Below are 57671 nucleotides of genomic sequence, written 5' to 3'. Positions count from 1 at the left end.
CTTGGTAAGTATCACGAGGGTCTAAGATAGCAGGATCAACACCTTCTAACTCTGTCGGTACTTCTAAGTTGAAGATAGGCACAATCTTAGTTGGTGCATTTTCAATAGAACCATCCAAGATACGGTCAATGATTGCACGCGTGTCTTTAATCGAAATACGCTTGCCCGAACCATTCCAGCCTGTGTTAACTAAATAAGCTTCTGCACCTGCCGCATTCATACGCTTAACAAGTACATCAGCATATTGTAATGGGTGTAAGGTCAAGAATGCTTTACCAAAACATGCAGAGAATGTTGGTTGAGGCTCAGTAATACCGCGCTCAGTACCAGCTAATTTTGCGGTAAAACCAGACAAGAAGTGATACTTGGTTTGCGCGTCAGTCAATTTAGAGACTGGCGGTAACACGCCAAATGCATCTGCTGTTAAGAAAATAACTTTTTGTGCATGGCCTGCTTTTGAAACTGGCTTAACAATATTATCAATGTGATATAGCGGGTAAGAAACACGAGTGTTCTGAGTTAAAGAACCATCTGTGAAGTCAATTTTACCTTGGTCATCAACCGCTACGTTTTCTAATAACGCATCACGGCGAATAGCATTGTAAATGTCTGGCTCGCTTTCTTTATCCAAGTCGATTGTTTTAGCGTAACAACCACCTTCAAAGTTGAAGATACCGTCATCATCCCAGCCGTGTTCATCGTCACCGATTAATTCACGCTTAGGATCAGTAGAAAGCGTTGTTTTACCTGTGCCAGATAAACCAAAGAAAATAGCTACATCGCCATCTTTACCCACGTTTGCAGAGCAGTGCATTGATGCCATGCCTTGCAAAGGTAGGTAGTAGTTCATCATTGCGAACATGCCTTTTTTCATCTCACCGCCGTACCAAGTACCGCCAATGATCTGCATTTTTTCAGTCATGTTGAACACGGTAAATACTTCTGAGTTCATACCGTGTTTTTCGAAATCTGGGTTTGACGTTTTAGAACCGTTCATTACCACAAAGTCTGGCTCGCCGTAATTTGCTAGTTCTTCTTCAGTTGGGCGAATGAACATGTTTTTAACGAAATGCGCTTGCCAAGCAACTTCAGTAATAAAACGAACTTTAAGACGTACTTTTTCATTGGCACCACAAAATGTATCAACAACAAACAAGCGCTTGCCAGATAACTGACGAGAAACTAGGCCTTTGAGGTCTTGCCAGACTTCTGGTGATAATGGTTTGTTGTCATTTGGTGCTGCTTCGTTGTTCCACCAAACTGTATCTTTAGTTACATCGTCAAGAACAATGTACTTATCTTTTGGCGAGCGGCCAGTAAAAATACCGGTGTTTACACTTACGGCACCTAGTTCCGTAACAGTGCCTTTTTCATAACCCTCAAGATCAGGTTTTGTTTCTTCTGCAAACAAAACCTCGTAAGACGGGTTATGTAAGATTTCGGTCGGCTCTAAAATGCCGTAGCGAGATAAGTCGATAGTTGTTGTCATGTGTACTTCACCAAATGATTTGTTCGCGTATTTACGCATTAATTAAAAACAGCGACGATGTATTTGGTAAGTTACAAAAAGCAGGTTTGACCTCGAATCCATAACCGGGTCAAAGGGTTAACCCCATATGTATAGCTAAGTTCCGCCGGATGTTGAATATCCCATAGACAGAAGTTGGCTTGATACCCCACTTTTAACTCACCAACTTTGTCCAACCCTAGTGCCATGGCCGCATGCTTTGTAACTCCTAGTAGTGCCTCTTCTGGAGTTAGTTTAAAGAGCGTACACGCCATGTTCATCATCAACTTTAATGAGCACAGTGGCGAAGACCCTGGGTTGTAGTCACTACCAATTGCCATTGGAACGTTATATTCTCGCAATAAATCAACCGGCGGTAGCTGTGTTTCAGACAAAGTATGAAAGGCACCTGGTAATAATACAGGAATGGTTACAGAATGGGATAGCCTTTTACAATCTTTTTTGGATAAATACTCTAAATGATCCGCTGACAAGCCATCAAGATCGGCCACCAAAGCCGTGCCACCACTGTCACTGAGCTGTTCAGCATGGAGTTTTACAGGCAAACCAATTTTTTTTGCCTCAGCAAACAAACGCGCCATTTGCTCACGACTAAAACCGATATTTTCACAAAAGCCATCAACTGCATCGGCTAACCCTAACTCATGGACTTTAGGTAAAGTGTCATTAATCAAGTAATCTATGTAACCATCTGAGTCACCTTTAAACTCAGGAGGAACCGCGTGGGCACCCAAAAAGGTACGACGAATATCTATTGGAAGTGACTGTTCAAGTGCAGTGGCAACCTCGAGCATTTTGATTTCTGTTTCGGTATTTAATCCATAACCAGATTTGATCTCTATGCAAGTCACACCCTCACGCATCAGAGTTTTGGCTCTTTGTTCGGCAAGTTTTAACAGTTCATGGAAGCTAGCTTCTCGAGTTGCCTTGACCGTACTGAGAATACCACCACCTTGCTCGGCAATTTCTTTGTAGCTCATACCATTGAGGCGCTGCTCAAATTCAGCCGCTCGACTTCCTGCAAAAACTAAGTGGGTGTGACAGTCTATCAAGCCTGGCGACAAAAACTGGCCTTCGCCGTCTACGACATTTTTACAGGGATGATCAGGAAGATCAGCCGACTTTCCTAGCCATTGAATGACACCATCCGTTACAGCAATAGCCGCATCTTCCAACAAACCGTAAGGCACCTTGTTGTGTTCTTTATCTAGGGTAATCAACTGAACGTTTTTGATCACAAGATCAAACGCTTGGCAATTTTGAGCAGAATTATTCATTCATCAACCTTGACTAAATTAGCTAACTTCAATTACTTTAAATTATACAAGTTGTATATACAGCTTTCTCAGTGTGGCAGTTTTTTACACATAATTCAATTAAGGGTAGACCAGCATGGCCGCTAAATTTGAACAAATTAAATCTTTTATTCTCAACGCAATCGAATCCGGTGAGTGGCAAGAAAATGATTTAGTCCCATCTGAAAACAAGCTCGCAGAGCAGTTTGAAGTGAGTCGAATGACCGCGCGTCGTGCCCTTGAAGAGTTGTCTGCGCAGGGAATTTTGGTTCGTACCAAAGGTTCTGGTACTTATGTCGCCTCCCTTAAGGGGCAGGGCTCGATGTTCGAAATTAAAGACATAGCCGACGAGATTAAAGGTCGTGGTCACGAGTATCACAGTCAGGTACTCGAACTCGAAACCATCCAAGCAATTGCTCCGATAGCTATTGCCCTAGACGTCGATATAGACTCAGAAGTATTTCGTTCTGTGATTGTCCACTTTGACAATAACAAGCCAGTACAAGTCGAAGAGCGTTTCATCAATCCTGACTTAGCATCTGAATACTTACAACAAGACTTTGCAACCACTACGCCACACGAATATTTATCGAAAGTAGCGCCACTGACAGAAGCACGCCACACCATTGAGGCAATTTCACCAAGTGAGCAGGTCTGTGAGTGGCTCCAAATGTACAACCCTGAGCCTTGCTTACAACTTATCCGACGCACATCGAGTAAATCCGGTGTCGTCTGTTTTGCCCGAATTATTTACCCAGGTTCGAGTTACCGTCTTGGCGGTCAATTAACCTTCAAAAAATAACCTTATTTCGGCTCTACTCTAACAAAAACAATGTGAGCCTAGTGACAACCTCAACAGGTTTAATGAATAACTAAGAGAGAAAACAATGAGCGATCCACGTTTTGACGAAACCCGAAACATCAAAGCACCCACTGGCAGCAAGATAACCGCTAAGTCATGGTTAACTGAAGCGGCCAAGCGAATGTTGATGAATAACCTCGACAATGAAGTCGCTGAACACCCACAAAATCTAGTCGTCTACGGCGGTATTGGCCGAGCGGCAAGGGATTGGAAGAGTTTCGACAAAATTGTTGAAGTACTTGATCAACTTGAAGATCACCAAACACTGCTGGTTCAGTCGGGTAAACCCGTTGGCGTATTCAATACGCATCCAAATGCACCTCGAGTTCTTATTGCAAACTCAAACCTGGTACCACATTGGGCTAATTGGGAGCACTTCAACGAGCTCGATAAAAAGGGCCTAATGATGTACGGCCAAATGACCGCGGGCTCGTGGATTTACATTGGTTCTCAAGGCATAGTCCAAGGTACTTACGAAACATTTGTCGCGATGGCCAAACAGCACTTTAATGGCGATGCGAAAGGACGTTGGGTGTTAACCGGTGGCCTAGGCGGTATGGGTGGTGCACAACCACTTGCTGCGACGATGGCTGGATATGCTGCGTTAGTGGTTGAATGTGATGAGTCTCGCATCGATTTTCGCCTGCGTACGGGGTACGTCGACAAAAAAGCGACGACACTCGACGAAGCACTAGAGATGATCAATCAAGCTGTCGCAAATAAAGAAGCTATCTCAGTTGGCCTACTTGGTAACGCGGCTGATATCTTCCCAGAGTTGGTAGCCCGAGGTGTTACACCAGATGTAGTAACAGACCAAACTTCTGCTCACGACCCACTTAATGGTTATCTTCCTAAAGGATGGACCATGGAACACGCAAAAGCGATGCGTGAACAAGACGAGGCTGCAGTCGTTAAAGCCGCTAAACAGTCTATGGCGTTGCAAGTCCAAGCAATGTTAACACTGCAAGAAAGAGGTGCCGCAACGACCGACTATGGCAACAACATTCGTCAAATGGCGCTCGAAGAAGGTGTCGAAAATGCCTTTGATTTTCCGGGCTTTGTTCCGGCCTATGTTCGCCCACTATTTTGTGAAGGAATCGGTCCTTTCCGTTGGGTCGCGCTGTCTGGTGATCCAGAAGATATTTACAAAACAGACGCAAAAGTTAAAGAGCTTATTCCGGACAATCCACATCTACACAATTGGTTGGACATGGCTAAAGAACGCATTCAATTCCAAGGGCTTCCAGCACGTATCTGCTGGATTGGATTAAAAGACCGCGCTCGTATCGCTAAAGCGTTCAACGATATGGTGAAATCTGGAGAATTGTCTGCGCCTGTCGTTATTGGCCGCGACCACTTAGATTCGGGCTCAGTTGCAAGTCCAAACCGCGAAACAGAAGCCATGTTAGATGGCTCAGATGCCGTTTCTGATTGGCCATTACTTAACGCACTACTCAATACAGCTGGCGGTGCTACTTGGGTATCACTTCATCACGGTGGTGGTGTAGGTATGGGCTTCAGCCAACACTCAGGTGTGGTGATTGTTGCCGACGGTACAGATGCTGCAGAACAACGCCTTGCCAATGTGTTATGGAACGACCCGGCAACTGGCGTCATGCGACACGCCGATGCTGGCTATGACATCGCTAAGCAATGCGCCAAAGAACAAGGCTTAAATTTACCTAGTATTGATTTTGACGCTCAGACAACTGACTCAAATAGCAGTAAATAAAGGCAAAAAAGGAATAATAATGAACGAGCTACATTTAAACCCAGGTCAATTGTCTTTAGAGCAACTTCGTCAAGTTTACGATCAGCCTACCCGTATTACACTTGACCCTAGCTGTATTGATACCATCAACAAAAGCCAGCAAGCGGTCCAACAAGTCATCGACGAAGATCGAGTGGTTTACGGTATCAATACCGGATTTGGCTTACTCGCCAACACCCGGATTTCTAAACAAGAATTACAAATACTTCAACGCAAGATTGTACTGTCTCATGCCGCTGGTACAGGTGAATACCTTAGCGACGAAGTCACCCGCTTAATGATGGTTTTGAAAATAAACTCTTTGGCTCGAGGCTTTTCGGGGATCCGTTTATCTGTCATTGAAGCACTTATTAAATTAGTTAATGCCGAAGTTTACCCTTGCGTCCCAGCCAAAGGTTCAGTTGGTGCATCAGGTGACTTAGCCCCACTGGCACACCTAGTGTTACCATTGCTTGGTGAAGGTAAAGTTAGAATCGATGGAAAAGTTTTGGATTCAAACGTTGGCTTAGAGCGAGCTGGTATTAAAACAATTGAACTTGCCCCTAAAGAAGGCTTAGCCTTACTCAATGGAACTCAAACTTCTACGGCATTAGCATTAAAAGGCTACTTCTTAGCACAAGACCTCCTTGCTTCGGCAATTATGGTGGGAGCCACCACAGTAGAAGCAGCCTTAGGCTCAAGAGCTCCTTTTGACGAACGAATTCATTTAGCGCGTGGGCAGCAAGGCCAAATTGATATTGCTAGCGCCTTTAGACACGTTCTTACGTCCCAGTCTGAAATTGGCCAGTCTCACGTTAAATGTGAAAAAGTTCAAGATCCGTACTCCTTGCGTTGCCAGCCTCAAGTTCTTGGCGCTTGTTTACAACAGGTGCGTCACGCTGGTGAAGTATTACAAGTTGAGGCAAATGGCGTAACGGATAACCCGTTGATATTTTTACACGATGACGGTGCAGATATTATCTCTGGAGGTAACTTCCACGCTGAGCCAGTCGCTATGGCCGCAGATAATATCGCATTAGCCATTTCAGAAATTGGTGCGCTGTCTGAGCGCCGTATGGCAATGTTAATCGACTCTAACTTAAGTAAATTACCACCCTTCTTGGTTGAAAATGGCGGTGTAAACTCAGGGTTTATGATTGCTCAAGTCACATCAGCCGCTTTAGCGTCCGAAAACAAAACCTATGCTCATCCAGCATCGGTAGATAGCTTACCTACTAGTGCGAACCAAGAAGATCACGTTTCAATGGCAACGTTTGCTGCTAGACGACTACAAGATATGGCCGATAATACGTTTACTATATTGGCCGTCGAATGGCTAGCGGCATGCCAAGGTTTAGACTTTAGAGCACCAAACCGTTCCTCAGAGCTTATCGAAGAAGGAAAGCGTCGTCTTCGTAGCGTCGTACCTTTTTATGACGAAGACCGTTACTTTGCGCCTGACATCGAGCACGCAAAGCAGCTATTACAAGCACGACAACTGGCAGAGCTACTTCACTAAAGCCAGCTTCTAACACATTGGGCATACAAACAAAAACCAACAAATGTATGCCCTTCACTCCTCTGATTTTTATTTTTCAGTGACTGGCTAAATGTTAAAAATTGTAAAATAACGGCCCTATTCTTGTGGTTTCGTTGACTATGCCTATCGGACTCTCTAAATTTAGCTTAACGAGTTATACAGGGCAGTAATCATGCGTTCATTTTCCATCAGTCACCTTTTAGGGTTAGCCATAGTTGCGCTAGTTTTAGTCGCGTGTGCGTCCTCTCCGAAATGGTTGACGGAGGCGAATTCAGATACTCAATCCCAGTTTATTACCGTAGGCTCTGGCACAAGTAAAGAATCAGCTTTGCAAGATGCATTGGCTAATTTAGCTAACCGGCTAATAGTTAATGTTCAGGCTCAAACCATCACCAATAATCAAAAGCGTGCTGATGGCGAGGTTCTTCAAACTTTCGATATAACGGGAACAAGTCGTTCAGAACACTTTTCATTTATCAATCCGACTGTCTTAAACACAACCACTCATAATAATGCTACGTATGTGCAGGTTGCGGTTGATAAAGCTCGGTTTTTTAAACAAATCAACGCCATAGTTGATAAAAAACTGACAACTGCACTCGACTACGAATTTGATAACAAAGTTTCCATTATTAGCCGTGGACTACAAATTTGGCCTGAGTTACCCAAAATCGAGGCCTACCTAAACTTATTGGCTATGTATCAACCGGTTGGAAAAATCAAACAAGCCAAATTAGATAATTTGAAGCGCGACTTTTTAGAAGCTATTGCAGACACAAAAATGAAGGTCGTCATCAGCCCAAACGATAACATTCGTCAATTAGGCATTGGCCAATCGTTGACACAACGAATCAATAGCATGGGGTTTTCAGAACAAGCAAATGACGAATTGACCCTATTAGTTGTTGGGCCAACGGTTCAAAGTTTCCGTGCTGAACCTTTCACGGTGACTAAATTAGCAGGTCAAAGCGTTCTGTTTTTTAATGGACAAAAAGTCATGACCAAACCGATTACAGTTACTAAATACGAGCGCTCCGCCGCCATGTCCCTAGCCAGTGCCAAAGCCTCATTTATAGACGCACTCTTTACAGAGGACCTTTAACTAAGTGAAAGCTAGGTGGTTGAGTCAATATTTATTTGTAGTGTTCGTTGTTTTATTCGGACTGTCTGGCTGTGCAATGCAACCTACCATGGGCGCAAATGGTGAGTCGTATGTTGCCTTCAATGACAAAAAGTTATTGAGTAAAGAGCAGGCTAAGTTACTCGATCGAGACCTGCGGGCAAGCCGGATAAAACGAGATATGAAAGCCGTTGGATTTGAGTTTGATAGTGTCTCACCGCTTTTTGACGGGATAAATTATTCAATTTTAAAAATTTTTAAAAACCAATATGAATTATTAGATCGTTACAAGACGTTAGTGGATAACCACAAAGATGTGATGTCCTTTATCAATGCAAATAAAGACAAGTCTCCAGCCGAGTTATTGGCCGAGGCCAAACGGCTTGATGCTCAATTAACGAAATCATTGAGCCCAGATAAAAAACACAAAAGTATTGTCAAAAAAATGAAAGAGTATCAGATAGCGACGGCGAGCATATATGCAGAGAACACCCGACTTGCTGCTGAGTTACTACTTCAGGGGGTCAGAATGGCAGCTATCCTCAGAGACAATTTTGAAGAAGTCATCGGTGTTGAGGGGATCGCTATGCTACTCAACGCCGCGAAACTGCACAAACAAAGTAAACTTGCACAAGCAAGGTTACACATGAGCGCCGTCGCCAATGAATTCATTGATGACGAAAAGGCGGTGATTGATATCACCAAAGAGATACAAAAGATCATCGACCAACAGATTTGAGGAACCATTATGATTAGACTTGCAACACTCTCTCTTGCTATTGCTCTGGCAGGCTGTGCCAGCAAACAGATTCAGTACCCAGCTGAGCAAACCAATAACGTAAAACCAAGTTCAAAAATGTCTAATATGCAAGTGGCCAAGGGCGCTTGGGATTTCACAGATCAAGATATACAGGTTCCTGCTAATTTTGACACTCAAGGGTTGCAACATTGCGACAGTGACTTTGAGATGGAAATTGATAAAGAAGCATGCCCATTAAATAAAAAGGCGATTCGAATCTACTTTGGTGAAAATACAACTCAAAACGCCAGCGAATCAGAAAAAGCGGCATTGGCCCGCCTCAACAATCAAAAATTAGGCCTGTTACTCGAATCACAGTTAGCTGGTGTAAACAGATTTCGCATCGTAACAAACGACAATACGACGGTTTCTGAAGAACAACAGCGTCAACTAGCTGAACAAGACGCCAGTACTGTTGCAGAGTTAAAACGCAACAATAAGATTTTGCGTCCAGACTACGCAGTCAAAATAGACACGATTAAATCTGCCGATCGTTTTTACGGAGAATACAACGGTGTTGCTCAATACTATGTAGAAATGACAACAAGTGTCATCGACCCTTACACTAAAGAAAAGCTGTCATATCCGAATATCGGTAAAGTAAGAGTGAAAGCAACGGATGTAAAAGACAAGCGTGAATTGGTCTACACCGAAGTCAACGGTCAGTACTACACGGGTTTTGATTATTCAAATTCAGACAACGTCCAAGCAATGTTTAACTCTATGGTTTCAAAATCATTTGATGTGATTTTGTCGAGGTTATTGCAAGAGATGCCAGCGAGTGCACAAGTCGTGGCGTTTAAAGACGGTCAAGCAACCTTGGACCGAGGCCGAAATGCCGGGATCTTAAACAATGAAACTATGATTTTATTCCAGTACGAACAAGGCTTTGTTAAACCAATTGGCGTTGCCAATGTTAAACCTTCAAGCTCTAGTAGTATTGCCCAAATAGTAAAATGGAAAGACAACGACGTTGCAGAAAAAATTGAAAAAGCGTCTCGCGGAGAAATCTATCGTACGCCAATGAACAAACGAGTGTTTGCAGTATCCGTTGGTATTCCAGCTGATTATGTTAAAAACCGTCTGTAACAAGACCAGCAAAGATATAAGTACGGCACATGAAAAAATATAAGATAACTCAAACCAGTCGTTATTCAGCGGTGAAAGAGCGTAAGTCACAAACCAAATTCACGCGTATAGCAGCGTTGGTGTTATCTTCAATTTCATTTTGTTGTCTGGCATTTAGTAGTAACGCCAAAGGCAAGGTCGATTACAGTTTTGATCCTGCCAGCCGTACTCTTATCACCCAAGCTCTTATCTGTTATCCAGGCTCAGGGGCCAAATCCAAGTTAAAAACGTTGGCCCCAAAAGTGACTGGTCAAGGTTTAAAGGAGCATATTAAAGCTCACGAACAAACTCTCATTGACCAATTTGGTGTTCCAATAAACCAAATCAATGAGCATTTATTTGCTCTGCAATTAAAACTCAAGCAAGCGGATTATCAGCATGAGTTTAATCAACTAGGTAACGAAACCTGTACTCTAGCTAATACCGAAATAAAAGACGTAGGTTCTGACTCCTTTATTGATAACCTCGATGATCTCATTCCTTATGAATCGACAACAGAGCTATTCTTTTTTGGCCCTCGACATACGTTTTTTGAACAAGTGCGACAGCTAACAAGTACTGCGGGGTTGCCATTTGAATCGGTTATTGCCGAGCAAACAATCAAAACTATTTACAGTAATAATGATGAGCATTACTTATCGTTTGACTTAAATGAATATCAGTCTGCCCTTCTTCAACAAAGAAAAGTCGTTTACTTAACGGGCAATAATGATTCAGTTGCTGCAGTAGCAGCTTATTTGTCAGACAAAGGTTTTACTCTAGCCACTCGACGCGAACAAGCATACTGGCACATAGACACTTCACTCGACATAATTAAAGGCAACGATGGACTGACCCAAATTGCCTTGTCTCTGACCGCCCGTCACGATGGTGTAGCAACTCAATTCACCAACCATCCAGCTGATATGCCTATAACCAATATCAATCAAGCAACCATAATCAAAACAACTGCTGTGCACCTCGAGCTAATGTCCCTAGCTCAGTCCTTGTTGACGACTTCGAACTAAAACGGTCAACAGCGGAAGGGCATACAGTAGCCAAGTCGATGGCTCAGATACGTTGGTTACTGGTGTGGGTACAATCGGGCCTGGAGATACTGGCAAAGGCAAAACAGGTGGTGGGCCTGTCAGTACCTGACCATTGATGATCAAATCACTCATCGCAATGGCTTCTGTGCCACCGTCTGCATAACCCGAAAACTCAACGTACAGAGTTTGGCTCAGACCTAATACTTGCTCTTCTAAATCCGCTTGGTACTTAGTAAAAATGTTATTTAAGTTGTACGCAATGCCATTATTGTTAACTTCGATACTCATAGGATCATTTAGGGTTTTAATGTGGCCATTGGTCATTACATAATTCTGACTCAATTGAGTTTGCGCTTTAAAGTCAAAAGCATTAAACCAAGTATCTTGATCATAAGAATACTTTAGAGAAAAAGTGTCATTCGACTCAAAATCCCCCATCGCCGCGAACTTAGCCGAAATGGATAAATCGGTTGCATAACCTATATCAAATGCCCATAGCGCAGAAGCATAACCACTAGGGTTATTTTGATTGACGGAATCTACTGCACCAAACAGAGTATGTCCGTCTGGTATTTGTAATCCTTGCTCATCAAGACGACCATAGCCCGTTAAGTCTATAAGCCCTGCAGGTAATTCATTTAAGTTAGATGAGTTAAACGTATAACGCTCAAAGCCGTCACTGCCACTCGTGAACGCGCCTGCGTGTAAGTTAAGGTGGTAGTTCAAATTATGCTGTGAACTACCCAGCGAATTAGCCATGTCATAAGCGATGATTTCAGCCTGTAGGCTGCCGCACGTTAAAAGAGCACAGCCAGTTAGGCAAAACTTATTGATTGGGGCATGCCGATTGAGCCACTGGTTTAGGTTAGCCATCGTCGATGATGTTTGAGCTTTAAAGCAAGTCATATCAAGGTCCTCAGTAGTTAAAGACCCAAGAATAGAAGGCGAATCTTGAGCAAACTACTGACCTTTGATAAAGCTATACCTAAAACTGGTCTTTGAGATGTTCAGTGAAGGTGCGCTGAGCTACTTTAGGTTCAGCTCTTGGATTTTGCGACTTATGGTGTTTCTTCCCCAGCCGATTCGTTTTGCCGCTTGTTGTCTGTGGCCATTGCAATGACGCAATGCAACTTGGATAAGCGCCGTTTCGAAGTCAGCTTGTGCTTGTTTGATAATACCGGACTTACCTTCAGATAATTCGCTATTGAGCCACTGTTCAAACATTGATACCCAATCGCCTAATTCAGGTTGTGCGCTCATTGGTGAAACAAGGCGCTCACTTTCTCCTGATAGCATCTCTGGTGGTAAGTCATCCAACAAAATTTCCTTGCCACTGGCCATGACAGTAAGCCAACGACATGTATTTTCTAACTGACGGACGTTGCCCGGCCAACTGTAATTTTGCAGAAATTCTAAAGCAGGTTTGCTGATCGTCTTAGCTTCAACACTGAGCTCTTTAGCTGCTTGATTTAAGAAGTGCTGGCACAGTTTAGGAATATCCTGCTGACGCTCTTTCAAAGTCGGAATATGGATTCGTATTACGTTAAGACGGTGAAACAAATCTTCCCTAAACTTATTTTCGGCAACCAGTTTTTCAAGGTTTTGATGGGTCGCCGCGACAATCCTAACATCAACAGAAATCGGTTCGTGACCACCAACTCGATAAAACTGACCATCCGCTAACACTCGCAACAACCGAGTTTGCACGTCAAGGGGCATGTCGCCAATTTCATCCAAAAACAAGGTACCGCCATCAGCCTGTTCAAAGCGGCCCTTTTTGGTCGCTGCAGCACCAGTAAAGGCTCCTTTTTCATGACCAAACAATTCAGACTCGATTAGGTCTTTTGGAATTGCTGCCATGTTAAGTGCTACAAATAGTTCTTGTGCCCTTGGGCTATGTTTGTGTAACGCATGAGCGACTAGCTCTTTACCTGTACCTGATTGACCATTGATCAAAACACTCACACTAGAGCGAGATAAACGACCAATCGCTCTAAATACTTCCTGCATCGCAGGTGCTTCACCAATGATCTCAGATACCGATTCTTCGACTTTGGGCGCCTTCTTCGCAGAACGCTTTTTACCGTGTTCCACTGCACGTTTTGCCAAATTGACTGCATCGTCAATATCAAAGGGCTTGGGTAAATACTCAAACGCCCCTTGTTGAAAAGCGTTTACCGCTGAATCTAAGTCCGAATGTGCGGTCATGATGATAACTGGAAGGTCTGGATATTCTCGTTGAATTTCCGAGAGCAACTCCATCCCATCCATGTTTGGCATACGTATATCTGAAACGATCGCTTCCGGCTGTTCGTATTCTAATCGCTGTAAAATCAAGTCAGCAGACGCAAACGACTCAACGTCAAAACCATCAGCTTGTAAGGCTTTTTCGAGAACCCAACGAATTGAGTTATCATCATCAACCACCCATACTCTATTCATAACTCTTCCTACTGCGCCTCTATTACCGGCAAATAAATAGTGAATTCCGTTTGACCTGGCCAACTCTCTAGCTCAATTTGGCCTTGGTGCTGATCAATCAAGGTTTGTGATATTGATAAGCCGAGGCCGTTTCCATCGGACTTATTAGTTATCATTGGATAAAACAAAGTACCTTTTAGTTCTTCACTAACCCCTGGACCATTGTCGATAATCGACACCTTGAGTACTTTTTTAAATCTGACCCCATGCAAGACTTTAGCCCCGACATAGCGAGTTTGAATCGTTAGCTTAGGGCTAAAGTTGGCGTCACTTGGCTGGAAGTCTCGCAGAGCTTGAACTCCATTTTGAACGACATTTAAAATTGCTTGCTCAATCTGGTTTGGATCTAATACCGTCGCGGGCAAACTGGGGTCGTAGTCGCGCTCAAACAACATTTGCTCAGGCGCTTCAACTCGCACTAAGTTGTAAATTCGTTCTAATACACTGTGAATATTGGTCGCAACCCGTTTTGGCGGCGTATTAGGACCTAATAAACGATCAACTAAATCGCGCAGCCGATCCGACTGCTCGATGATCATTTGGGTGTATTCTTTTAGATCCTCACTTGGTAACGACCGCGATAAAAGCTGTGCCGCGCCACGGATCCCACCTAATGGATTTTTGATTTCATGAGCTAAACCACGGATCAAATGACGGGATGCACTAATATGGTGCTTCTGGGTGTTTTCTTGATTGAGCTTACGTAAGCTGTCGTTTGTTCGAAGTTGCAACAAACATACAGCCTCTTGATTCAGCATAGCTAAATCTGCGTTAACCTCGGTTATGACGTGACGCCCATCAATAAAGACCCATTCAACATTGTGATCTGAAAAAGGTTGTTCGGTTTCCCAAAGTTGCTCAAGTAAATGAATAGGGAACGTATGATGGACCGGACAGTCTAACAGGTTTTGTTCGATGAGCTTTTTACGGCCAAGACCAAACAACATGACCGCATGCTGGTTGGCAAACATCACTTTACCTTGCTGATCGATCAAGATCACAGCAAGACTCAGCTGTTCTAATATTTGTTCACTGACGGATGTCGGCACTGAATTCTTTGTCATCTCACCCTCGCACCAAAATGGTGCAAATAAAAATAAGTGTAAGCCAAAATCGCTATTGGCTCAAAGAATTCGCACCAAAATGGTTAATTAACTGAGCCGCGATGAAGAAAAAAGGTCACTGGGTCACTTACTGCAATAACCTTGCCTGAACTGTTCCAGACTTCTAATTGCACTTTGTGTTCACCGCGATCGACGTTGCGAAGGATAAAAACGGCAGATTTTTGTGGGCCTTTGACTTTTTTGTCATCCAGTTTCAGAACGACGCTTAGGCCACGTTTAAAAGAGGGTTTGATTGCACCAGAAATATAAACAGAGCCACTGTTGTCTCTGATTGTTTCTTCTTGGGCGGGTTTTAAAATTTCAACTTTGAGCTTCTCTTCCTGAGCAGGACCGGATTTGTTTTCGAGAATAGCAGTATCGACCGACTTGACGATATTCGGCGTCGAACTCACATCCACTGTGTCTGATTTTACGTCAGGCTGTGGAGAATCAGAAAATACCAATACCCCATCGGCGTTTCGCCATACGTAAATTTTTTTCTTCGTTGCGTCGGCTAAAGGAGTAATCAATAGACCAACCAGCAGCAACAATACGAACTTCCTCATGTTCTCTCAATCACTCTCATTGTTGATAGGTGTCAATTTAACCAATTTTAGTAAATTACACCAGAAAAAAAAGCCCGCTCAAGAGCGGGCTCATTATCAAACATTAATAAATGCTTAGATGCTGTAGTACATTTCGAACTCAACTGGGTGAGTTGTCATGTTAAGCTTTTCAACTTCTTGACGCTTAAGAGAGATGTACGCGTCAATCATGTCGTCTGTCATAACGCCACCAGCAGTTAAGAAACCACGGTCTTCGTCAAGGCAGTTCAATGCTTCTTCTAAAGAAGATGCAACTTGAGGAATTGCCGCTGCTTCTTCAGCAGGTAGGTCATATAAGTCTTTGTCCATAGCATCGCCAGGGTGGATCTTGTTCTTGATACCGTCAAGACCAGCCATCAACATCGCTGTAAACGCTAAGTATGGGTTCGCTGTTGGGTCAGGGAAACGCACTTCGATACGACGAGCTTTTGGTGAAGGAACCACTGGGATACGGATTGATGCAGAACGGTTACGCGCTGAGTAAGCTAGCATAACTGGCGCTTCAAAGCCTGGTACCAAACGCTTGTATGAGTTAGTAGAAGCGTTAGTAAATGCGTTAATTGCTTTCGCGTGCTTAATGATACCACCGATGTAGTAAAGCGCAGTTTCAGAAAGACCACCGTACTTGTCACCAGCAAATAAGTTTTCACCGTTCTTTTGTAGAGATTGGTGAACGTGCATACCAGAACCGTTGTCACCAACTACTGGCTTAGGCATGAACGTCGCTGTTTTGCCGTATGCGTGAGCCATGTTATGAACAACATACTTGTAGATTTGAACTTCGTCGGCTTTTTTAACTAACGTGTTATAAAGTGCTGCAATCTCGTTTTGGCCAGCTGTTGCTACTTCGTGGTGATGTGCTTCGATAGTTAAGCCCATCTCTTCCATAACTAAACACGTTGCCGAGCGCCAGTCGTGTGAAGAGTCAACTGGTGGTACTGGGAAGTAACCGCCTTTAACCGATGGACGGTGACCCGTGTTACCGTCTTCATAATGCTTGTCTGAGTTCCAAGCTGACTCAGCTGCGTCTAGCTTGTACATAGAGCCGCTCATGTCAGTTTTAAACTTAACATCGTCAAATACGAAGAACTCTGGCTCTGGACCAACAAATACTTCATCTGCAATGCCTTCAGCACGCATGTACTCTTCGGCACGACGTGCAACAGAGCGTGGGTCACGCTCGTAACCTTGCATTGTAGAAGGCTCTACGATGTCACAACGAACGTTTAATGTTGTTTCTTCTGTGAATGGGTCTAGTACAACTGACTCTGCATCTGGCATCAAAACCATGTCAGATTCGTTAATGCCTTTCCAACCTGCAATTGAAGAACCGTCAAACATCTTGCCATCTTCGAAGAAGTCTTCGTCGACTTGATGTGCAGGAATTGTAACGTGCTGTTCTTTACCTTTTGTATCCGTGAAACGTAGGTCAATAAACTTAACTTCGTTTTCTTTAATTAGGTCTAACACTGCTTGAGACATGCTTTTCTCCAGATGAATATTTGTCTTTGTTGTACCAATCTTGTCCGTTGGCCTTGGTTTGTGTGCAATAGAGCCAAATGTGTGCCAATTATAAAAAGCTTTTATTTACAAAAGGTTATGAAAAATAAAATTTTCACAGAAACACGTAAAGCACCAAAATGGTGCAAGGTCGCACCATAATGATCCAAAACTTAATTAAATCAGTCCAAAATGGTTCATAATGCAAAACAGTGTTTAGTGTAGTAAGAGATCGCCGCTTGTCAGATTATTTTTTGTCGTCAATCCAATCGAGCTGACCAATTAACTTGCGGCGCTTGTTGATTAAGTTTTCTATTAGCGGCGTCATGATTAGCTCAAGTGCTAATCCCATTTTTCCGCCAGGTACGACTATGGTATTAACTCGTGACATAAATGAGCCGTCGATCATTTGCAGCAAAAACGGAAAATCAACTCGTTCGTTATCGCGAAAACGAATAACAACAAAGCTTTCATCCAAAGTTGGAATATCTTTAGCGCTAAACGGGTTAGAAGTATCTACTGTCGGCACTCGCTGAAAGTTGATATGGGTTCGTGAAAACTGCGGAGTAATGTGGTTAATGTAATCATCCATACTGCGGACGATTGAGCTCATGACAGCTTCTCTGGAATGACCACGCTGATTGGTATCGCGAATGATTTTTTGGATCCACTCTAAGTTGACGATAGGCACCATGCCGATAAGTAAATCAACGTGTTGTGCAACATTGTGTTCTTCCGTTACTGCACCGCCGTGCAACCCCTCATAAAACAAGCAATCCGTATTAGGGCGTAACTCCTGCCAAGGCGTAAATGTGCCTGGCATTTGGTTATAAGGAACCGCCTCATCAAATGAGTGGAGGTACTTACGGACGTTTCCAGTACCGGTTTCTGAGTAGCTTTTAAAAAGCTTTTCTAACGCCCCAAAATCGTTAGCTTCCGAGCCAAAGTAAGAAATGTGTTTGCCTTGCTCTTGAGCTTTTCTGATCTCAACATCCATCTCAGCACGGGCATAGCGATGAAAACTATCCCCTTCGATAAGTGCTGCATCCACTTCCAAATTTCTAAAAATGTGGGTAATGGCATTTGTAGTTGTTGTTGTACCTGCACCCGACGAACCGGTGACCGCAATAATTGGATGTTTAACCGACATAGAAATTATCTTTAGTTTTATTGAGAGTTTGTTATAAAGTGAATAACGCTAACCGTCAAGTTTTGGACTTTTTGCAGAGCGCTAAATTACTAAAAAGGAAACAAAAATGCAGGTAATGAATTCGAACGTCGTCAAACTCACTCGAACCTCTACAACACTGTTAAAACGTGCGACTCGTCTTGGATTATTTGCTTTAGGAATGGGCCTGACAAGCCAGGCTTTAGCCAATTCCGACATTTGGCTTTTTGATATCAATACGCAAGGCCAATTAGTTACAGACTCCGCCAAAAATATTACCGCGCGCCCCGGCTACGATAATCAACCGCATTTTAGTCGTGACGGCAAAGGACTATTCTACACCGAAATGTCTACGGTTTTTGGCCTTCAACAAACTGACGTTATTTATTACAGCTTTGACGACCAAAGCCAAACCAATATCACAAAAACCATCGAAACAAGCGAATATTCACCGACCGAAACATCTGATCCAAACTTGTTATCCGTCATCAAAGTAGAACGAGATGGCACGCAACGACTTTGGTACGTGAATAAATCGACCGGCCAACAATCATTATTGAACCGTCATATCAAACCAGTGGGATATCACGCTTGGGGAGAAAAAGGTGAGATAGCCATGTTTATATTGGGCGAGCCAATGACCTTGCAATTGGTCGATGACAAAAAAGACAAACAAGCGACGACTCTTGACAACAACATTGGTCCGAGTATTCGTTATTCTGATGAGCTGGATTTATTTACCTACTCAAAAGAACAGGATGGCCGTCAGATGCTGTGGAGTTTTTCAGTTAAAGATGGTACCAAACAACCTCAAATAGCGCTGCCAAATGGCAGTCAGTACTACACCTTGTTTGACCAAACTCAAGTGATTACTGCCGATCAAAATAGCCTCGTCACTTGGCCACTCAATAGTAAGGCGAGCTGGCGTCCATTTGCCGATCTAAGTCCATTTTGCGTAAATGGTATAACTCGAATTGCAGTAAACAAACCAAAAACAAAAATCGCAGTGGTTTGTAACGAGCCACAATAACGAACAAACATAGAGGATATGGTCATGAGTGATGCACAAATTATCATTTACAGTCTGATTTATGCGGCATTTTTGCCATATCTTGCCAAGGTTCCACTTGCTTATGCCATGCACAAACAGGGTACAAAATTCCGCCCTGGGTATGACAACAAGCAGCCTAGAGAACAACAAAGACAGTTAACTGGATTTGGTGCACGGTGTTTAGCCGCGCATGAAAACAGCTTTGAGGCTCTTATTATTTACGCTCCTGCAGTCCTTCTCCTCATAGCGACAGACAACGTCTCCAGACACATGGCTATTCTTGCCTTGGCTTTTATGTGTTTTAGAACACTTTATGTCATTTTTTATTGGCTTGATTGGGATAAACTCCGCTCTCTTTCTTGGTTACTAGGCATTGCATGCGCATTCACAATGATGGTAAATTGCCTGCCCTCTTAATAATCTGAAGGAAGTTATGAAGTATTCACGCTCTCTTTTAACCGCAACACTTTTTCCAACTCTTTTAATCAGCGCACCAGCAAGTGCCATCGACGAAACTGAATCATTGCGTCAACGCTCACAAGATAAACCAAGCTTTACTGCTTTATCTATTGATTTAGCAGGAAAAAGCGGTAACTCAGATAAAGAAGACTTCGAATTCGGCATCTATCACTCTGAGCGCAGTGGCAAACACTTTGGCTTTGTGATGGCTAGTCGCGAATACGCAAAAAGCAACGACGTAAAAAGTGCCGACAGCTCATTTTTACACGGTCGTTATAATTACTATTTTAAAGCGGATACAGCCGTTGAAGTATTTGCCCAAAGTAATACAGATGATTTTAAATCACTCGAATCCAGAAACTTAGTCGGTGCCGCTTACCGCAAGGAAATTTCGGCCAAAAACACCCTAGGTATCGGTGTATTTGAAGAGTGGGAAGAATACTCAGTTAATGGCCAAGAACTTGATTTTCAACAAACTCGCTTTAGTTTGTATTGGGTTGCGACCTTACCATTGTCTGAAAATGCCGAGTTTTCAAATACTTTATATTACCAACCAGACGTAACTGAGTTCTCTGATTGGCGTGCTTATAACCGCCTATCAGTAAAGTCGAAACTCACTGACAAACTATCACTTAAATTCGGCTTATTGGTTGAACACGACAGCCGTCCAGTTTTAGATGTGGAAGAGACAGATGTCAGCTACTCAGCTGGATTTACTTACGAGTTCTAACTAACTCGTTAAACAACCCTGATATAAAAAAGCTTGGTGTTTCTGCACCAAGCTTTTTTTTGTTTTGTTATGGCTTTTGGCGTTTTACGACTCGCGAGCAATTGCTCTGTAAGCGATGTCGGTACGATATTCCACACCTTGCCACTTTATTTGTTCAACAAGCTTGTAAGCCTCTTGTTGAGCCGCGGTGACTGAATCTCCCATCGCTGTGGCACACAGTACTCGCCCACCATTAGTGGTTACCACACCATCAATCATTTTTGTCCCTGCGTGGAACGTCTTACTTGCGCTTGTCGCCTCTGGGATACCAGTGATTTCGTCACCTTTATTGTAACTACCTGGGTAGCCGCCTGCTGCCAATACCACACCAACGGCTGGACGCGGATCAAACTCGATGGTTGCTGTGTCTAAGCTTTTCGCTAAAGCAGCAAAGCACAAGTCCACTAAGTCCGACTTCATACGCATCATGATAGGTTGAGTTTCTGGATCACCAAATCGACAATTGTATTCGATGACTTTAGGAGTACCGTCTTCGGCAATCATCAAGCCAGCATATAAAAACCCAGTGTATGGATGACCTTCTTTGGCCATGCCCTCAACTGTTGGGTAAATCACTTCGTTCATGATGCGCTGATGAATTTCTGCTGTCACTACCGGTGCAGGAGAGTACGCACCCATGCCGCCCGTATTTGGACCTTGGTCACCGTTGTAAGCGCGCTTGTGATCTTGACTCGTTGCCATAGGCAATACGTTTTTGCCGTCAACCATCACGATAAAACTCGCTTCTTCACCGGTCAAAAATTCTTCAACAACGACACGAGAGCCAGCTTCACCAAACGCATTGCCTGCAAGCATATCTTTGATAGCGTCTTCCGCTTCTTCCAAAGTCATGGCTACGATAACGCCTTTACCTGCGGCTAAGCCATCGGCCTTAATTACGATAGGTGCGCCCTGCTCACGTACATAGGCAATAGCTGGCTCAATTTCAGTGAAATTTTGATAAGCCGCGGTCGGAATTTGATGACGAGCTAAAAAGTCTTTCGTAAACGCCTTCGAACCCTCTAATTGTGCAGCTGCTTGTGAAGGACCAAATACTTTCAATCCGGCGTCTTCAAACGCATCAACTACACCCAAAACCAATGGTGCTTCAGGGCCGACAATCGTCAAATCTATGTGCTCTTGTTTGGCAAAAGCTAACAAACCAGCCACGTCTTCAGCGCCAATTTCAACGTTTTGCAATTTGTGTTCTGTACTGGTTCCGGCATTGCCAGGAGCCACAAATACAGTTTGAACCATCTCATTTTGAGCCGCTTTCCACGCTAGTGCGTGTTCGCGACCGCCACCGCCGATCACTAAGATTTTCATCGTAATTTCCACTAATTAGAGGTCGTTAAAAAATTGCGCGGCAGTATAACACGGCCATTTACAATTTTATTGTCCAATTTTTAAACTATTATAATTTTGTTGGCGTAATAACTATAACATCAATGCAAACAACCTAATTGCCTTGAACATTCCACCTTATGGGAGCGACAAATATGAAACACAGATTATCTCATCTCAACTTTAATGATATTGAAATTCCCGAGCTAAACATCCACTCATTTGAGATGGGCGATTACCTTTTAGAAGTAGATTACAACGACCATAAGGGCTACGTCTTTGACGACAATGACAACATTGTAAAGTTTAAAAACGTAACGCAAGTGAAAGAGGCGCTTAATGAATGTCGAGTTAAATCCGCGTTTTTGGTCCATCAGTCTGCCTACGACGAAATGTGTGGAGCCGCCGACAAAGGTGATAACGAGTTAAAAGTTGAGATTAATTTTAACCACTGAGTTTGGTTAAAAGGCATAAAAAAAGCTGACGATATGTCAGCTTTTTTCATATTAATCTGAACGTTTATTGTTTAACAAACTTTAACGTCATACGGTCGCTCTCACCGATAGCCGCATATTTCGCTTTGTCTTGGTCACCAAGGGCTAAACGAGGTGGCAAAGTCCAAACTCCACGAGGATGATCCGCAGTGTCTTTCGGGTTGGCGTTAATGTCTGATTTGGCTTGTAATTTAAAGCCAGCTTTTTCTGCCGCAGCTATTACGTACGACTCTTTCATATAGCCAGAGCGTTTGTTTTCGGCTTGATCACGATTTTCTGGCAAGCGATGTTCGACAACACCTAATACGCCGCCTGGTTTTAATGCCTTTGCAAAGGCGACAAACGCTTGTTCGACACCTTCATCACCGTCGGCCATATACCAGTTATGAACATTGCGGAAAGTTAACACCATATCGGCTGTTCCTGCAGGCGCAATGTTATGTGCTTTAGTATGATGAAATTCGGTGATCTCTAAGCCTTGGTACAATTCGTTGGTTTCGACTTTGTTTTTAAAGCTTTCTAACGAACGTTGGTAATACCCTGGCGCACCGTCATACATATGGAAGTGAGCAGCATAAAACTTACCTTGGTCTTTCACGATTGGATTGAGGATAGAGGTATACCAACCACCACCAGGAAGGATTTCTACCACTGTCATATCAGGGCGAATACCAAAAAATTCTAGAGTTTGCTGTGGATTGCGGTACATATCGCGCATTGCCGCATCACCTCGAGCTGGATTCATTACGGCTTTTGTTACCGATTCTTTTGAGGCAGAAACAAGTACCTCACCATCTTCAGAAAACGTTTTATTATCTTTTACGTAACTGCCAGTACATGCGGTTGCTAGACCTGCCAATGCCACCAGCGCTAACTTTTTTGTTGTTGATTTTAATAACATTATCTCTTCCTTAAATTGAGGTACTCAGTCAGTGTAGTGAATAGTTGGTTACTCTTCAACCAACTGTTCGGCACGCCAAAACGCACCTTTTTGACCCAGTAAATCTGTTAAAAACGGCATCACCGATTTAAAGTCTTCCAGCAAAGTATACGGAGGATTAATAACTATCATACCGCTACCTGTCATGCCTTTCTCTTCTGTGTCGGCTTTTACGTTAAGTTCTAATACTTGGACGTTACGAATACCAGACCGTTTAAGTTGTGTTTCGATTTCGTCAATGCGTGTACGTTCAACTACCGGATACCAGATCATGTACACACCCGAATTAAACCGTTTGTGCATTTCTGACACATAATCAACCACACGTTGGTAGTCTTCTTTTAGCTCATAAGGTGGGTCTATGATGGCCACGCCACGTTTACTCGGCGGCGGAAATAAACCGACAGACTCTTTAAAACCATCACCTTTAATCACTTTTCGGTAGCGATTAGTCCGAACAAAATTTCGCAGCAACTCAAAGTCAGCAGGATGTAATTCATGAAAAAACGCTTTGCCTTCAAGTGGTACCTGATCCAGTGCAAACCACGGCGAACCAGGATAAACCGATAGGTCTACTGCGTCTGACTCCGCATTAAATCGCCTTACCGCATCCACATAGTCACGCACAGGCTCGGGCAGCTCTGTCGACGGTAGTGCCCAAAGCGGCCCTATTCCGGTCTCAAATTCTTTGTTTTTTTGACTAAAGTCATTATCTAACGAATAAGCACCCGCCCCGGCATGAGTATCGATGATAGAAAATGGTTTAGATTTTTTGGCCATATATTTAAGCACGTACAAATAAACAGCGTGTTTTAATACGTCGGCGTGATTACCAGCGTGAAAGCCATGACGATAACTCAGCATGAAAAGCCTTATTAATGAAGATGATTTGAACAATAAACTGTGATTTTAACAGCTTTTACCTGATGTGCGATTCCTAAACCGACCGAAATCCACTAAAATTACGCTTTTCGCCACACCAATTTGAAATGAGAGAAATATGGCTTGGGTACAAATTCGCTTTGCAGTTGCTAAAGAACACGTAGATGAAATCAGTGATTTTCTAATGGAAGTCGGTTCGCAATCCGTCACTTTTACCGCTGGTGACGACCAACAAGCGATATTTGAGCTTTTTCCGGGCGATGTAAAATATTGGGATCATTGCACTTGTGTCGCTTTGTTTGATGCCGCTGAAGATCTTAACTTTGTTGTGTCTCAAATGGCTGCCCATCCGCTTATTGGTGAAGGTTTTGCTCACAAAGTAGAGCAAGTAGAAGACAAAGACTGGGAACGCGAGTGGATGGATAACTTTCACCCAATTAAATTTGGTGAGCGATTGTGGATTTGTCCAAGCTGGCGAGAAATTCCAGACCCAGAGGCGTGCAATGTCATCTTAGATCCTGGTCTAGCATTTGGCACAGGCACACACGCTACGACAGCTTTGTGTTTAGAATGGCTTGAGGGCATGGACTTAAGTGATAAAACTGTGTTGGACTTTGGTTGTGGAAGTGGCATTTTAGCCATTGCAGCACTTAAGTTAGGAGCTAAGAGAGCCATTGGTATTGATATTGATCCTAAGGCAATTACTGCGAGTTTAGAAAACGCAGAACGCAATGGTGTAGCGGATCAAATTGAGCTGTATTTACCAGAAGATGCTCCGCAGTTTGATACCGATGTTATCGTCGCCAACATCTTAGCGGGTCCTCTCAAAGAGCTTAAAGAGATCATCTGTGGTTACGGCCACGAGGGCACACTATTGGCGTTGTCGGGTATCTTAGCTGAGCAAGCTGAAGATGTAAGTGACGCTTATCAACCACTTGCTGATTTAGCGCCACCTCAACAACAAGATGAGTGGGTTCGTATTAACGGCGCGATAAGAGCGCAAGGTTAATCAAACCCTATTTAAATTACTTTAGTACTGTGCCGTTACATTTAATGTAACGGCATTTGCGTTTTTGACATACACTTGAGAACCGTCAAATCGCTCAACTTCATTACTTCTGTAACCTGCTGCCACCGCCCAGTTGTCATTTATAAACAACTTGCCGCCAATTGAGGTACTGGTTAAGTCACTGTCTGTATCCTGAGCAACTTGGGCATGCAACGATGTACGTTGATTGAAATAATAGGTGCCATCGAGTGCAACAAAAGGCTTAAAATCTTTGTGGTCGCTAATCGACACCCCGACTGATAAATACTGCTCGTCTCCCAAGTGACTAAAGTACTTGGTCGATGCAAATACTTGGTCAAAATCGCTCTCGGCTTCCACCATTACGCCAATATAATCATTGCCATTGAGGTCATGTTCGTATTTTAGCGTTAAGTACGTTGTGCTTTCAGAGTCAGAGCCACCAGGGAAAAATACGTCATCAATTCGATAGCCATCGTAGCTATATTCCGAGCGAGAGTGTTCTAAGCCGATCAATAGATTCGGTTGAAAGAAATAACCAATCGAAACCATCGTATTCGAGCCATCAGAAAAGTCGGCCTCGCTGTTTGTATAAGACCCGGCTACTCGCCATTGATCAAAAAACACTTCTCCGCCAACATTAAAACTGGTGCCGTGCTCAAAATCATCAAATCCAGCACTTACATTGTTAACTGTATTAATAAATGCGAACTCGTTTAGCGGCCCAAGTGTTTTTTTCTTGTCAAAATAATAAACCGTTTGCAAGCTGGTTGACTTTCCGCCACCTAGTTCTTCGTCCAAATCGGTGTGGCTAAGATGAGTAATTGATTGATATTCGTTGGCCGTTGCTGATACAGAGGCAAGCATTAAAAATAGCATTGATAAACGCATATAAACTTCCTTTTTACTAAAACAAAGACGTGATGTCACAGGGAGAAAAACATCTCTAATCTCGTTATATGATCTCCGATGAAATAGTTATAACAAGCAAAGTCCATTGATTCTGTTAATAAATGTAACCTTTTGTTTTTATGGTTCTAAAATTAAATTTTGATTATTAACGCGCACAAAAAAAGCCAGCAATGCTGGCTTTTCAAAATGGTGTTATGTCAAGTAACGTTTATAGCTTGTATACCACTTTGGCATAACCAAATCGGCCTTGACCACTGTGCGTTGAATTAACAAAGCCCATGAAGTCATGGTGGCTGAATGGTGGCTCTTCGTTAAACAAGTTAGTAACACCCAAAGTAAGTGTCATGTTCTCATCTACTAAGTAGCTGTAAGTGACATCTACCGTCGTCATCGCATCCACCGTCTTATCAGCAAAACCTGCGTCGGCACTACCTGCAAACTCACCAATATAGTTAACCGCTAAGCTTGCGCTCATGTTTTCAACTGCCCATGACGAGTTAAATGTCCAACGTATCTCTGGCTGCTCAAAGTCACCTTCAACAGCATTAACACGCTGACCACCATTAGCTCCTGGACGAAGATCTTCAAACTCAAGTACGTAGTTCAACACATAGTTAAAGTTAAACGCACCCATGTCAGTGTCTAACGCATATTGAATATCAATATCCAAACCAGACGTATTTAAGTCACCGATATTTTGGAACGAGTCAAAAATCGTCACAACTTCACCTGGGTCAGCAGGATCTGCTGTTGGAATACGCTCGACAACCGCAGGATCTGCACCAAAGTTTGTGAATACAAACTGCGTATCCGAATCGATGATGTTCTCTATCGCGTAGTTGTAGTAATCCACAGAGAAGCTTAGGTTATTGTCAAATTCGTAGATAACACCTACGTTGTAGCTTTCTGACTCTTCTGGACCTAGGTCAGGGTTACCTTCAAATACGGCCGTGTACTCTTGCGGCTCACACGCTTTGTTTACATTTCCTACTGCATTACAGCGTACGGTATCAACTAAGTTTGGTGACTCATCGGTACGACCCAAACCTAACTGGTGTAAAGACGGTGCTCTAAATGCCGTACCCCAAGAACCACGGACTGTCATATCTTCTGAAGGCGCCCACAAAAACGCAACTTTTGGATCGGTTGTTGTACCAAAGTCACTGTAGTCTTCATAACGAATAGCAAATTGCATCTCTAGATTTTCTAGGATTGGCGCACCTAACTCCGCAAAGATAGCGTTGTTATCGCGTTCGCCATTGGCTTGTGTTGCCTCAGTACCAAAGATCTCACCGCGAATGTATTGGTCATCTGGGTTATCGCTGATTGATTCAGTACGGTGCTCAAAACCTACACCTAACATCAACTCACCGTGCTCTAGATTCATGATAGAACCAGAAATCGAACCATCAAATGAACGGTTAGTCGACTTACCTATACGGTTTGTTGTCGTTTCGATATACGCTAATGATTCTGCAGAGTTTGCAGATGGTTCAAACGGATTCCACAAACCAGAGTCAATGGCCTCTTGAACGCGACGCATATTAGGGAAGCCATCTACGCCTTGCTCTGTCGTTTCATTTTTGATGTAGCTGTACGCTAATTCCCAATCCCAGTTATTGGTAAAGCCTTTAACACCAATTACTGAGCGGTAATAGTCGGTATCTGCTTCTTTTAAACGATTACCGATATCTACCATACGACGACGCATCGTTAGGTCTTGTTGGTAGTATGGATGAGTTGGATCATTCGCAAATGGATGGTTGACGTTGTCGCCGTCCATAAACAATTCGTTAAAACTTGGGCTGCCCGCACCTTTAATGGTTGAACGCGCATTCTGACCGTTTAACTCGGTAAACGCAGTAACTGAGTCATTAATTTCATAGCTACCCATGTAGTTAAAGCTAAAGCGCTCTGTCGATGGAACCATTGTCATGTGAGGGGCATAGTCATAGCGACACAAGTCACCCACAATTTGGTCTGCTGGACAAACATCATTGCCAAACGTATCTGGCATGCGGTCAGTTGGATCTGAACGCAATGCGATTGTACCAGGGAAACCTGAAGAACTTCTAAAATCAACCGCGTCTGCGCGACCCGTTAAACCTGCTTGGTTAGCACTGCGAGAATAGTCACGGTCGGCATATAAAATTTCACCGCGCTTGTAGTAATCAACGATAAACGTGTGATTTACACCGTCGCCACCGCTACCCCACAACATACTGAAGTTTTGTTCATCGCCGCCACCATCGCTCGTGCCGCCAACTTTTGCAGAAAGCTCAACGCCTTCAAAGTCGTCTTTCAATACGATATTAATAACACCGGCAATCGCATCTGAGCCGTACGTAGCTGATGCACCGTCTTTTAGAATATCAACGCGTTTAATCGCTGATAAAGGAATATTGTTGATATCAACAAAGGCTGTGTCTATGCCTTTAGCAAATGGTGACACTGATACACGACGGCCATTTACTAAGATAAGCGTAGAGTCGGCACCTAGACCGCGAATCGATACACTTGAACCACCATTGGCTGTGTCATCTGAGCTGTTGCCTTGAGTAGAAAACGTGCCCTGACCCGAAATCGGTAGTTTTGTGAATAAGCCGATAAGATCAGTAACACCTGTTTTTGCAATGTCTTCTGATGAAATGGAGGTTAATGGAGATGGGCCTTCTAGGTCTTGGCGCTTGATATGAGAACCCGTCACTTGAATACGTTCCACTGATTCACCAACTTTTGCTTCTTCAGCAAAAGCCAGAGTCCCAGTGCTCGCCAAACCTAACATGATTGCGCTCGCTAAGCGTGCGCGTCTAAAGCTAACTTTCTTTTCCATGATATATCCTTGTTAGAAGTTAAAATCCGTCTACTAAGTACTACTTACGTTTTTAAAACGAACTCATAGACTTACAAGTCAATAAATCAAAATACAGAAAGGATATCAAGGTATTAGTGAGTTAAATTGGAAAAAATTAGCCTAAAGTCGTATGCGATTAGATTAATTTATGCATACCTATTCATAACTATACACAACTAAACTGTACCCCAACAAAAATAACTCTCTCAGAGAAAATTAGTCACTTTTTAACCACTTATTCTCAGACTTTTATTCAATTCTAATTTGTCAATACTCAAGACCGAAAAAAACACAAAATTTGTTTAAAAAACAACCTTTGATTTTGTCTCAAAAAACAGTAAACTTGCCGCCCTTTTTTGGGACAGCCTTTATTCATAGTCTTTTTAGGTAGGTATTCATAAAATGCAGATTGGTCCTTACACCCTAGACAACAATTTGATTGTTGCACCTATGGCTGGAGTGACAGATCGACCATTTCGACAATTATGTCGACGTATGGGTGCCGGCTTAGCGGTTTCGGAAATGTTGTCTTCAAACCCTAAAGTTTGGAAGACCGACAAATCATTAAACCGAATGGACCACATGGGTGAAACTGGCATACGTTCAGTTCAAATCGCCGGTGCGGATCCAGACTTAATGGCAGAGGCGGCTGTGTTCAACGTTAAAAACGGTGCACAGATCATCGACATCAATATGGGATGTCCGGCCAAAAAAGTGAATAAGAAAATGGCGGGTTCCGCGTTAATGCAGTATCCAGAATTGGTCGAGAAGATCGTCAAAGCTGTGGTGAGTGCGGTTGACGTGCCAGTGACGTTAAAAACCCGAACTGGCTGGAACCCGGAAAATCGAAATGGTGTGGAAATCGCGAAAATTGCCGAACGGAATGGAATTCAAAGTTTAGCGATACACGGTCGAACCCGAGCTTGCATGTACAAAGGCGAGGCGGAATACCACACTATTAAAGAGATTAAGGAAGCGGTAAGCATTCCTGTGGTTGCCAATGGTGATATCAGAACACCTCAGCAAGCAAAGGAAGTCTTAGCGTTTACCAATGCCGACGGTCTTATGATCGGACGGGCTGCGCAGGGTCGACCTTGGATTTTTCGTGAAGTCGACCATTTTTTACGTACCGGTCACATTCTGGCGCCACCAGAGAAGGAAGAGGTTCGTAGCATATTGTTGGAGCATGTCGCGAATTTGCACCAACTATATGGCGATGTGATGGGGCCCCGGATTGCGAGAAAGCATGTCGGGTGGTACCTAGAGGATCATGACACGGATAGGTCATTTCGGAAGCAGTTTAACGGAATTGAGTCGGGCGATGTTCAACTCGAAACCTTAAATGCCTATTTCGACCAAATTTAATCGATAACAAGTTGCTGGTCACAACACAGCAATTTTAGTCTTAACAATTTTAGAGAGAAGAAGTAAACAATGTTTGATCAAAACGTACAAACTCCGTTCATTACAAATGCGCACATTCAAACAGCTGACAAGCCTCAGCCGTTACGCAACGAAGTTAAAAAAGCAGTTCGTAACTACTTACAAACGTTAAATGGTCAAGATTCTACTGATGTATATGAGTTGGTTTTGTCTGAATTAGAAAAGCCACTTCTAGAAGAGATTATGACTTACACTCGTGGCAACCAAACAAGAGCTGCGAACATGTTAGGCATTAACCGTGGCACACTTCGCAAGAAGTTAAAGAAATACGGTATGAACTAATTCGGCTGCGGCCGAGCCCCGCAAAAAGCACCTTCACAGGTGCTTTTTTGTTTCTGAACTAAAATTCTTACAACACTTAAAAATAAAGGTTATATATTCAATGGATACATTACGACCTGTTCGCCGCGCTCTTATCAGCGTGTCAGACAAAACTGGTATAGTAGAATTCGCGCGCACGTTGGCATCTCACGGAGTTGAGATTTTATCAACGGGTGGAACATTCAAACTACTTACTGAAAACGGCGTAAACGCAATTGAAGTTTCTGATCACACGGGTCACCCTGAAATCATGGACGGCCGTGTAAAAACCCTTCACCCTAAAATTCACGGCGGTATTTTAGCGCGTCGTGGTCAAGACGAAGCTGTGATGGCAGACAACAATATCTCTGCTATCGATATGGTCGTTGTTAACCTTTATCCGTTTGCTAACACGGTAGCAAACCCAGACTGTACTCGTGAAGATGCTGTTGAAAACATCGACATCGGTGGTCCAACTATGGTTCGCGCAGCAGCCAAAAATCACAAAGATGTGACCATTGTGGTAAATGCAAGTGACTATGCGCGTATCACTGAAGAATTAAACGCTAACTCTGGCGCAACAACATTCGAAACGCGTTTTGATTTAGCTATTGCAGCTTTTGAGCACACAGCACAATACGACGGCATGATTGCTAACTACTTCGGCACTATGGTTCCTGACTACTCAGAAAACAAAGACGAAGTCGAGCAGTCGAAATTCCCTCGTACAGTAAACATGCAATTTAGCAAAAAGCTAGAAATGCGTTACGGCGAAAACTCTCACCAAGCAGCTGCCTTCTACACAGAAAATGGCACTCAAGGTGAAATGGAAGCATCAATTTCGACCGCCAAGCAGCTACAAGGTAAAGCCCTTTCTTACAACAACATCGCTGATACAGACGCAGCGCTTGAATGTGTTAAAGAATTCGATCAACCGGCATGTGTTATTGTTAAACATGCCAACCCGTGTGGTGTTGCAGTTGATGAATCAATTCTTGCTGCTTACGACCGCGCCTTTAAAACAGACCCAACGTCTGCATTCGGTGGCATCATCGCCTTTAACCGTGAATTAGACGCTGACACGGCAGAAGCAATTGTTTCACGTCAGTTTGTTGAAGTTATCATTGCTCCAGCAATCAGCTCAGAAGCCGCTCAAATCGTTGCCGCTAAAAAGAACGTTCGTTTATTGGAGTGTGGTTATTGGTCAACTAAAACAACCGCGCCTGATATCAAGCGTGTGAACGGTGGTTTGTTAGTTCAAGACCGTGACCAAGGCATGATCACTCTAGATGACTTGAAAGTGGTTTCTAAAGTTCAACCTACGGAAGAACAACTTAAAGACTTATTGTTCTGCTGGAAAGTCGCTAAATTCGTTAAATCAAACGCAATTGTTTACGCCAAAGACGGTATGACTATCGGTGTAGGCGCTGGCCAAATGAGCCGTGTTTACTCTGCTAAAATTGCGGGTATTAAAGCTGCAGATGAAGGCTTAGAAGTACCAGGGTCAGTTATGGCTTCGGATGCATTCTTCCCATTCCGTGATGGTATTGATGCAGCCGCAGAAGCAGGTATCAAAGCAATCATTCAACCGGGTGGTTCAATGCGCGATGAGGAAGTTATCGCCGCAGCGGACGAACACGGAATTGCGATGGTATTTACTGGCATGCGTCACTTCCGCCACTAATATCTAATTAGCTAAAGTATTAAATACCAAAAGGGCCAATGTGAATGCATTGGCCCTTTTTTATTGCTGATTTCGCTTGCGCTTATAACGCAAATTTCATCATTCGAGTTTGATCGGTAAACTCTATATCAACCAAGGTATATTTGCCTTTGGCCTTTTTATTGAGTTTAAACGGCAGTACAAACTCACCGCCATATTTAAACTCATCAGCCACCTCTAAAGTAGCGATGCGCTTAACTTTGCCTTTACCCACTTGGGCTAGGGTTGCTTTAATCGCATAACGCCCTGGCATCTCAGTACTAACTGGTATCGTCACAGTTACTTGATTGCCATTCACTTCGTATGACTCAGACGTCATCTGAATGGTTTCCATCGTATTGGCAAATGGCACCTTAACGGAGCGTTTGATGATTTGGCCGTTCATTTCCATCGAAACTAACGCTTCAACTTCATAAAAACCATTAATTGCACCAAGCTGACGCAATGGTTGGTCAAACACGACTTGGTCACCTTCAAGCTCGACATTGACGAATTCTGAATCAGGGCCGTGAAGCTTGAGCTTAACCTGTTTTTTGTCTGGTTTGACCCCATTCATATCTAACTTAAAGTTAAGTGCTCGGCTGCGGTTACTTTTGTCAAAGTCACTTTCAGTAGTTAGAGAATATCTACTGCCTTTTTCAATAACATGAATAAGATATTTCTCGTTGTCGCTCAATCCCTGTTCCGTCATTAAAATTGGGTTGCTGCTCACTGACTCACTTCGCAACGCCACGCTGTCATCGTCAAACCCAGCCTGTCGCATTTGCTGTTGGCTTGCGTTCATTTTTGTCGGCATGGCTTTTCGCGTTTGTTTGTCCAATAATTTGAGTTGCTTCATATCAAGGCCTCTTGGCTTGATGACCTGGCCTTGCTGATATTGAGCTTTAGGCGCAACGCGAATTAAATGTTCAGCTTGAGTGATCGACAAAGCGACCCCCTCTTTTAACTCTTTACCCGATACCGTTTGCCAATATTCTTGGCTCGACTTTTTGAGTTTATCTGCTTTTTTAGGTTTTTCAGCTTGTGGATTTTTCCACTGAAACACTGTTGGCTCGGCCAAAACTTTTGGGCTTGCAACAGCAACCGTAACTGCGACCGCTATGACTGATAATAATAACGTTTTCATAACTGGCTCCTAAATACGGCTGCTAATGATGGAAGGTAAATTAAAGCAATCACGGCGACTTTGCTGATGACTTAGCGGCTCTCTACCACGAGTTCGACTCTTATCGACAAACCATGTCGAACCGGCAAGTGACTGTGATGAGCAATTTAAAAAGCCGTCTGAGCAGGAATCCAACCAATTTTGAGTCACTTCAAGTGCAACTTGGTTTTGATAACCACCGCAATAAGAATCGCCATCCCAAATCGCCGAATCAACATCGCTACCTACAATGTTTTCGAATACCGTAGGTAAAGAGGGTCGACCAGGAGTACCGTATAACCAGCTTTGGTTGTATGACGCCATCCAAGAAACTTGTTGCATTTTTACTGCATCACTCGCATAGCCCAACAACCAGCCCAATGTCTGCTCAAAGCCATTACCAGCGACAACCGCATCAGCCAATGGTGTACCACCACTAGAAGGCGCAACTGCAATAACACGAGAGGTTTTGTTGATGATATTAGGATATCTAGAATCCCAAGTTGGGTTAGACAAAATCCAACGCATCACATTACCGCCGTTAGAGTGGGTAATCACTTTCAAACTTGTGATATTTTTGGCGTTGATAAAAGAAGTTAACTGCTCTGCAAGACATCCCGAAGCTCGAGAGTCCCACATATACTGCTCAAAATCGCAGTTTATCACCGTAAAGTTGCTTGAGTTGGGTAACCCCGCGGTGACCTTTGTTATGAATGACCCAGTCCAATAATCATCATAAGCGTTAGTTTGTTTTCCTGTGCCATGGACAAATGCGACTCCTTCATTCGCAAATGCATGGCAGCACAGCAGGCAAGCTGCAATGAGCCCTGTTTTTAGTATCTTCATTTTTTGTTTCCTGTTTGATATTTGGATTTATATTTTATTTTTATATTGAGATCGGAGGTGCGACCTCAGAACATAAGATAGAAAAACTAACAGAAAAAGCAACATCTTAAGGTTTATGTTTGCCAAACAGGTAAAGTTAAGGGGAAATATTTTCCAACAGAATGAAAAAAAGGTTCAGGTCGCCCCAAACCTCTTAAAAATTTTTTATAGTAATTACAAGGTTATAAAGTTAGCCTACCACTGCCAATCAGTCCAATGATCATGCCCAAAAATCCTGTTAACAATCCACCAAACAAGCCAATCAATCCCCAGCGGTTGTTAACGGTCGAAAGTTCCTTGCTCTGCTGAATTGCCGCTATCGTTATCTGTTGGGCTCGTCTGATTAATATACTCAAACCAACGGCAAACAGAGAGTACGTGAGTATCGGCCAGATAAATCCGTCACTAAGCTCAAAAGAAAGTGCAAAGCAGACACCGAAGATCAACAACCAACCAATTTGTAGATTCCGAACTTTTCTGAGTAGTTGTTTGTCTGACTCATATTGAAGGCGTTTTTCGACCACTTTGTGGGAAAAAAACACCGCCAAAACTCCCACAAAAGATGCCAACATGGCGCCACTAAATAGCACGGACAATTTACCAAACCACCCTGTGGATTGACCTACTGATACCGCAGCCATCGCTTTAGGAGATGACGTTGCCGCGGCTAAAGTGATAGATGCGAAAGAAACTGCCGGTACAGTAGATAGAATAACTTGACCGTATCGTTTCAGTAGACTCTCTTTTAATTTGCCTCTTGCTCTAGAAAGCTTTTTTCTGACCGATACTTCAGAAATCCCCAACAAATTAGCAACATGTTGACTCGATTCCTGCTCGCGATAGTAAAGAAGAACAACTTCGCGCGATTCTGATGGCAAGTCATCTATTAATTTTTGAACAATAACATGGCACTGTTCAGCGTTAAGCGCGTGCTCCAAACTTGCTTGTTCATTACAAAATTCCATAAATATTTGGTCCGCTTCTTCGCTTGATGTGCGTTGCGACACTTTATTGTCTCGTAAATAGTTTAGAGACAAATGACGCGAAGTCTGGCGTACCCAAGGCAAGAAGCTATCAGGATTTTTCAAAGCCGCGAGGTTTTGCCAACAATTGATAAAAACACGTTGCGCCACTTCTTCACTGGCATCGACATCTTTGACAATAGAAAGCGCGATAGATGTCACCGTGTTTTTACAGCTATCAATCAATCGCTCAAAAGCTTTAGAGTCACCTGCAGTAGCAGCTTGTACATCCTGAGTCATTGTATTCATGGTGTTTTCTCCCTATCGCGCCGCTTGTTCTGTTAATAAAAGTGTAACTGAAATCGCGTTTTTTAATACTCGTATTCTGTTCATTTTGTTATGCCTTAAATGTTTTCTTGTCATCGCCCTGCGCGATAGACTTTGGATAAGCCATGGTGAATAAATTCAAGCTTCTATTACTAGTCACCGTGAGTGAGAAAAACGTGACATATATTTTCTGTTTTATTGATCTGGGTCGGATTATCAGGTTTTCGTCCCTTGTATATGTACTAATGACATATATACTTGGGCAGTAACTCCAAGAAAGCTCTATACTTTTCGTGGGTCTTTGGCTAAATATTCGAGGTCTATATGCAATACAATACGTCTGAGTTGTGTGACACGTTTGCGGAGCAAGTAGATGTACTTGATCCTATTTTTGAGCATTACGGTGGCACCACCTCTTTTGGTGGACAAGTTCAAACCGTCAAGTGCTTTGAAGACAATGCACTTATAGCGACTATTTTAGAGCAAGATGGTCGAGGTCGAGTTTTAGTCATCGATGGTGGCGGCTCAACTCGCCGTGGCTTGATCGATGCCGAAATGGCCGAACTAGCGACCGAGAATAACTGGGAAGGTATTGTTTGTTATGGCAGCGTACGTGAAGTCGATGCATTAGAAGAATATAGTATTGGTATTCTAGCCCTTAACTCGACACCGGTGAACGCCGAGGATCAAGGCATTGGCGAAGAAGATGTGGCAGTTAATTTTGCAGGCGTGACTTTTTTGCCCGATGATCATCTTTATGCCGACAGCACAGGCACTATTTTATCTGCAGACCCTCTCGATATCGAATAACCAAATATGAACGTGCAACCTTTGTTTTTTAACTACACCGAAACCTCGGATGTAGCGTCGTATCAAAACCGCCGAGCAAACGAGCGGCATGTAGCGGACGATATTGTCTTACCTGATTCATCACTCACGCTTGATGAAAACTTAAAAAAGGCAAAACAACAAGGGGTTAAATTTGTCATAGTTGGTATCCCCGAAGATATCGGGCCTAGAGCCAATTGTGGTAAAGGCGGTGCCAAACACGCTTGGCAACAGTTTTTACCCGTATTCCTGAATCAACAAAGTAACCAGTTTTTTGATTGGTCTCAGGTCATGTTAATTGGTAGCGTTGACGTTGAAGAGCTTGAAAAGCAAAGCAATGTCGCAGATATCTCAGATCATAAACTAACCAGTTTGCGCGATCTCGTCGCCCAGCTCGATCAAAGGGTCGTTGATGTACTTAGCCCTATTTTTCAACATGATTTACAAGTCATTGTGATCGGTGGCGGGCACAACAATGCCTACCCCATCATCAAGTCTGCTTATAGTGCTTTAGGCCAAAAGGTAGGTTGTGTGAATTTAGATCCACATGCCGATTTTAGGGCAATGGAAGGACGCCATTCTGGCAACCCTTTCCGATATGCTCACCACCACGGCTTTATGTCAAAGTATTGCGTTATGGGATTGCACGAACAAAAGAACAACCAAGAATCCATTGAAAGCTTGATGGCGGCGCAATTCCCGTTTTATTCATATCAGCAATTGTTTGTCCGTCGGTCTATATCTTATGACGATGCGCTTGAAGAAGCCCTAGGCTACATCGAAACCGAACAGGTCACAGGTATCGAGGTTGACGTAGACAGCATCAAGCACATTCCGGCAAGTGCTTATTCTCTGACGGGTTTTTCTAGTGAACAAGCGATGCGGTTTGTCTCTACGTTTGCCAACAGCGAACAATGTCGTTATTTGCACTTATGTGAGGCCGCACCTGATGACAACGAGCCCCCAGGTCATAAGGCGCTAGAGTCGGGACAGTTGTTGACCCAACTCATTTATAGCTATGTTACGAGTCGAACCGGTTAAGGTTGCGTTTCCACTGCTCCAGCCAAACCGAAAAGCCTTCCAACTCAAACGGCTTGCTGTATAAAAAGCCTTGGCCGACATCGCAGCCCAAGTCTAACAATTGGGTTTCTGTTGTTTCTGCCTCTATGCCTTGTGCAATCACTGGCAACTGCAGGGTTTTCGCCATACCAATAATAGCATTGATATAGGTATTTATTTGTTCACCAGGTTTGCCTGACGATAAATGACGACAGTCTACTTTGAGGTAGTAAGGAGTAAAGTTATTAAAGGTGCCAATCGCTGTGCGATCTTTACCAAAATCATCAATGGCAACTTTAACACCTGCTTGTTGGAACAACCGTGCAACCTTTAAGGCTTTGTGTTGGTTGATCGCAAAAGCAGACTCTTTTACTTCTATTACTAACTTTTCTGGCTCAACCATATATTTTTCGAGCAAACCCAACACAGTCTCAACAAGCTGAGACTGAAACAACTCGCGATTGGACACGTTTACCGAAAGCGTCTGAGGTAAGCCTTTTTCTTTAAAGTCAGATAAGGTTTTTATTGCCATCTCTATAGCCCATAAGTTGAGCTGATAAATAATTCCAGACTGCTCCGCTAAACGAATAAATTCATCAGCACTGACAATCCCTTTGTCTTCCCTATTCCAACGGACCAAAACTTCACCACCGACGACCTGCTTCGAATTTAATGCTACCTGAGGTTGTACATATAAAATAAAGCGTTGTTGTTTCAAATCTTCTTTCAATTGGCTAATGATGGTGCGATTCACAACGATGTCGCTTTGTTGTTTTTGGTCGAAATAAACAGAGCTATCCGTGTTTTGAGCTAAGTTCATTGCGATATACGCATTTTCTATTAGGTGTTCAACCGATTGAGCTTGGCTGGGGTAAGAGGCGATACCAAATTGAATACCGACATCGACCGCTGTTGAATCAACTACAATAGGCTCTTTAATTGTGGTTTTTAACAAACCAATAAAACTTTCTGTCGCAAAGTTGTTTTTGTCAGCTCGAATTGCCGTTGCAAAATCAACTCCACCTACCGTAGCAAATGGCGCCAAATCAAAGCCATCAGATAAATTAAGGACACTCTGATTTTTGGCCAAGCTGGCTTTTAAGCGAGTGATTAGTTGAATTTTTACAAGGTCAGCGTTGTTGTGGCCTATTAAGGCATTGAGCTCATTAAAGCGAGTAAACTTAAAGACCACGATATTGATTTTTTCATTTGGATGAACAAACAGCCACTTTTCAATACGCTCAGAAAACGCGAGTTTGTTAGGTAAACCCGTGGCTAGATCAAGGCCAACCGCAACACGTTTAGCGTCTAATTCGTGTTTGGTTTCTTCATGAACATGGCTCAGCGCTCTAAAATCGAAAATACAGCTAAATATCACTCCAACACTAACTAAAATGATAGGCGTCACCAATATTAACGACGACTTAAGCAAGAATTGATTGGCAATGAGGATGCTCAGTACCGTCAATTGCAGTGTCCATTGAACTGGATAATCTAAGGGCTTAACTAGCATTTCGCGCCAAACAAATGGCGCTGCAAATAATGCAGTAACTGCCGAAGACAAAAGTAAGACGTTTTTAATCTCGTGATTTACATTGGCAAATAGCACTGCATAACAAAACGCATTACCCAAAATAAGAGAAATAATAACCAACCAATTTTCTTGTTTTTTGAGTAATAACGTCAGTGCACCTACCACGACCAAAAGCGTTGATAGTATGCCTGCTGCTAAATAAAACTCACTTATGTCAAACATTTATAATTTTCCTGTGACGGTACAACTTAACTCGACCTGCTAATGTTACTGTTTGTCATGACTCTGCTTTCTCGGTAACTTTCTTAAGATATTCGATTTCTTTTTCCAAAAACATCATTAACTGCGCTTCAGGCAATGGCCTACTGACTAAGTAACCTTGCAGTAAAAAGCACCCCATAACGTGCAAAATGTAGGCCTGAGTTTCATTTTCGACCCCTTCTGCAACTACTTCTATGGATAAAGCATTGGCTAACTGTATGATAACTGATGTTATATTTCGGTCTTGAGTAGAAAGCTCAATTTCTTTAGTAAAGCTTCGATCAATCTTTACCTTATCGATATTAAACTGACGTAAATGTAACAGCGAGCTGTAGCCCGTACCAAAGTCATCCAGCGCTATTGAAAAACCCATGTTTTTAAGGCTATCAATATTTTTTGAGACTAAGTCTGCTCCCTTCATCATGGCGGTCTCGGTCAACTCAAGCTCAATAAAATTACAATCGCCATTTACCTTATTAACTAATTGTGAAACTTGTTCAACAAAATCAGCCTGTTGAAAGTTTATAGAGGAGATATTAACCGCTATTCGTCCTTTTAGCACGCCTTGTTGCCGCCACTCCTCTGCTTTGATTAACGCTTGTTCTAAGACGTAAAAGTCTAATTGCCGAATTAGGCCGTTTTGTTCTGCTATGGGTATAAATTGATCAGGTGGTACCAAACCACGTACAGGACTTTGCCAACGAACTAAGGCCTCAAAGCCGGAAATACTGTGATGCTGCGTATGATAAACAGGTTGATAAAACACAACTAACTCACGGTTACTTATCGCTGCGACGAGTTCACTTTCTATATTGAGCTGGTCAGATGTAATATCATCCATCAAATGATCAAAGATAAGCGCACTATTGCGGCCAGAAATTTTAACTCGGTTTAGTGCCGTATCAGCACATCGCATTAACTGATCCGCTTTAGTACCGTGGTTTGGAAATATGGATACGCCAATGCTTGTGGTCATATTCACTTCTGCGTCATCAAGTACAAATACACTTTCAAACTCCTGTTGAATATCTGCTACGACTCGCTTGATATAAAAAATGGGGTTATTTCCACACAGGTGACCTGGAATTAGTAGTGCAAATTCATCACCACCGAGTCGCGCCAACGTCAAACTAGGATCTAGTACTGCGGTTAATCGGTCTGCGACTTGTTTGATTAGCTTATCTCCTTGCAACAAGCCAATACTCGTGTTGACCTTTTTAAAGTGATCTAAGTCAATAAAAGCAATGGCAAAATGAGGCAAATTAGATTGGACCGTCGAGATTGAGTGTTTGATGTATTCGACAAACAAAGTACGGTTCGGCAACGTAGTTAGCTGGTCTCGTGTTGCAAGCTGGTGCATAGCTTGCTCATTTTGCTTGCGGTCAGTGACATCTGTGATCATGCCGACATATTTTATGTCAATTTTCTTCGATAACTTACTTTCAGTACTCACCCGAGTTACCGACATATCAAATGAAACACGCTGGCCATCTTCTCGATAACTCCAAATTTCGCCATGCCAAAACCCAGACTTTACGACTTCTTGCCATATGAGATTTTCGACTTCGTAATTTCGCCCTGAGTCTTTCATGATTTTGAAACACTTGTTTAAGGCGTCTTCTGACTTGATCCCGGTTATCTCCGTAAAGGCATTGTTTACTTGCTCGATTTCTCGGTCTTTGTTGGCTATCCATATGCCTTCTTTGGTGTTTTCCATCAATGAATCGATAAAGGTTTGACGGCGGTTATTGTGAAATGTCAGAGACATAGTGATCCACTTGCCATAAGCCATTATGGCCAATAAGCCAGCCAAAAAAATTGCCACAATCAGGATGAGTGTATTTTGATCAAACCCATAAACCTCAGGTTGTAGAATTAAGTCAGTAGCGTGAGCTTTAGAAAAACAAAAAGTAAGAAATAGGCTTATTAAGAGGATAAAACGATAAACAAATTGCAGGCAGTAACGCACCTTGGCGACCAAGTTCGGTCGCCAAAAAGGCAATGATTCGATGTACCTGTAGCAAATCGACAGCAAGTCTGAAGCGTCCCATCATTGATAAAATCAACTTTAAGAATAGAAGTTTAGCTCCAAACTGCCAACATTCTCATTGGCACTTTTGTGGGTGGAAATGTGAGTACTATTTTGAACCAGCAAAGTCCAACTGACGCCAAGATTCAAATACAAATACTGCCACGGCATTTGACAAGTTCATGCTACGGCTATCGGGCTGCATTGGAATACGCAACCAGTTTTGTTGACCAATTAGGGCTAATACGTCATCGGGTAACCCTCGAGTTTCTGGGCCAAACACGAGTGAATCCCCCGGTTGGTAAGATACCTGATGATGGTAATCTTTTCCTTTGGTGGTACAGGCAAACATTCTGCTGTCCGGATGAGCGTCCACATACGCTTGAAAATTTGGATACCTTTTCACCGCAGCAAACTCGTGATAATCCAACCCCGCACGGCGAACCTTTTTTTCTTCGATGTCAAAGCCCAAGGGTTCAATCAGGTGTAATTGATACCCACTGTTTGCACATAGTCGAACAATATTGCCAGTGTTTGGTGGAATTTCTGGCTGAAATAAAACAACGTTAATCATAAAAGTAACTCTATTTATTCTTTGCTATTACGCTAGTTTAACCCAAAGCCCTGTTGGGGTTTAGTCTTAGTTACGCATTTTGTAGACTGGACATCGTACCTGTACTTATGTCACATTGATTAGATAAAAATAACAATAAGTAGTCGTTATGAGCCAATTTATTCTAGAGTTTAACCATGCCCTTTCGCCGCAACAATGCCAGCAATTAATAGATAAGTTTGAGCAAGATCCTAACAAACACCCCGGCAGAACTGGGAATGGCGTGGATACCACAAAAAAGAACAGCTTGGATCTAACGATTGATAGCCATCCTCAGTGGCAACAAGAACACAACCTACTAGCGCAAACGACTTTGAGGGCCTTAGTACAATACGCCAAAATGCATCCAATGATGTTAACTGGCGCCGTATCGACCTCAATCCAAAATCCTCAAACGGGACAAATTACTACCTTGAGTCACAACGACATTGCGAAAATGAGTGACGAACAAATCCAACAGCTAGTCACCCGCTTGTATGAGCTCGATATTTTAAATATTCAAAAGTATCAACAAAGTGCCGGCGGATATCCTCACTGGCACTCTGAGCACTTCCCACACCCAACTGACACAACTCAGCGTTCGTTGAGGCGCAGTCTACTCGTCTTGTTTTACCTCAATGACATTGAAGACGGAGGAGAAACGGAGTTTTTTTACCAACAGGCTAAAGTAAAACCCAAAGCCGGCAGTGTGGTATTGGCACCTTGTGATTTCACTCACACTCACAGAGGTCTAGCGCCCCGTTCTTCTGACAAATACGTTATTGCCTCGTGGGTTATGTGGCGAGAAGCAAAAAATCTCTACTAATCCGACCAGAAAAGAAATATGAACCAATTGTTAAACTTTTGTTAAAAAGAGGTTCCATTTGGGATCAAATTATGTACAGTGTTAGCTCATCGTTAAAAACCTGCAGTTAGACGGGTCGATGGATAATTATTATAAAAAACATATTTGGAGTCTCATATGAACCACAAGAAGTTCACTGGTTCGCTAGTCGCACTAGCTCTCTCTGCCTCTTTTGCAGCACAAGCTGACGATGACCGTTTCATCATTCAGGTCGACAATTCAAAAAAAGGTGTAGTTAAAGCACTTGCTAAAAAACTTGGCGGGAACATTAAAGTAGACGCAAATGGATTTTTTGCGGCTGAGTTTACAGGAAAAAACTTAGCTGAAGTTAAGGGACTACTTAACAACCCTCACATTAAATTAATCGAAAACGATTTACGTCGTGTTCCACTAGCTGTCTACAACGACGACGCTGGTAACCCGATGACCCAACAAATCAACCCGTATGCAATTTATCAGTCAGAAGCAAACTTGGTGACGTTTAACCCAAATGCTGGCATGAAAGTATGTGTTATTGACTCTGGTTTAGACCGTTCGAATCAAGATTTTAACTGGGGTGGCATTACAGGTGATAATGACCCTGGTACAGGTAATTGGGATCAACACGGTGGTCCACATGGCACACACGTAGCAGGTACGATTGGTGCAGCTGATAACAACGTTGGTGTTGTAGGTATGGCACCGGGTGTCGACATGCACATCATCAAAGTATTCAATGAAAGCGGCTGGGGTTACTCTTCTGACCTTGCTTATGCAGCGGATAAATGTGCTCAAGCAGGTGCAAATATCATCAACATGAGTCTTGGTGGCGGCGGTTCAAACAGCACAGAATCAAATGCATTCCAAACATTCACTGACAACGGTGGTCTAGTATTAGCAGCGGCTGGTAATGATGGTAACAGCGTTCGTTCATATCCAGCTGGTTACCCGTCAGTTATGATGATCGGTGCTAATGACGCTGATAATAATATTGCGTCATTTTCACAGTTCCCAAGCTGTACAACTGGCCGTGGTAAAAGCGTTACAACAGACGAAACAATCTGTGTTGAAGCAACAGCAGGTGGTGTAGGTACGTTATCAACGTATCCAGCGGGTATGACGTCTCTAGCAAGCCTGACTGTTGATGGTAGTGGTTTTGCAACATCAGCAATGGAAAATACAGGTAATGCAACTAGCTCACTTTATTACATGGGCACTGCTGAATCAGCTGATTCTGGCGCTAATGGTTCAATTTGTTTAATCGACCGTGGTGTGATCAGCTTCCATGACAAGGTTCTTAACTGTGAAAACTCTGGTGGCATAGGCGCTATCATCGTTAACAATGAACCTGGTATGTTATACGGCACATTAGGTGACACAAATGCAACAACAATTCCTGCAGTCGGTGCCGCGCAAGAAGATCGTGCAGCCCTGTTAGCAGCGACGAGTGCAAGTATTAACATCGGTCCAAGTGATTACGGCTATATGGACGGTACATCAATGGCGACACCAGGTGTTGCTGGTATTGCAGCACTAGTATGGTCAAATCACAGTGCGTGTACTGGTACAGAGATCCGTAACGCATTAAAAGCAACTGCAGAAGATCAAGGTGCTCCAGGTCATGATGTTTACTTCGGTCACGGTATCGTAAAAGCGAAAGCAGCGAGTGACTACTTAACTGCGAATGGTTGTTCTGGTGACACAGGTGGTGGCACAGGCGGCGGTACTGGTGGTACTGGCTTTGACTTAAGTGCAAACGGTTACAAGTCAAAAGGTACTAAATACGTAGACCTTAGCTGGGCCGGTGCAACTACGGCGTCAGTTGATATCTATCGCAATGGTTCTATCGTAGCGACTACACAAAACGACGGTCAGTACACTGATACAATCGGTGGTAAAGGTGGCGGTAGCTACACTTACCAAGTTTGTGAAGCTGGTACGTCAACGTGTTCTGTTGAATCAAACGTATTGTTTTAATTAAAGTTGTGTCGATGAAAAACAAAGGGCGCTGAGTTACAGCGCCCTTTTTATTGCATATCAAAACTTGATTCAGCATCTGATAATTTAAATAGCTTGCTCATCCAAGAAAAAAGCCAAAACCTCACTTAACCCTTTATTTCGAATCTCGTCACTTTCAATAAAAATCTCATGTTTGGCGCCCTTTATTACAACAGGTTTACCACTGTGACAGCTTTTCCCAACCTCGGTTAGGCGCGTGCAAAACTTATCTTGAGCTGAGTTATCAATTACGATGTCTTTTTCTGCTTGCAACACAAGCAAAGGAATCGACACTTTTTCAAGCTCGCTAAATGCGCGATCCAAACCATTGATAGACGAAGTGATCCAACCATAAGTAATACCACCTAGTTGTAGCTTCGGCTCTTGTTCGTAGGTCTCTCTAAAATACTCATAACGCGCTTTGCTGTGGGTTAAGGTATTGATCAAAAATGGAACCTTTTTGTAATCACTGTGACCTAAAAAATAAGGGCTCTCTGGCTCAACTTGCTTCACCAACCAAGCAGCAGATTTCACCATAGGTTTAAGGATCATCGCCGGCACTGGACCTGTCGGCAATCCCCACATAGGTGAAGAAAACGCAGCTTTAGCAAATGGGTGAGAGTAAGATTGTAAGTAACGCAAACCGATTGCGCCGCCCATTGAATGACACAATAAGTGCATTTCTCCGACCTTTTTAGGCTCAACAATTTCAGTCACAAATTGATTAAAATCACGGGTGTAGTCCGAAAACTTATTCACGTGACCTTTGTGACTATTTACCAACAAACGCGAGGAAAGACCCTGGCCTTGATGATCCAAGATAAAAACCCGATAACCTAATTTTGCGAAGTCATAGGCCATTTCTTTATATTTTAAATACCCCTCCACTCGCCCAGGTGAAATGACTAGCGTATTTCGCGCACCCTCAAGACTCACTTCGACAAAGTGCAACACTAACCCTTGTTTGTTAACAAATTGACCGGGCTTAGCATGCGTTTCCCAAAATGGCTCTAACTCTGTTTTCACAAAAGCGCCAAAATCGGCTTCGCGTTGCTGTTTTAACATCATTACCTGATATCCCTCTGTTACTGCGAGTGATGATTCGATTCGTTGAGCCGTACTATAAACCTCTGCGCCATAACTTTCAGCACAAAATAAACCACTCAATAGCATTGAGACCAATCTAACTGACCAATATTTCATTGTATGTTGTCTACCTTTTTTGCAACTGTCGCCTTCTTCCCCTACACTGCGCTCTCCACCAGACTAGTCGAAATGCACAAAAAGAGAAACCAAGATGACAATATGGGTCGACGCTGACGCTACGCCCGTTGCCGTAAAAGAAATCTTATTTAGGGCAGCAGAGCGAACCAAAACCATGACTATTTTTGTCGCCAATCAATTTGTGAATGTGCCACCTTCACCGTTTATCAAACGCATGCAAGTCAGCGCCGGGTTTGATGTGGCCGATGATTACATTGCCAAAGAGTGCCAACCAAACGACTTAGTTGTAACCGCAGATATTCCTCTTGCCTCTGAAGTCATCGACAAAAAAGCCATAGCTCTCAATCCAAGAGGCGAGCTTTACACACCAGAAAATATCAAACAACGCCTTAATATTCGTGACTTTATGGATACAATGCGAGCTAGTGGTGTGCAATCAGGCGGGCAAGCAAAATACGGTGACAAAGAAAAACAAGCCTTTGCCAACGCACTTGATCGATACCTAGCTAAACACAAAACGTAATAAATTATCGGTTTGATATTCAAATCCGAGTTTGTGACAAATTTTTAGGCCTGATACGCGTTTACCTATTGTTGTATTCCTTGCCATTGTAGGAGCAACCTCCGGTACAACCAAAGGCTCATTAATTCGCTCATCGTTAAGCTGCTGTCTGGCATAACGATAAAAGCTCTGTTTACTTGGGTGATGCGGTGCTACAACATTGTAGATATCGCCATTATTCTCGCGAGCTCCCTGCTCTAATAATAATTTTATCGCCGCCACAACATCCTTTTGAGTCACCATATTTACTGGCTCGAGAGCATTATCCGCAGTGAGTTTGACCTTAAAGCGGCCTGGATGACGAGTAGCTCCAATTAAACCAGCTAATCTTATTACCTGTTTATTTTTCACCCGGCTAGTCAATACCTCTTGCTCTGCGTCATACAAGGCTCTGGCCTTTTCAGTTGATAAATCAAGGGCGGTGTTTTCATCAACTTCAGCCCCTTCAGGGTAAATCCCAATGGAGCTGGTAAAAATGATCTGTTTTACACCACTAGAATAGCCCTTCTCGACTAAACTTTTTATTTTGGTTGAGTAAGAATCACCCAATCCTTTTTTAAATCCTGGTGGAATACAAATCACCAAGGAATCCACGTTAAATAGGACCTCATCAGCGTTAAGCTCACCATCAGACACGTTACAAAAAGCCTGATTGATGGAAGAGTTTGTTAGTTTTTGACGACTTGTACGAAAAGAAAGGCAAACTTGATATTTTTGTTTATCTGAGCTGTTTTCAACTAAGGCTTCGGCAAGGGCGGTTCCGATAAAACCGCCGCCTATGATACCGACACGTTGCATGACTTGTTCTCTATGGTTGTTAAAACGGATTGTTATTAGTCGTTATTCTGCTTTATCAGACTTAGGGATCACACAATATTGGCCAACAAATTTTGCGACTTTCTTTTGGCCGTCTAATACTTCTACCTGAACACTAATCATCGCCTTTTTATTGTCTTTTAATGGCTCAAAATCACCTTTAATATCCTCAAAATGCGCTATCGATCTCGGCAGTTCGGTTACCGGCTTGTGGTAATGAATGTCCGCATCAGCCAACACAATGTCACCGTCTACTTCATTTTCCTTCATCATCAAATGAACGAGACCCCAACCGGTTAATGTCGCCAACGAATAGATAGAGCCAGCAAACATAGTGCCGTGTAAATTCATATTGGGATTTAAGGCTGCTCGGGTCTCAAAGGTTTTGCCCGTGTATTGATATACTCGAATGCCCATAAGCTGAGTGATAGGAATTTGCTGGTGCCAGATATTTTGCAGATCAACACACCACTGAGGGTGGCGAATAATCACCTCGACTTTATCCAAAGGTTTGCACATTTGTACATGAGGAATCGAACCAAAAATCTCCGGTGCGTCTCCGGTAACCGAGTAGCCTAGGTTTTCATAAAAGTTGGTGGCGGTTTTTCGAGCATTTAGGATAACTCGCTCAACCCCTTCTTGTCGCGCAATGGCTTCGAGGGATTCCAACATCATGGTCGCCAAACCTTTACGTCTGTGGTTATCAATCACAGCCATGTAACGAATTTGCGCCTCTTCTGAATTGACAAGGTGTAAACGAGCCACTCCCACAACTTCACCGTTATCGTCTTTGACCATGCGGTGCCATGCGTGTTGCTCGTATTCGTCTTTTTCAGAACCACGAGGTTGCTGTAATGGTGCGCGAAGGATTTGCCATCGAACTTCGTAATAGTCTTCCCAGTCGGACTCTGTTTGTGGCGCCACAACTTGGTACATACTCTTCCCCTTTATCCTAAATAGTTGACTCAACGAATCATTCTTTTGTTATGCTTGTTATTATCGTTGAGCCACTTTAATTAAAAACCATCTATGGACCTCTGGCAAACTCTATTAAGTAACGAGCAAGCTAAACAGCTGTACTTTTTTCAAAAAGACGGCTTTCGTATCGAGGTCATTCAAAACAAAGATTTCTATCGTCTTGAAATAAATGGTGTAATCCAAAGTGCGTTTGCAAACACCGCGCCATATATGCCGGCACTTTCACATTGTGCTGTAATGCTGTTGCCTTTACTTCACGATAGCCGACCGACGAGCGTTCTTGAGTTAGGCGGTGGCGGCCAATCTCTACAGCGTTATTTTAAGCACGCCTTTCCTCATATTGACTTTATCAGTATCGAAGCCGACAAAGACGTAAATTTGGCGCTGCAATCATTACCTGGGTTTAACCAACTATCCATCGTACAAACAGACGCGTTTGAACATATTAAAGAGTGCAAGAATAACAATCGTCACTTTGATTGGCTCATCGTCGACTTGTTTGCCGGGGCAGATGCGCCCGCTCAAACAAAATCAGATTCTTTTTATCGAGACCTTAAACAACTGTTAAACCCCGGGGGTTGGCTCATCGTTAATTGTTTAACGGATGATAAAGCCCAATTGAATTTATTACGGGACAGTATTAACAATGGCTTTGAAATAAGTACGGTCAATCCGGCATTTGGGGTAAAAGCCTTTGCCGTTCCGGGTCAAAAAAATCACATATTTTTGTTAAAACACCAAGCGCCCGAAACTCAGACGCCGTTTGTTTTTCCAAAGGATATCGAACAACACAATTTGTTCAAAAGCCAATAATCAAACCGTAAGTTGAAAGGTCACCGGACCATCGTTGGTCAAGCTAACTTGCATATCAGCACCAAACTGACCCGTTTCGACTGGCAACCCTAAGTCTTTGCAGCATTGGACAAAATATTCGTACAAACGATTGCCCTGCTCCGGCGTTGCGCCACGCGAAAAGCCCGGACGATTACCCGATTTGGTATCAGCAACAAGGGTAAATTGTGACACCACTAACAACGAGCCTTCGACTTGCTGAACATTTAGGTTCATCTTGCCGTTTTCATCATTAAACACACGATACTTACTGATTCGCTCAGCAAGCTTTTTCGCTTTAGCCTCGTCATCAGCTTGTTCAACGCCTAGCAACACCAATAAACCTTGGTTAATACTTCCGACAGTTTGACCGTCGATGTCAACTTTGGCTTCGCTTACGCGCTGAATTAATCCAATCACAACTACTTCTCCTGATCTTTTTCATTTAAGAATTTAGCGATGTTTTGGCTCGCTCTTACCAAGCCGTCAATAATACCAGGCTCAGTACTACTGTGTCCTGCGGCTGGGACCATTTCTAATACGCCGTTTGGCCAATGTTCAGCGAGGGTAAAGGCCCCTTCTGGCTTGCATACTACGTCATTTCGCCCATGGACAATGTAACCTGGAATATGTGATATTGCCGCGATTTCACTGATGATTTCTGACTCGTAAATAAATCCGTCATTCGTAAAATAATGCGTATTAAGCAGCGACATAGCGATGGCTTCGTGTTTACTCATCGCTGGCGCAGACTGCTGATAATTGACTGACACTATCCGGCCTTCCCAATTCATAAACTGTTTGGCCGCTGCGAGCTGCTCAAAATCGTTATCGCCGGTTAATTTTTCGTGATACGACTCGAGTATTTCTTGAGTTGCGTCATAGTCTTCACTATCGACAGATTCAATATCATGACCGCGAACAAAATCTCGATAATATTCAGGAAAGATTTGGCTCGCGCCTTGTTTGGGCGACAAAAACCAGTCTAAATCTTGTTTTCGAGCCAAAAATACCCCGCGCAATATCAGTGCTTTGACGACAGACGGAAACTTAATCGCATATAGGAGTGCCAACGTCGTTCCCCAAGAACCACCCGCAACGACCCAAGAAGTAATGCCCAAATGAGCTCTTATTTGCTCCATGTCACGCAATAAATGCTGAGTGGTATTACTAAACAACGCATTGATATCATCAGCGCAGTGCGGTGTCGACTTACCACAGCCACGCTGGTCAAATTGAATGATGCGATATTGCTCTGGGTCGTAAAAGCGACGGTGCATCGGACTGCTACCACCGCCTGGGCCACCATGAACGTACACCACAGGAATACCATCGGGGTTTCCACATTCTTCGACATAAATCTGATGGCTATCGCCGACATCCAAATGGAACGTTTGGTTGGGGTTAATTTCAGGGAATAAGGTTCGCATTCGAAACTCCTGTACCTTTTAGATTTCTACCATAGTGGTTTCTGCCTTGACGATTCACCACAGTGTAACACTAAAACTCAAAATACTGTGACGGCAGACCGTCTAACAAAATTACTGTCATTAGAGCGGCTTTTACAGAAGCCATAAAGGCATTCTGATCAATGTTGTCAATGGTATCGTCAGAGGTATGGTAAAAATCGTGTAAATCTCCACCTAGATACAAGTATGGAATACCTTGTTTTCTAAACACAGCATGATCACTCGCATTTCGCCAGTCTATATTACCAGATAAAGCATCTCTGCTAAGCCGTGCACTGCCATGGCCCCTTTTCAAACGGATATGTTTTCTGCCTATTTGCTGTGTCACCGTATCAAAAATAGCGAGAAAGGCTTGGTTTTTGCGAGCTCCAGTAAAATACAGATTGCCCTTTGTGCCACCAATCATATCTAGGTTGATATTCATTTTTATTTCAATGGGAGCGTCTATGGGCTCGTCAATAAGATCAGTGTTAAGGCTCGGCTTACCATATACGCTATTCCAATTTTCAAGAAAGTACCGAGCACCATGTAAGCCATGTTCTTCAGCATCAGTCGCTACGTAAAGAATCGAATAGTTTGGTGCTAGCACACTGAAAAAACGGGCAATGGCCAAGAGTCCGGCTACTCCAGAGGCGTTATCATCGGCCCCGTTCATTATCCGTTTGCCCTTGGTTCCCAAGTGATCATAGTGTGCGGTGATGATCAGCACCTGATTGGGATATTGCTGACCACGTTGAAAACCCAAAATATTCTCGCCTGTAGTGGCTGTGCCGTAGTGATCATATTGAAAGACTTGCTTGAACCCATCAGTATCCAATAAGCCCAGTTGGGATACTGGCAGCAATCCAATAGACTTAAATTGCTCAATGATATAGTTACTTGCGCGTTGTTGGCCTTGAGTAGAAGGTGCGCGCCCTTGCATTGTATCGGAGCTTAGTGTTGTAAGGTCTAACAGCGTTTGGCAGGGGTGATTGAATGGAAAAGCGAAGTCCGCTTTGACGTCACAGCTCGTTCGATTTTGAGCGAAGACAAACTTCGCTTCAAAACCAAACAGAAGCGCAATGATAAGTACTAAATTAGATACCGTATTGCTCACGATATAATTCAACGCTTGGTAAATAGGCCGCGTATTCTTCGTTTTGTTTCACAAATTCAATTACATCGCCTAAGGTAACGATCGAAATCACTTTAGTACCGAAGTCACGCTCAACTTCTTGAATCGCTGATAGTTCGCCTTTGCCCTTTTCTTGACGGTCAAGGGCGATTAAGACACCCGCTAAACTCGCGCCAGCTTGCTCAATAATGGTCATCGATTCGCGAATTGCAGTACCTGCGGTAATAACATCATCGACTAGCATGATGTCGCCTTTAAGCTCTGCACCTACCAGGCTTCCGCCTTCACCGTGGTCTTTTTTCTCTTTACGGTTAAAGCAGTAAGGTGTGTCAACGTCGTGATGATCTGCAAGCGCAACCGCTGTAGTTGTTGCGATAGGAATACCTTTGTAAGCAGGGCCAAATAACACATCAAATGAAATCCCAGAGTCTGCTAACGCCGCCGCATAAAAACGCCCCAAACGCGCCAAATCACGACCAGTATTAAACAAACCAGCGTTAAAAAAATACGGGCTTGTGCGGCCAGATTTAAGGGTAAATTCACCGAATTTTAGTACCTGTTTCTCAAGGGCAAATTCGATAAACTCTTTTTGATAATCTTTCATGGTTTGTGTCCTACTGTTTGTTGCGGGTTACTACATTGCCTGGTCTTTAGACCTAACAAAAACCAGCAATACTGCTGGCTTTTTCAATTTTTACTCTGTTTACGCTAAGGCTTTTTTCTGCTCGTCGATGAGCTCACCGATGGCGTTTTTGGCAAGGGCCATCATTTCTTGCATTTCGTCAAAGGTGAAAGGCTCTTCTTCTGCAGTGCCTTGTACTTCGATTAAACGACCATCTTCAGTCATGATAACGTTCATGTCGGTTTCGGCTTCAGAGTCTTCAACGTATTCCAAATCCGCAATTGGTGTACCTTGATACACACCAACCGAAATCGCCGCAATCATGTGTTTAAGTGGGTTGGCTTTGATGATCTCTTCTTTGCGCATGTAGTTAATCGCATCAACTAATGCCACACATGCACCTGTGATAGATGCGGTACGAGTACCACCGTCAGCTTGAATAACATCACAGTCAACTGTGATGGTGTTTTCGCCAAGCGCTGATAAGTCGACTGCTGCACGTAAAGAACGAGCAATCAGACGTTGAATTTCCATGGTACGGCCAGACTGTTTGCCTTTCGCTGCTTCACGTTGGTTACGAGTGTGAGTTGAGCGCGGTAACATGCCGTATTCAGCTGTGATCCAACCTTTGCCCTGACCTTTCATAAAACGAGGCACGCCCACTTCAACCGTTGCATTACATAATACTTTTGTGTCACCAATTTCAATCAACACCGAACCTTCAGCGTGCGCTGTAAAGTTACGAGTAATAGTGACGGGACGAATTTGAGAAGTGGTTCTACCGCTTGGACGCATAATTGTTTGCCTTGTTTTATCGATTCTTTTTTTACTATTGTAAGATACTACAAAGCAGCCCGAAAGCTGCTTTGTGTTTTATTTTTGGGTATGGACTAAATTAGTCGCGAGGTTTACGGTCATTACGACGACCGCGATGTCCTTCACCACCGCGTCCACGGTTACCTTCGCGATTGCCATCACGATTACCACCACGTCCACGACCACCGCGATCATCACGGCCTCGACCACGACCGCCGCCATCACGACGACCACCACGCTCACCAACACCTTGGCCGCCACGAGGGTCAACCTTGATGTCTAGCTGTTGGTTACGAACACGTGTCTTCTTCAACTGTTCAGCTGTTTCTGTTGGCATGTCTGCCGGTAGTTCAACAACAGAGAAGTTCGGCATTAGCTTGATGTTACCGATGAACTTAGAGCTAATGTTTGCTTCGTTTGCAATCGCACCAACGATATCTTTAGGTGTTACACCGTGCTCACGACCAACTTCGATGCGGTATGCTTGCATAGGAACGCCAGTATCACGACCACGGCCACCACGTTCGCCACGTTCACCGCGATCACGGTCACGACCGTTGCGATCACGACTGTTGCGATCTTCAAACTTGTTGTTTCCTGGCATGCCTTTGCCCGTTACTTGTAACGGTGCTTCTTGCTGTGCCATAAACGCTAATGCAGCAGCAACTTCACCAAGCTCTTGACCGTGCTCTTCTGCATACTCGTTCACTAAGTTAGTGAAAAAGTCTAAGTCCTGACCACCGATTACATCTGCAATGCGCTCTTTAAACGCAGCAACACGTAACTGTGTAACTTCTTCATTTGTTGGTGGCTCGTAAGGCAAAATTGTTTGCTTAGTTTCACGCTCGATTGTCTTTAATAAACGACGCTCACGTGGCGTTGCAAACAAGATAGCGTTACCTTTACGACCCGCACGACCTGTACGGCCAACACGGTGAACGTAAGATTCTACATCGTACGGTAAGTCATAGTTAATAACGTGACTTACACGCTCAACGTCGATACCACGTGCTGCAACGTCTGTTGCGATAATAATGTCTAAACGACCAGACTTTAATGACTCGATACACTGTTCACGGTGAGACTGGTTCATGTCACCGTTAAGCGCTGCTGCAGCGTGACCACGCGCAGATAGCTTGTCTGCTAATTCAGAGGTTGCTTGACGCGTCTTCGTAAAGATGATCATGCCATCAAATTCAGTCAGCTCTAGAAGTCGTGTTAACACGTCTAGTTTTTGGTTGTTGTTCACAATCCAGTACTGCTGTGTGATGTTAGAGTGACTCGCCGTTTTTGGCTTAATGCGCACTTCTTTAGGGTTCTTAAGGTACTGCTTAGTCACCTTTAAGATTGGCGCTGGCATAGTCGCCGAGAACAACGCGATTTGTGCTTCACTTGGCACGTGCTCCATGATCCACTCAACGTCATCGATGAAGCCCATACGCAACATTTCGTCGGCTTCGTCTAGTACCACTGTTTTAAGGTTAGACAAATCGAGAGTTTCGCGACGCATGTGGTCCATAACACGACCTGGTGTACCAACAACAACGTGAACACCACGCTTAAGTGCACGTAGCTGAGTACGGAAATCCTGACCACCGTAAATTGGTAATACGTGGAAACCGTCAAGCTTTTCAGCATAAGTTGTAAATGCTTCTGCAACCTGAATCGCTAATTCACGAGTCGGTGCTAACACTAAGATCTGTGGCGAATTGATACTTGGATCTAAGTGGCACAAAGTTGGAAGCGCGAACGCCGCCGTTTTACCAGTACCCGTTTGGGCGATACCTAAAATATCGTCGCCATTAAGGATATGTGGAATACATTCAGCTTGGATTGGTGAAGGGGTTTCATAACCAACGTGTTGAACCGCTTCTAAAACGGCTGGGGTTAAACCTAAGTCAACAAACTTTGGGGTTACATTTTCTGTCATTTTTTACTCACATCTCTACCCCAACTTCACGCGTAATCCATCATCACTCAACGTCCGCACCTCTATCGCAAGAGATTCAATTGAGCTAAGCCTGTCTGTGGGGGAATTCAAAAGGGCGCGCATTGTACGCTTTATTTTAGTTAATAGCGACCACATTTGACTATTTTTTAATCTTTTTTGAGTAATTACTTAAATGTTTTTAAGTTTTGGCTTAATGACGCTTCAATTTTTGGCAACAAACACAATAAGTTGTTGTTAATGACATGGTAAGTCGCAATGTCGTACATAGGCTCGTAGTCAAACTCAACCGGGATTTCTTCTGTTCCGCCTTTACTGCGATCTGATACAGGGTATACACCATAGTCAACCCGCCCCTCTGACAGCATTGATAACACTTGCCCCATTTTCGATACGATCACTAGGTTGTCTTTGTCTATTTGAGGAAAATTAGTCACAACCCCCATACTCATTGCATTTGTTACCGCCAATCCACCAACTTCAATCAATTTATGCAATTGTTCTAGATTACAGGGTTTACCCTTTTTACAGACGAGCATGTACGACATGATGCTAAGAGGTGGTGCGACTTTGATAAGGCCGGGAATCGTATCGATAATATCTTCAGCAAACGCAACACTACCAGAGAGCGCTTCTCGATTAACCAACATCAAGTCCCGATAAGAACTAGTAACAACAAAATCTACGTTGACGCCAATATCCGCGTAGGTCTTTTTGATAAGTGGTTCAAAATACTGTTGAATTTTAGGGTGATTGATCGAAGAAAGCATTACTGGCTGAGACAGGTCGCATTGTCCTTTAGTTTGTTCTAACTCTTCAGCGTGCAGCAAAAAACTAACGGTCGAAACCAAGACCACAATCGCCCGAAGCCCGCTAACCAAACGCAAGACAGGGATAGAAAAACTGGATACAAAACCTAAAGAAAATGTCTCCATGACACACCTCTTCCGAACGATTAAAACTTATCTAAACCACCTAAACTCACCAGCTTCTCGGTGGTAACTCTATCGAACTATTACTGTTCACTTTGTATACAAACACTATCAAATTGTCAAAACCCCAATGCTCAATAACAATATTTGCAATTCAAACAACAAGATAAAGTTGTCAAAACGCCTGTATAAATGTTTTATATGTTACTAAACTAGTCGCTATAATAGCTAAAATCGTAAAAACGGATTCATTCCGTGCTTAATTAAAAAAGGTGATTGTGTGATCCAAAGTATGACGGCGTACGCCAGAAGTGAAGTAAAAGGCGATTGGGGCACAGCAGTGTGGGAAATCCGCTCTGTAAACCAACGATACTTAGAGACTTACATCAGACTGCCGGAGCAATTTCGCTCTTTAGAGGCAGTTCTTCGCGAGCGCCTTCGCAAAAAATTACAACGCGGTAAGGTCGAAGTTTTCTTAAAATACACTGCTAACCCAGCCGCTGTGAGCCAACTCACCATCAACAAATCATTAGCCAAACAACTTATCGACAGCGCCAATTGGGTCAGCAACGAAGCTGCAGGCGGTGAATTAAATCCAGTGGATATCCTGCGCTGGCCAGGCGTGATGGAAGCCGAAGAAACCGACATGGACGAGATCCAAAAAGCCATTATGGCCGGCTTTGACGGTTTAACCCGTGACTTCATCGAAGCACGTGCTAGCGAGGGAGCCAACCTCAAAACCATGATCGAAACACGCCTAGATGCGATCTTAGAGCAAGCGGCCATTGTCGAAGAACACATGCCAGCCATCATGACTTGGCAAAAAGAGCGCATCACCAATAAACTTGCCGAAGCCAAAGTCGATATCGACGAAGCACGCCTAGAACAAGAGCTAATTTATTTGGCCCAAAAAACCGACGTAGCCGAAGAAATCGACCGACTAAAATCACACGTCAGCGAAACTCAAAAAATCATGAAAAAAGGCGGCGCCTGCGGTCGACGTCTCGACTTCATGATGCAAGAGTTTAATCGCGAATCCAACACCCTAGCATCTAAATCAATCAGTGCAGAAATCACTAACGCAGCGGTTGAATTGAAGGTGTTGATAGAGCAGATGAGAGAGCAGATCCAAAACATAGAGTAGCGTTTCTACCTGTTTCCAGAAATATATAAAACCCTGAAAAACCTCGCATTTGCGGGGTTTTTTATTATATAGTGTTCTGCAATGTTTCCCTAAGTTAACTATTTAGTGGTTACTAAATCGGTTACTAAAAAGAATGGTAACCACCTAAAACCATAAAAAGTAAAATTAGTAACCACCAGCACGGAGTGATATGAACGATAAACAAATTAAAGCCTTTATAAAATCAGAGACCAAAGGAAGAAAGGCTGTTGCTGATAACCTTTACATTAGAGTTCAAACATTAGGAAAGGCTTACTGGGAAGTTCGTTACAGCATCAATGGAAAAAGAAAGTTTATGCGAATTGCTGGCGGGGCTTACCCTGCAATGAGCTTAGCTATAGCCAAGCTCCAAGCCGCTTTAATAATTCAGCAAGTTAGAGAAGGCATAGATCCTTTAGCTGAAAAAGTCAGAGGTAAGTCTCAATCAATTAGGGTTGTAAATGAATTATTTGAAGATTGGTTCAATGGCCGCTCAGGAAAGCTAAAATATCCTCATATAGAAAAACGATATTACGAAAACGAAGTTAAACCATATATTGGTGAGCTTGCTATTGAACGTGTTAATGCCAGAGACATTAGAGATATAATTCAAACCGTCGCCAAAAGTA

52 protein-coding genes (2 of these 52 cut by a window edge) are annotated in these 57671 nt (G+C 43.2%); 23 read left to right on the top strand and 29 right to left on the bottom strand.

Features of this window, described 5'->3' with window-relative positions; all coding sequences use genetic code 11:
* A protein-coding gene (gene pckA / locus J1N51_RS11790) for a phosphoenolpyruvate carboxykinase (ATP) (RefSeq protein WP_208831464.1) crosses the window boundary here: on the bottom strand, positions 1-1489 show its 5' portion. Its footprint begins 122 nt before the window's first position; the window shows 1489 of its 1611 coding nt (coding positions 1-1489); its start codon is at positions 1487-1489; its stop codon lies beyond the left edge, outside the window.
* A 71-nt stretch (positions 1490-1560) separates the two neighbouring features.
* The gene (gene hutI / locus J1N51_RS11785) at positions 1561-2805 is read right to left on the bottom strand and encodes an imidazolonepropionase (RefSeq protein WP_208831463.1); all 1245 of its coding nucleotides are present in this window, start codon (positions 2803-2805) and stop codon (positions 1561-1563) included.
* 115 nt (positions 2806-2920) lie between these two features.
* On the opposite strand from hutI, the gene hutC reads away from it, so the two are divergent.
* The 7 genes from hutC to J1N51_RS11750 all read left to right on the top strand — a co-directional run bounded on the left by hutC (position 2921) and on the right by J1N51_RS11750 (position 11029).
* Positions 2921-3625: a histidine utilization repressor gene (gene hutC, locus J1N51_RS11780; protein WP_208831462.1), complete on the top strand. Its 705-nt coding sequence runs from the start codon at positions 2921-2923 to the stop codon at positions 3623-3625.
* An 85-nt stretch (positions 3626-3710) separates the two neighbouring features.
* Positions 3711-5417, top strand: coding sequence for a urocanate hydratase (gene hutU / locus J1N51_RS11775; RefSeq protein WP_208831461.1), 1707 nt, complete (start codon positions 3711-3713; stop codon positions 5415-5417).
* Between the two features lie 19 nt (positions 5418-5436).
* Positions 5437-6954: a histidine ammonia-lyase gene (hutH, locus tag J1N51_RS11770; RefSeq protein WP_208831460.1), complete on the top strand. Its 1518-nt coding sequence runs from the start codon at positions 5437-5439 to the stop codon at positions 6952-6954.
* A gap of 193 nt (positions 6955-7147) precedes the next feature.
* Positions 7148-8077 carry an LPP20 family lipoprotein gene (locus J1N51_RS11765; protein WP_208831459.1) on the top strand — a complete coding sequence of 310 codons (930 nt, stop codon included), beginning with the start codon at positions 7148-7150 and terminating at the stop codon, positions 8075-8077.
* A gap of 4 nt (positions 8078-8081) precedes the next feature.
* Positions 8082-8834: a hypothetical protein gene (locus tag J1N51_RS11760; protein WP_208831458.1), complete on the top strand. Its 753-nt coding sequence runs from the start codon at positions 8082-8084 to the stop codon at positions 8832-8834.
* Between the two features lie 9 nt (positions 8835-8843).
* Positions 8844-9983, top strand: a complete 1140-nt coding sequence (locus J1N51_RS11755; RefSeq protein WP_208831457.1) for a hypothetical protein — start codon at positions 8844-8846, stop codon at positions 9981-9983.
* 29 nt (positions 9984-10012) lie between these two features.
* Positions 10013-11029 carry a hypothetical protein gene (locus tag J1N51_RS11750; protein WP_208831456.1) on the top strand — a complete coding sequence of 339 codons (1017 nt, stop codon included), beginning with the start codon at positions 10013-10015 and terminating at the stop codon, positions 11027-11029.
* Here the strand turns inward: J1N51_RS11750 and J1N51_RS11745 are convergent.
* The 6 genes from J1N51_RS11745 to J1N51_RS11720 form a co-directional block, all read right to left on the bottom strand.
* Positions 10997-11956 (bottom strand): hypothetical protein, encoded by a 960-nt coding sequence (locus tag J1N51_RS11745; protein ID WP_208831455.1) that lies wholly within the window; start codon positions 11954-11956, stop codon positions 10997-10999. The genes J1N51_RS11750 and J1N51_RS11745 overlap by 33 nt on opposite strands.
* Before the next feature lie 120 nt (positions 11957-12076).
* The gene (gene ntrC / locus J1N51_RS11740) at positions 12077-13492 is read right to left on the bottom strand and encodes a nitrogen regulation protein NR(I) (RefSeq protein WP_208831454.1); all 1416 of its coding nucleotides are present in this window, start codon (positions 13490-13492) and stop codon (positions 12077-12079) included.
* Positions 13493-13500: 8 nt separating this feature from the next.
* Positions 13501-14595, bottom strand: a complete 1095-nt coding sequence (gene glnL / locus J1N51_RS11735; protein WP_208831453.1) for a nitrogen regulation protein NR(II) — start codon at positions 14593-14595, stop codon at positions 13501-13503.
* A gap of 83 nt (positions 14596-14678) precedes the next feature.
* Positions 14679-15200 carry a DUF4124 domain-containing protein gene (locus J1N51_RS11730; RefSeq protein WP_208831452.1) on the bottom strand — a complete coding sequence of 174 codons (522 nt, stop codon included), beginning with the start codon at positions 15198-15200 and terminating at the stop codon, positions 14679-14681.
* A gap of 114 nt (positions 15201-15314) precedes the next feature.
* Entirely contained in the window at positions 15315-16721 is a 1407-nt protein-coding gene (gene glnA, locus J1N51_RS11725) for a glutamate--ammonia ligase (RefSeq protein ID WP_208831451.1), read from the bottom strand.
* 265 nt (positions 16722-16986) lie between these two features.
* On the bottom strand, positions 16987-17889 hold the full coding sequence (locus J1N51_RS11720; protein WP_208831450.1) for a phosphoribulokinase: 903 nt from the start codon (positions 17887-17889) through the stop codon (positions 16987-16989).
* Positions 17890-17995: 106 nt separating this feature from the next.
* Between J1N51_RS11720 and J1N51_RS11715 the strand changes: the two genes are divergently transcribed.
* Genes J1N51_RS11715 through J1N51_RS11705 form a run of 3 tightly spaced genes read left to right on the top strand, consistent with a single transcriptional unit; the run spans position 17996 to position 20147 of the window.
* Positions 17996-18937 (top strand): TolB family protein, encoded by a 942-nt coding sequence (locus tag J1N51_RS11715; protein ID WP_208831449.1) that lies wholly within the window; start codon positions 17996-17998, stop codon positions 18935-18937.
* Between the two features lie 24 nt (positions 18938-18961).
* Positions 18962-19375: an MAPEG family protein gene (locus J1N51_RS11710; RefSeq protein WP_208831448.1), complete on the top strand. Its 414-nt coding sequence runs from the start codon at positions 18962-18964 to the stop codon at positions 19373-19375.
* A gap of 16 nt (positions 19376-19391) precedes the next feature.
* A complete protein-coding gene (locus J1N51_RS11705; protein WP_208831447.1) occupies positions 19392-20147 on the top strand; it encodes a DUF481 domain-containing protein in 756 nt (251 codons plus the stop codon).
* Between the two features lie 84 nt (positions 20148-20231).
* Here J1N51_RS11705 and purD read toward each other — a convergent pair whose 3' ends face one another.
* Positions 20232-21512, bottom strand: a complete 1281-nt coding sequence (gene purD, locus J1N51_RS11700) for a phosphoribosylamine--glycine ligase (protein ID WP_208831446.1) — start codon at positions 21510-21512, stop codon at positions 20232-20234.
* A 173-nt stretch (positions 21513-21685) separates the two neighbouring features.
* On the opposite strand from purD, the gene J1N51_RS11695 reads away from it, so the two are divergent.
* Positions 21686-21985 (top strand): DUF6482 family protein, encoded by a 300-nt coding sequence (locus tag J1N51_RS11695; RefSeq protein ID WP_208831445.1) that lies wholly within the window; start codon positions 21686-21688, stop codon positions 21983-21985.
* 64 nt (positions 21986-22049) lie between these two features.
* Here the strand turns inward: J1N51_RS11695 and J1N51_RS11690 are convergent, their stop codons facing one another.
* Both J1N51_RS11690 and J1N51_RS11685 read right to left on the bottom strand, forming a co-directional pair.
* The gene (locus tag J1N51_RS11690) at positions 22050-22925 is read right to left on the bottom strand and encodes a class I SAM-dependent methyltransferase (protein ID WP_232842796.1); all 876 of its coding nucleotides are present in this window, start codon (positions 22923-22925) and stop codon (positions 22050-22052) included.
* Between the two features lie 48 nt (positions 22926-22973).
* Positions 22974-23828 (bottom strand): 23S rRNA (adenine(2030)-N(6))-methyltransferase RlmJ, encoded by an 855-nt coding sequence (locus J1N51_RS11685; RefSeq protein WP_208831444.1) that lies wholly within the window; start codon positions 23826-23828, stop codon positions 22974-22976.
* A 136-nt stretch (positions 23829-23964) separates the two neighbouring features.
* Here J1N51_RS11685 and prmA point away from each other — a divergent pair, with 136 nt between their 5' ends.
* A complete protein-coding gene (gene prmA, locus J1N51_RS11680; RefSeq protein WP_208831443.1) occupies positions 23965-24855 on the top strand; it encodes a 50S ribosomal protein L11 methyltransferase in 891 nt (296 codons plus the stop codon).
* A gap of 21 nt (positions 24856-24876) precedes the next feature.
* On the opposite strand, the gene J1N51_RS11675 is transcribed toward prmA, so the two are convergent.
* Both J1N51_RS11675 and J1N51_RS11670 read right to left on the bottom strand, forming a co-directional pair.
* Positions 24877-25764 carry a putative porin gene (locus J1N51_RS11675; RefSeq protein WP_208831442.1) on the bottom strand — a complete coding sequence of 296 codons (888 nt, stop codon included), beginning with the start codon at positions 25762-25764 and terminating at the stop codon, positions 24877-24879.
* A gap of 229 nt (positions 25765-25993) precedes the next feature.
* Positions 25994-28618 (bottom strand): TonB-dependent receptor plug domain-containing protein, encoded by a 2625-nt coding sequence (locus tag J1N51_RS11670; protein ID WP_408635848.1) that lies wholly within the window; start codon positions 28616-28618, stop codon positions 25994-25996.
* Between the two features lie 423 nt (positions 28619-29041).
* On the opposite strand from J1N51_RS11670, the gene dusB reads away from it, so the two are divergent.
* The 3 genes from dusB (at position 29042) to purH (ending at position 32066) form a co-directional block, all read left to right on the top strand.
* Positions 29042-30004, top strand: coding sequence for a tRNA dihydrouridine synthase DusB (gene dusB / locus J1N51_RS11665; RefSeq protein ID WP_208831441.1), 963 nt, complete (start codon positions 29042-29044; stop codon positions 30002-30004).
* Between the two features lie 69 nt (positions 30005-30073).
* Positions 30074-30364, top strand: a complete 291-nt coding sequence (fis, locus tag J1N51_RS11660; protein WP_208831440.1) for a DNA-binding transcriptional regulator Fis — start codon at positions 30074-30076, stop codon at positions 30362-30364.
* Positions 30365-30464: 100 nt separating this feature from the next.
* Positions 30465-32066 (top strand): bifunctional phosphoribosylaminoimidazolecarboxamide formyltransferase/IMP cyclohydrolase, encoded by a 1602-nt coding sequence (purH, locus tag J1N51_RS11655; RefSeq protein WP_208831439.1) that lies wholly within the window; start codon positions 30465-30467, stop codon positions 32064-32066.
* Between the two features lie 82 nt (positions 32067-32148).
* On the opposite strand, the gene J1N51_RS11650 is transcribed toward purH, so the two are convergent.
* The 3 genes from J1N51_RS11650 to J1N51_RS11640 form a co-directional block, all read right to left on the bottom strand.
* Complete coding sequence (locus J1N51_RS11650; protein WP_208831438.1) at positions 32149-33231, bottom strand: DUF4785 domain-containing protein; 1083 nt, start codon at positions 33229-33231, stop codon at positions 32149-32151.
* Between the two features lie 9 nt (positions 33232-33240).
* A complete protein-coding gene (locus J1N51_RS11645) occupies positions 33241-34095 on the bottom strand; it encodes a hypothetical protein (protein WP_208831437.1) in 855 nt (284 codons plus the stop codon).
* Positions 34096-34316: 221 nt separating this feature from the next.
* A complete protein-coding gene (locus J1N51_RS11640) occupies positions 34317-35405 on the bottom strand; it encodes an RNA polymerase sigma factor (protein ID WP_208831436.1) in 1089 nt (362 codons plus the stop codon).
* A gap of 342 nt (positions 35406-35747) precedes the next feature.
* On the opposite strand from J1N51_RS11640, the gene rraA reads away from it, so the two are divergent.
* Both rraA and J1N51_RS11630 read left to right on the top strand, forming a co-directional pair.
* Positions 35748-36233: a ribonuclease E activity regulator RraA gene (gene rraA, locus J1N51_RS11635; RefSeq protein ID WP_208831435.1), complete on the top strand. Its 486-nt coding sequence runs from the start codon at positions 35748-35750 to the stop codon at positions 36231-36233.
* A 6-nt stretch (positions 36234-36239) separates the two neighbouring features.
* Positions 36240-37292 carry a formimidoylglutamase gene (locus J1N51_RS11630; RefSeq protein ID WP_208831434.1) on the top strand — a complete coding sequence of 351 codons (1053 nt, stop codon included), beginning with the start codon at positions 36240-36242 and terminating at the stop codon, positions 37290-37292.
* On the opposite strand, the gene J1N51_RS11625 is transcribed toward J1N51_RS11630, so the two are convergent.
* The 3 genes from J1N51_RS11625 to trmL all read right to left on the bottom strand — a co-directional run bounded on the left by J1N51_RS11625 (position 37273) and on the right by trmL (position 41708).
* Positions 37273-39066, bottom strand: coding sequence for a GGDEF domain-containing phosphodiesterase (locus tag J1N51_RS11625; RefSeq protein ID WP_208831433.1), 1794 nt, complete (start codon positions 39064-39066; stop codon positions 37273-37275). The two genes, J1N51_RS11630 and J1N51_RS11625, sit on opposite strands and share 20 nt — an antisense overlap.
* Before the next feature lie 55 nt (positions 39067-39121).
* Positions 39122-40918, bottom strand: a complete 1797-nt coding sequence (locus tag J1N51_RS11620; RefSeq protein WP_208831432.1) for an EAL domain-containing protein — start codon at positions 40916-40918, stop codon at positions 39122-39124.
* A 325-nt stretch (positions 40919-41243) separates the two neighbouring features.
* Positions 41244-41708 (bottom strand): tRNA (uridine(34)/cytosine(34)/5-carboxymethylaminomethyluridine(34)-2'-O)-methyltransferase TrmL, encoded by a 465-nt coding sequence (gene trmL, locus J1N51_RS11615; RefSeq protein WP_208831431.1) that lies wholly within the window; start codon positions 41706-41708, stop codon positions 41244-41246.
* Between the two features lie 148 nt (positions 41709-41856).
* Here trmL and J1N51_RS11610 point away from each other — a divergent pair, with 148 nt between their 5' ends.
* Positions 41857-42552: a 2OG-Fe(II) oxygenase gene (locus J1N51_RS11610; protein WP_208831430.1), complete on the top strand. Its 696-nt coding sequence runs from the start codon at positions 41857-41859 to the stop codon at positions 42550-42552.
* Positions 42553-42708: 156 nt separating this feature from the next.
* Positions 42709-44547 (top strand): S8 family serine peptidase, encoded by a 1839-nt coding sequence (locus J1N51_RS11605; RefSeq protein ID WP_208831429.1) that lies wholly within the window; start codon positions 42709-42711, stop codon positions 44545-44547.
* An 87-nt stretch (positions 44548-44634) separates the two neighbouring features.
* On the opposite strand, the gene J1N51_RS11600 is transcribed toward J1N51_RS11605, so the two are convergent.
* Positions 44635-45771: an alpha/beta fold hydrolase gene (locus tag J1N51_RS11600; RefSeq protein WP_208831428.1), complete on the bottom strand. Its 1137-nt coding sequence runs from the start codon at positions 45769-45771 to the stop codon at positions 44635-44637.
* A 94-nt stretch (positions 45772-45865) separates the two neighbouring features.
* Here J1N51_RS11600 and J1N51_RS11595 point away from each other — a divergent pair, with 94 nt between their 5' ends.
* On the top strand, positions 45866-46315 hold the full coding sequence (locus J1N51_RS11595) for a YaiI/YqxD family protein (protein WP_208831427.1): 450 nt from the start codon (positions 45866-45868) through the stop codon (positions 46313-46315).
* On the opposite strand, the gene J1N51_RS11590 is transcribed toward J1N51_RS11595, so the two are convergent.
* Together J1N51_RS11590 and J1N51_RS11585 are read right to left on the bottom strand one after the other, a co-directional pair.
* Complete coding sequence (locus J1N51_RS11590; RefSeq protein ID WP_208831426.1) at positions 46295-47152, bottom strand: NAD(P)-binding domain-containing protein; 858 nt, start codon at positions 47150-47152, stop codon at positions 46295-46297. The genes J1N51_RS11595 and J1N51_RS11590 overlap by 21 nt on opposite strands.
* 42 nt (positions 47153-47194) lie before the next feature.
* Positions 47195-48106, bottom strand: coding sequence for a bifunctional GNAT family N-acetyltransferase/hotdog fold thioesterase (locus J1N51_RS11585; RefSeq protein WP_208831425.1), 912 nt, complete (start codon positions 48104-48106; stop codon positions 47195-47197).
* A gap of 93 nt (positions 48107-48199) precedes the next feature.
* Here J1N51_RS11585 and J1N51_RS11580 point away from each other — a divergent pair, with 93 nt between their 5' ends.
* Positions 48200-48961, top strand: coding sequence for a spermidine synthase (locus J1N51_RS11580; protein ID WP_208831424.1), 762 nt, complete (start codon positions 48200-48202; stop codon positions 48959-48961).
* On the opposite strand, the gene dtd is transcribed toward J1N51_RS11580, so the two are convergent.
* The 7 genes from dtd to J1N51_RS11545 all read right to left on the bottom strand — a co-directional run bounded on the left by dtd (position 48962) and on the right by J1N51_RS11545 (position 55883).
* Positions 48962-49399, bottom strand: coding sequence for a D-aminoacyl-tRNA deacylase (gene dtd / locus J1N51_RS11575; protein WP_208831423.1), 438 nt, complete (start codon positions 49397-49399; stop codon positions 48962-48964).
* Between the two features lie 2 nt (positions 49400-49401).
* A complete protein-coding gene (pip, locus tag J1N51_RS11570; RefSeq protein WP_208831422.1) occupies positions 49402-50409 on the bottom strand; it encodes a prolyl aminopeptidase in 1008 nt (335 codons plus the stop codon).
* 70 nt (positions 50410-50479) lie between these two features.
* Positions 50480-51544, bottom strand: a complete 1065-nt coding sequence (locus tag J1N51_RS11565) for a M28 family peptidase (protein ID WP_208831421.1) — start codon at positions 51542-51544, stop codon at positions 50480-50482.
* Positions 51525-52166, bottom strand: coding sequence for an orotate phosphoribosyltransferase (gene pyrE, locus J1N51_RS11560; RefSeq protein WP_208831420.1), 642 nt, complete (start codon positions 52164-52166; stop codon positions 51525-51527). Before pyrE ends, J1N51_RS11565 begins: the two co-directional genes overlap by 20 nt.
* Before the next feature lie 99 nt (positions 52167-52265).
* Entirely contained in the window at positions 52266-52979 is a 714-nt protein-coding gene (gene rph, locus J1N51_RS11555; protein WP_208831419.1) for a ribonuclease PH, read from the bottom strand.
* Positions 52980-53079: 100 nt separating this feature from the next.
* Positions 53080-54930 carry a DEAD/DEAH box helicase gene (locus J1N51_RS11550; RefSeq protein WP_208831418.1) on the bottom strand — a complete coding sequence of 617 codons (1851 nt, stop codon included), beginning with the start codon at positions 54928-54930 and terminating at the stop codon, positions 53080-53082.
* A 185-nt stretch (positions 54931-55115) separates the two neighbouring features.
* Positions 55116-55883, bottom strand: coding sequence for a hypothetical protein (locus J1N51_RS11545; RefSeq protein ID WP_208831417.1), 768 nt, complete (start codon positions 55881-55883; stop codon positions 55116-55118).
* Between the two features lie 277 nt (positions 55884-56160).
* Between J1N51_RS11545 and J1N51_RS11540 the strand changes: the two genes are divergently transcribed.
* Both J1N51_RS11540 and J1N51_RS11535 read left to right on the top strand, forming a co-directional pair.
* The gene (locus J1N51_RS11540) at positions 56161-57024 is read left to right on the top strand and encodes a YicC/YloC family endoribonuclease (protein ID WP_208831416.1); all 864 of its coding nucleotides are present in this window, start codon (positions 56161-56163) and stop codon (positions 57022-57024) included.
* Positions 57025-57214: 190 nt separating this feature from the next.
* A protein-coding gene (locus J1N51_RS11535; protein ID WP_208831415.1) for a tyrosine-type recombinase/integrase crosses the window boundary here: on the top strand, positions 57215-57671 show its 5' end (the start). The gene runs 764 nt beyond the window's last position; 457 of the gene's 1221 nt are visible here — the first part of the coding sequence; the start codon lies at positions 57215-57217; its stop codon lies off the right edge, out of view.

It is taken from the genome of Psychrosphaera ytuae (assembly GCF_017638545.1).
Taxonomy (GTDB): domain Bacteria; phylum Pseudomonadota; class Gammaproteobacteria; order Enterobacterales; family Alteromonadaceae; genus Psychrosphaera; species Psychrosphaera ytuae.
Note: the sequence above shows the minus strand (reverse complement) of the source record. Positions and strands in the feature narration are given on the sequence as shown.

Excerpts from the sequence above, each read along its gene's own strand:
- J1N51_RS11600 (WP_208831428.1), bottom strand. The coding sequence starts at position 45,771 with ATGAAATATTGGTCAGTTAGATTGGTCTCAATGCTATTGAGTGGTTTA.
- purH (WP_208831439.1), top strand. The coding sequence starts at position 30,465 with ATGGATACATTACGACCTGTTCGCCGCGCTCTTATCAGCGTGTCAGAC.
- hutC (WP_208831462.1), top strand. The coding sequence starts at position 2,921 with ATGGCCGCTAAATTTGAACAAATTAAATCTTTTATTCTCAACGCAATC.
- J1N51_RS11675 (WP_208831442.1), bottom strand. The coding sequence starts at position 25,764 with ATGCGTTTATCAATGCTATTTTTAATGCTTGCCTCTGTATCAGCAACG.
- J1N51_RS11630 (WP_208831434.1), top strand. The coding sequence starts at position 36,240 with ATGAACGTGCAACCTTTGTTTTTTAACTACACCGAAACCTCGGATGTA.
- J1N51_RS11605 (WP_208831429.1), top strand. The coding sequence starts at position 42,709 with ATGAACCACAAGAAGTTCACTGGTTCGCTAGTCGCACTAGCTCTCTCT.
- J1N51_RS11755 (WP_208831457.1), top strand. The coding sequence starts at position 8,844 with ATGATTAGACTTGCAACACTCTCTCTTGCTATTGCTCTGGCAGGCTGT.
- J1N51_RS11710 (WP_208831448.1), top strand. The coding sequence starts at position 18,962 with ATGAGTGATGCACAAATTATCATTTACAGTCTGATTTATGCGGCATTT.
- J1N51_RS11670 (WP_408635848.1), bottom strand. The coding sequence starts at position 28,618 with ATGGAAAAGAAAGTTAGCTTTAGACGCGCACGCTTAGCGAGCGCAATC.
- J1N51_RS11595 (WP_208831427.1), top strand. The coding sequence starts at position 45,866 with ATGACAATATGGGTCGACGCTGACGCTACGCCCGTTGCCGTAAAAGAA.
- hutH (WP_208831460.1), top strand. The coding sequence starts at position 5,437 with ATGAACGAGCTACATTTAAACCCAGGTCAATTGTCTTTAGAGCAACTT.
- J1N51_RS11750 (WP_208831456.1), top strand. The coding sequence starts at position 10,013 with ATGAAAAAATATAAGATAACTCAAACCAGTCGTTATTCAGCGGTGAAA.
- J1N51_RS11610 (WP_208831430.1), top strand. The coding sequence starts at position 41,857 with ATGAGCCAATTTATTCTAGAGTTTAACCATGCCCTTTCGCCGCAACAA.
- hutI (WP_208831463.1), bottom strand. The coding sequence starts at position 2,805 with ATGAATAATTCTGCTCAAAATTGCCAAGCGTTTGATCTTGTGATCAAA.
- J1N51_RS11590 (WP_208831426.1), bottom strand. The coding sequence starts at position 47,152 with ATGCAACGTGTCGGTATCATAGGCGGCGGTTTTATCGGAACCGCCCTT.
- J1N51_RS11730 (WP_208831452.1), bottom strand. The coding sequence starts at position 15,200 with ATGAGGAAGTTCGTATTGTTGCTGCTGGTTGGTCTATTGATTACTCCT.
- J1N51_RS11695 (WP_208831445.1), top strand. The coding sequence starts at position 21,686 with ATGAAACACAGATTATCTCATCTCAACTTTAATGATATTGAAATTCCC.
- J1N51_RS11715 (WP_208831449.1), top strand. The coding sequence starts at position 17,996 with ATGCAGGTAATGAATTCGAACGTCGTCAAACTCACTCGAACCTCTACA.
- glnL (WP_208831453.1), bottom strand. The coding sequence starts at position 14,595 with ATGACAAAGAATTCAGTGCCGACATCCGTCAGTGAACAAATATTAGAA.
- J1N51_RS11550 (WP_208831418.1), bottom strand. The coding sequence starts at position 54,930 with ATGACAGAAAATGTAACCCCAAAGTTTGTTGACTTAGGTTTAACCCCA.
- J1N51_RS11765 (WP_208831459.1), top strand. The coding sequence starts at position 7,148 with ATGCGTTCATTTTCCATCAGTCACCTTTTAGGGTTAGCCATAGTTGCG.
- ntrC (WP_208831454.1), bottom strand. The coding sequence starts at position 13,492 with ATGAATAGAGTATGGGTGGTTGATGATGATAACTCAATTCGTTGGGTT.
- dusB (WP_208831441.1), top strand. The coding sequence starts at position 29,042 with ATGCAGATTGGTCCTTACACCCTAGACAACAATTTGATTGTTGCACCT.
- purD (WP_208831446.1), bottom strand. The coding sequence starts at position 21,512 with ATGAAAATCTTAGTGATCGGCGGTGGCGGTCGCGAACACGCACTAGCG.
- glnA (WP_208831451.1), bottom strand. The coding sequence starts at position 16,721 with ATGTCTCAAGCAGTGTTAGACCTAATTAAAGAAAACGAAGTTAAGTTT.
- J1N51_RS11585 (WP_208831425.1), bottom strand. The coding sequence starts at position 48,106 with ATGTACCAAGTTGTGGCGCCACAAACAGAGTCCGACTGGGAAGACTAT.
- J1N51_RS11705 (WP_208831447.1), top strand. The coding sequence starts at position 19,392 with ATGAAGTATTCACGCTCTCTTTTAACCGCAACACTTTTTCCAACTCTT.
- fis (WP_208831440.1), top strand. The coding sequence starts at position 30,074 with ATGTTTGATCAAAACGTACAAACTCCGTTCATTACAAATGCGCACATT.
- pyrE (WP_208831420.1), bottom strand. The coding sequence starts at position 52,166 with ATGAAAGATTATCAAAAAGAGTTTATCGAATTTGCCCTTGAGAAACAG.
- hutU (WP_208831461.1), top strand. The coding sequence starts at position 3,711 with ATGAGCGATCCACGTTTTGACGAAACCCGAAACATCAAAGCACCCACT.
- J1N51_RS11640 (WP_208831436.1), bottom strand. The coding sequence starts at position 35,405 with ATGAATACAATGACTCAGGATGTACAAGCTGCTACTGCAGGTGACTCT.
- J1N51_RS11650 (WP_208831438.1), bottom strand. The coding sequence starts at position 33,231 with ATGAAAACGTTATTATTATCAGTCATAGCGGTCGCAGTTACGGTTGCT.
- rraA (WP_208831435.1), top strand. The coding sequence starts at position 35,748 with ATGCAATACAATACGTCTGAGTTGTGTGACACGTTTGCGGAGCAAGTA.
- J1N51_RS11645 (WP_208831437.1), bottom strand. The coding sequence starts at position 34,095 with ATGAAGATACTAAAAACAGGGCTCATTGCAGCTTGCCTGCTGTGCTGC.
- pip (WP_208831422.1), bottom strand. The coding sequence starts at position 50,409 with ATGCGAACCTTATTCCCTGAAATTAACCCCAACCAAACGTTCCATTTG.
- J1N51_RS11685 (WP_208831444.1), bottom strand. The coding sequence starts at position 23,828 with ATGCTGAGTTATCGTCATGGCTTTCACGCTGGTAATCACGCCGACGTA.
- rph (WP_208831419.1), bottom strand. The coding sequence starts at position 52,979 with ATGCGTCCAAGCGGTAGAACCACTTCTCAAATTCGTCCCGTCACTATT.
- J1N51_RS11690 (WP_232842796.1), bottom strand. The coding sequence starts at position 22,925 with ATGTTATTAAAATCAACAACAAAAAAGTTAGCGCTGGTGGCATTGGCA.
- J1N51_RS11545 (WP_208831417.1), bottom strand. The coding sequence starts at position 55,883 with ATGGAGACATTTTCTTTAGGTTTTGTATCCAGTTTTTCTATCCCTGTC.
- J1N51_RS11720 (WP_208831450.1), bottom strand. The coding sequence starts at position 17,889 with ATGTCGGTTAAACATCCAATTATTGCGGTCACCGGTTCGTCGGGTGCA.
- J1N51_RS11745 (WP_208831455.1), bottom strand. The coding sequence starts at position 11,956 with ATGACTTGCTTTAAAGCTCAAACATCATCGACGATGGCTAACCTAAAC.
- J1N51_RS11580 (WP_208831424.1), top strand. The coding sequence starts at position 48,200 with ATGGACCTCTGGCAAACTCTATTAAGTAACGAGCAAGCTAAACAGCTG.
- prmA (WP_208831443.1), top strand. The coding sequence starts at position 23,965 with ATGGCTTGGGTACAAATTCGCTTTGCAGTTGCTAAAGAACACGTAGAT.
- J1N51_RS11625 (WP_208831433.1), bottom strand. The coding sequence starts at position 39,066 with ATGTTTGACATAAGTGAGTTTTATTTAGCAGCAGGCATACTATCAACG.
- trmL (WP_208831431.1), bottom strand. The coding sequence starts at position 41,708 with ATGATTAACGTTGTTTTATTTCAGCCAGAAATTCCACCAAACACTGGC.